The sequence below is a fragment of the Streptomyces formicae genome, assembly GCF_002556545.1.
In the GTDB taxonomy this organism is placed as follows: Bacteria; Actinomycetota; Actinomycetes; order Streptomycetales; family Streptomycetaceae; genus Streptomyces; species Streptomyces formicae_A.
The window spans coordinates 5,240,910-5,297,543 of sequence record NZ_CP022685.1 but is presented as its reverse complement, the minus strand read 5'-3'; the positions used below and the strand labels follow the sequence as shown (position 1 = coordinate 5,297,543).

The following is a 56,634-nucleotide window of genomic DNA, read 5'->3' as shown; positions in this document are numbered from 1 at the left end:
GCGCCCGCCGGGTCGAGGAGTTGGGCGAGGCGCAGGTCGGCCTTGTGCGAGTGGGCGGGCAGCGGGCGCGCGCCGGGGTGGGCGTCGACCACGAGCAGATGCACCGTGTTCGACCCCACGTCGAGGACACCGAGTCTCATGTACGGAACGCTACGCCGCATGGGGCCCCCGGCGGTCTTCGGGCGGCCCCGCACGCGCATACCCTGGAGGCGTGCCAAAGACGAAAAAGGCGAAGACCGACAAATCGAAGTCGGGGAAGCCGTCGACGAAGCCGACCGGCCCTGAGAAGCAGAAGAAGCGGGACGAGAAGGGTCTGGACTTCGCCCGGGCCTGGGTGGAGTTTCCTGATCCCGCGGACGACGAGCAGGTCTTCCGGTGCGATCTGACATGGCTGACCTCTCGCTGGACCTGCATCTTCGGAAGCGGTTGCCAGGGCATCCAGGCGGGCCGCGCCGACGACGGCTGCTGCACGCTAGGTGCCCATTTCTCGGACGATGACGACGAGAAGCGGGTCGCCGGGTTCGTCGAGCGGCTCACGCCCGACATCTGGCAGCACCACGACGTCGGCAGGGAGAGCGGCTGGGTCTCCACGGACGAGGACGGCGACCGCCAGACCCGTCCGTACCAGGGTTCGTGCATCTTCCAGAACCGCCCCGGTTTCGCGGGCGGCGCGGGCTGCTCGCTGCACATCCTGGCGCTGAAGGAGGGCCGCGAGCCCCTGGAGACGAAGCCGGACGTCTGCTGGCAGCTGCCGGTGCGACGGACGTACGAGTGGATCGACAGGCCCGACGACACGCGCGTGCTCCAGGTGTCGATCGGTGAGTACGACCGGCGGGGCTGGGGTCCCGGCGGCCACGACCTGCACTGGTGGTGCACGTCGGCGACGTCGGCGCACGGCGCGGGCGACCCGGTGTACGTCTCCTACCGCCCGGAACTGATCGAACTGATGGGCAAGAAGGGCTACGCCCGCCTCGAGGAGCTGTGCGAGGAGCGCCTCTCCTCCCAACTCCCGCTCCTGGCCCCACACCCGGCGGACCCGAAGCGGTAGGAGGGGCCCCGTAAGGGGCGCGGGGAACTGCGCGACAAGCCACGACGGCGCCGCAGCCGGGAAACAGCTCCACCACAGCGGCGCGCTCAGCCGGAACTCGGCTCCCCGCCGTCACTGGGCGGCGGAGACGAGTCGGACGGCCCGGGATCCGTCGGCGTCGGCTCCGTCGGCGTCGGCTCCGGATCAGAGGGAGTCGGCGTCGGGTCGGGGTCGGACGGGGTCGGCGTCGGATCCGGGTCCGACGGCCCCGGATCACTGGGCGTGGGCGTGGGCCGAGGCCCGGGATGACTGGGCGGCAGCCCCCCGCGCCCGAACCCGTCGATGGAGATGACCGCCCCCGAGGGCGCGATGGACACCCGTGCCCGCCAGTGCCCCGACGGCTCGCGGTCATGGTCGACGTACACCTGGATCGTGAACGACTCCCCCGGCGCGAGCGTTCCCGAGGACCGGCTCAGATAGAGCCAGGACGCACCCTCGCTCGCCGACCACCACACCGGTGAACCCCCGGACGCCGTCAGCGTGATGAGGGTCGTGTCGCCGCTCGGCTGTGCCTCCACGGTGAGGCGTCCGGGCCCCGTGGTCGAACGCGAGGGCGCGCCCCCGCCGCTGATGACCTCTACGGAGACGTCGGGCGAGCGGCTGCCCGCGGTGAAGCGGGAGTCGGGGCCCGTACGCGCGTTGCCCGCGTTCTCGTAGCCGGGCGGGTGGTCGCCGCCGCTCCCGTCCCGGTCGTCCGCCTCGCTCGCGGTGACCGAGCGGCCGTCGTGGCCCTCGCCGGTCAGCGGCGCTCCCCGGTAGGCGGCCCACAGGGCGAGCACCGGCGCGGCCACGACGGTGGCGACGACCGTCGTGGTGACGGCACGCGCGCGCAGCCGGTCGCGGCGCGCGGCGTGGTCCTTGGGGTCCATCGGAAATCCGCGCCGGTCGTAGCGCGGACCGCCGCCACGCGCGCGTGGGACGTGCTCCATCGCCCTGTGCAGGGCAGGCCGCGGGGCCTCGACGACGGGAAGCGCGGCAGGGGTGACCGCCGTGCCCGGCCAGGCGCCCGCTCCCGCGCGCTCGGCGGTGCGGCGGCAGCGCGGGCAGTCGTCGACGTGCCGGACGAGCTCGCGGCGCAGGGCGGTGCCGAGGAGGAGCTGGTTGTCGCCGGTGAGGCGGGCGACGATGGGGCAGCTGCCGGTCTCCACGACGGCGAGCGCGGCCCGGGTGCGCTCCACCTCGCAGGCGGCGGACGCGAGCAGGTCGCGGGCCTCCGTCGGCTCCAGGCCGAGGACGGCGGCGACTTCCGCGGGGGCGAGCTGGTGGCGCACGGCCAGCTCCAGCGCCTCGCGCTGCTCGGGGGTGGTGCCCGCGGCCTCGGGCCAGGCCAGCTGGGCGAGTTCGCGGCGGCGGTGCCGCTCGGCCTCCTCCGATCCTTCCCCCTCTTCCGACAAAGAGGTTGCGTCGGAGGACTTGGGGGCGCGCGGATCGGCGGTGGCGGATCCGGGCGCGCCGGCGCGCGATGTGCTTGCCCCCGCCGCGTGCACGCCCTGGCGTTTCCGCTTGGCCTCGGCGAGCCTGCGCAGGCAGACCCAGCGCGCGAGCGCGTAGAGCCAGGCCCGCAGTTCGCCTTCGGATTCGGGGCCGCGCGAGCCCCTGCGCTCGGCGAGGCGCAGCGCGTCCCCCAGGGCTGCGGTCGCCGCGTCGTGGTCGCAGAGGACCGAGAGGCAGTACGTGAACAGGCCGTCAAGACACGGCTCGTAGCGCGCGGGCGGAGTCGTGCGGGGCGCCGGCCGGGGCACCACGCGCTTGCGCGCGTCACGGTGCGCCCGGTGTGCGCCGGTTGCGTTCGCGGGGGTTTCCGACCTGCTGCTCATCACCCGTGCGAAGTTAGGCGGATGATGCAGGCCGCTTCCGCCCTCTTGAGCACATTTAATCCTTACGGGTGAACAGATCCCTCAAAAGGGGACAGGAACCCTTCATTCCGTGGCCTTGGCTCGTACGCGGGGCGAGCAACGGCGGACCGCGTTGTCAGTGGGCTCGGTTACGGTTTCGACCATGGCTGCCCGCACGAAATCCGGCAACACCGGGAAGCAACGCCCGTCCTACCGCTGCACGGAGTGCGGCTGGCAGACGGCCAAGTGGCTCGGCCGCTGCCCCGAATGCCAGGCCTGGGGCACGGTCGAGGAGTACGGCGCGCCCGCCGTCCGCACCACCGCCCCCGGCCGCGTCACCTCCTCCGCCGTCCCCATCGGCGAGGTCGACGGCCGTCAGGCCACCGCGCGCGGCACCGGCGTGCCCGAGCTGGACCGGGTGCTCGGCGGCGGTCTGGTCCCCGGCGCCGTGGTGCTGCTCGCGGGCGAGCCGGGCGTCGGCAAGTCCACGCTGCTCCTGGACGTCGCCGCGAAGGCGGCGAGCGACGAGCACCGCACGCTCTACGTGACCGGCGAGGAGTCGGCGAGCCAGGTCCGGCTGCGCGCCGACCGGATCGGGGCCATCGACGACCACCTGTTCCTGGCCGCGGAGACCGACCTGGCCGCCGTCCTCGGCCACCTCGACGCGGTCAAGCCCTCCCTCCTCGTCCTCGACTCGGTCCAGACCGTCGCCTCGCCCGAGATCGACGGCGCGCCCGGCGGCATGGCCCAGGTCAGGGAGGTCGCGGGCGCGCTGATCCGCGCCTCCAAGGAGCGCGGCATGTCCACGCTCCTCGTCGGCCACGTCACCAAGGACGGCGCGATCGCGGGACCCCGCCTCCTGGAGCATCTCGTCGACGTGGTCCTGCAGTTCGAGGGCGACCGGCACGCGCGTCTGCGCCTGGTCCGCGGCGTCAAGAACCGGTACGGGACGACGGACGAGGTCGGCTGCTTCGAGCTGCACGACGAGGGCATCACCGGCCTCGCCGACCCCAGCGGCCTCTTCCTCACCCGCCGCGCCGAGCCCGTCCCCGGCACCTGTCTGACCGTCACCCTGGAGGGCCGCCGCCCCCTGGTCGCCGAGGTCCAGGCGCTCACGGTCGACTCGCAGATCCCCAGCCCCCGCCGCACCACCTCGGGCCTGGAGACCTCCCGCGTCTCGATGATGCTGGCCGTCCTGGAGCAGCGCGGCCGGATCACCGCCCTGGGCAAGCGGGACATCTACAGCGCGACGGTCGGCGGCGTGAAGCTCACCGAGCCCGCGGCCGACCTCGCCGTCGCGCTCGCCCTGGCCAGCGCCGCGAGCGACACCCCGCTGCCCAAGAATCTCGTCGCGATCGGAGAAGTGGGCCTGGCGGGCGAGGTCAGACGGGTCACGGGCGTCCAGCGCAGACTGGCGGAGGCGCACCGCCTGGGCTTCACCCACGCCCTCGTACCCGCCGATCCCGGGAAGATCCCCGCCGGTATGAAGGTCATCGAAGTCGCCGACATGGGGGACGCACTGCGTGTCCTTCCGAGGTCCCGTCGCCGAGAGGCCCCACGGGAGGAGGAAGACCGCCGGTAGACTTTGCCCTGGTCTCGCCCAACCGTACGAAGCAGGCAGTGCGCTCCGTACGCGGCAAGCGTGCGGCAGAGGCCAGGACAACCTGCGACCGAGGGAGTGCAGTGGCAGCCAACGACCGGGCAGCGAACCCCGGCAAGCCCGGCGGAAGCTCCGGTGCCGATGGGCTGATGCGCGCCTCCCTGAGCGCTGTCGCGCCCGGCCAGGCACTGCGCGACGGCCTGGAGCGCATCCTCCGCGGCAACACCGGCGGACTGATCGTCCTCGGCTGGGACAAGACGGTCGAGTCGATGTGTACGGGCGGCTTCATCCTGGACGTCGAGTTCACGGCGACGCGCCTGCGCGAACTGTGCAAGCTCGACGGCGGCATCGTCCTCGACAAGGACATCACCAAGATCCTGCGCGCCGGCGTGCAGTTGGTGCCGGACCCGACGATCCCCACGGAGGAGACGGGCACGCGGCACCGCACGGCGGACCGGGTGAGCAAGCAGGTCGGCTTCCCCGTCGTCTCCGTCTCCCAGTCGATGCGCCTGATCGCGCTGTACGTGGACGGTCAGCGCCGCGTCCTCGAGGACTCCGCGGCGATCCTCTCCCGTGCCAACCAGGCGCTCGCCACCCTGGAGCGCTACAAGCTCCGTCTCGACGAGGTCGCGGGAACGCTCTCCGCCCTGGAGATCGAGGACTTGGTGACCGTGCGGGACGTCACGGCGGTCGCCCAGCGCCTGGAGATGGTCCGCCGCATCGCCACGGAGATCGCCGAGTACGTGGTGGAGCTCGGCACGGACGGCCGTCTGCTCACCCTCCAGCTGGACGAGCTGATCGCGGGCGTGGAGCCCGAGCGCGAGCTGGTCGTCAGGGACTACGTGCCCGAGCCGACCGCCAAGCGCTCGCGCACGGTGGACGAGGCCCTCGCCGAGCTGGACTCCCTCACCCACGCCGAGCTCCTCGAACTGCCCACGGTGGCACGGGCGTTGGGCTACACGGGCTCTCCCGAGGCGCTGGACTCCGCGGTCTCCCCGCGGGGCTTCCGGCTGCTCGCCAAGGTGCCGAGGCTGCCCGGGGCCATCATCGACCGCCTCGTGGAGCACTTCGGCGGCCTGCAGAAGCTGCTCGCCGCGAGCGTGGACGACCTCCAGACGGTGGACGGCGTCGGCGAGGCCCGCGCCCGCAGCGTCCGCGAGGGTCTGTCGCGCCTCGCGGAATCCTCCATCCTGGAGCGCTACGTCTAGCCTTCGGCGCTGACGGGCACGGGGCTGGTGCCCCCGTGGCCCCTGCCTGCGGCTCCTCCTCGGCGCCGGGTGGCGTGGCTGCCCCACGGGGCCTGTCCGGCCCGCGCCGGGGCCCTCCTACTCCGCAAGCGCGACTCCAGCCGCTTCGCGGCGGTTCTCCCCACCCACCCACCCATTCCGCCGGGCTCCTACCCTCGCCCGCCCGGTGCGGAGCAACGGGTGGGTGGGCGGGAAAAGGCCGCGCGGAGCGCGGGAAGACGCCCGCCCCCGCGAAGCAGAACGCACAACTCAACAGAACCCGGGCCCTCGTGCCGAGGGAGAGACAACCGCTCAAGCCCCGCAGGGACTAGTCCTTCTCCAAGACGAACGACGCCCGCGCCGCCCCGAGCCCCGGCGCCTTCGCCTCCACGAGATACGTGCCCGGCGCCGCCGCCCCCGCCGCGGGCGTCGCGCACTGGGGCTCGCTGGCCCGGCGGTCCCACTCGACCGCGTGCGTGACGCGCCCGTCCGCCGGGACCCGGAGCAGCAGGCTGCCGCCACCGGCCGGGCAGTCGTCGGAGGACCAGAACTCCTTGTCGCCGTCGGCCTGAGTGATCGTCAGCACCGTGCCCTTGCCGCCGAGATCGAGCTTGCACGCCTTGCTGCCGCTGTTGTCGGCGATCAGCTCGAACTTCGGCTTCTCGCCGATCTCGTACGTGTTCTGGACGCTGCGCACCTTCAACTTCACGTCGCCGCCCACGCAGTTCGGCAGGCGCGACCCGGCGGGCAGCCGGTCGCCCGAGCCGCCACCGCCCTTCGCGCCGTCGTCGGATCCGCCGCCACCGCCGGAGCCCGAACCCTCGGACCCGCCGGAGCCGCCACCCGACCCGGACCCGGAGTCCGACCCCGAGCCCGACCCCGACGACCCCGAGCCCTCGCTCGACTCGTCCCGTCCGCCCGGGTGTTGGCTGATGGCGGGTCCGGACTCGGAAGGTCCTGGAGTGATGGAGGTGGCGGGTCCGTTGCCGCCAGGACCGTCGGCACTGTTCTTCCCGCCTCCGCCGCCGGAGACGACGACCCAGACGACGAGGAGCACCAGAAGTCCGAGGACGGACAGCAGAACGGCCCTCCGACGCCAGTAGATGGTGGAGGGAAGCGGCCCGACCGGATTGCGCAGAGATCCCACGCCCAAACCTTACGAGAGATCCGGCACTTCTCCTGCCCCACCCGCCGCCCTGAGCGACAAAGTTTGCGGATCATCATCCCGGATCCGCCCCTTACACCCCCGTGCACGGCTCCGGACCCTGCCGATCGTCAGGGTGCGTGACGGGTCGATCGCCAGATGTGACGATTCGGCCGCACTCCGTACCGTCCGTAATCATGGACACCATGACCGACGATCTCTACCGCGATATCACCGAGTTCGCCCACGACACGCCCTCGTGGTTCCAGCACCTGGCGGAGGTGTGGACGGAGCTCGGGCTGCTGCTCTTCGGCGTGCTCTTCATCGTCGCCTGGTGGCGCGCCAGGAGCGGGGAGTCCCGCGCCGTGGCGGTCGCGGTGCTCGCTCCGCTGGTCACCGCGGTGGCGTACGTGTGCAGCGAGTTGTTCAAGTCGGTGATCGACGAGGAGCGGCCCTGCCGGGCGGTCTCCGGCGCGCTGACGCCGCTCGTGGAGTGCCCGCCACACGGCGACTGGTCCTTCCCGAGCAACCACTCGACGATCGCGGGCGCCGCCGCCATCGGCCTCGCGCTCGCCTGGCCGCGCATCGCCGCGCTGACGGTCCCGATGGCCGTGCTCATGGCGTTCTCGCGGGTCTTCGTCGGCGTGCACTACCCCCACGACGTCGCGGTCGGTCTGGTGCTCGGCGCGCTCATCGCGTTCCTGCTCGTACGGATCTGCACGCGCCCCACGGCCCGGCTCTTCGACGCCATGCGCGGCTCGTCCACGGGGATCGTGCGGTGGTTCGCGGGGCCCGGTCCCGCGGCGTACGGCACTGCGGCGCAGCGCGGACGGCACGGCTCGGGCGCCCCCGACACGCCCCCGCACGCCCCGCAACACCCTCAGCAGCAGTATCAGCACCCGCAACACCAGCAGCAGTACGACAGTCAGAACCGGCAGTACCAGGACCAGGGCCAGTACCAGGACCAGCAGTACCGGGACCAGCAGCCCGCCGCCTGGACGCCCCCGGCCGACAACCCCACCATGGCCCTGCCGCGTCACGACCCGCGGCACGACCCGCGGCACGACCCGCGCTACGACCCTCGCCAGGACCCCCACCAGCACAACGGCTGACCACCCGCCCCGGCAGGGCTCAGTCCGCGTCGGGGACGAGCCCCGCCTCGTACGCCACGATCGCCGCCTGGACGCGGTTCTTGACCTCCAACCGGTCGAGGACCGCGCTCACATACGCCTTCACGGTGCCCTCCACGAGGTGCAGCCGGGCCGCGATCTCCGGGTTGGACAGGCCCGCGCCGACCAGGCCGAGCACCTCGCGTTCGCGCGGGGTGAGGGCGCCGACGCGGGCCCGCGCGGTGGCCCCGCGGCCCACGCGCCGCGCGCCGTAGCCGTCGATGACGTGCCGCGCGACCTTGGGCGAGAGGAAGGCGGCGCCGTCCGCCACCGCCCGTACGCCCGCGATGAGTTCGTGCGGATCGCCGGACTTCAGCAGGAATCCGGTGGCTCCGCCGCTCAACGCCCGTGCCACATAGGCGTCCTCGGAGAACGTCGTCAGCATGGCGACCGCCGTCCCCGGCACCGTTCGGACGATTTCCTCGCCCGCGGCGAGCCCGTCGAGGCGCGGCATGCGGATGTCGAGCAGCGCCACGTCCGGTCGGTGGGCCTGCGCGAGCGAGACGGCGTCGCGGCCGTCGGCGGCCTCCGCGACGACCTCGATGTCCTGGCCCGCGGCGAGGATCGCCCGCACGCCCGCACGGATCATCGCCTCGTCGTCGGCCAGCAGGACCCTGATCGCCCCGTTCACCCCGTTCACCGCACCCACTCCTTCTCTTCCTCCCGGAACTCGTCCCTGTCGCTCGCCGTGGGGATCACGGCCTTGTCCACGATGCGTTCCCCGCCACCGCGCCCGTCCCCGCCGAAGCAGATCCTGAAGTGCCGTACGGCGCTGAAGAGTCTGCCGTCGGCCCGGTAGTAGAGGCACTCGGCGCCCTCGGGCGGCGGGCTCGGCGCGCGTTCCAGGGGCGGGTCGGAGACGGTCCTCTCGGGCAGCACCCCGGCGGCCTCCGCGCGGCTCTCGCCGACGCGCAGCCGGGCGTAGTCGGCGGGGTCGAGGACCGAGTGCGTACGCGAGTACGCGTACCAGGCGAAGGTCCCGCCGACGAGCAGCACCCCGGTCGCCACGGCGGCGCCGAACGCCAGCAGGGTGCGGCGGCGCGCATGGGTGAGACGGGCCTCGGGGTGCGCCGCCACGGGGTCGGCGCTCCTGGCGGGGAGGCGCGCGGTGAGGCGGAACCCCTGGCCGTGCGGGCCCGCGTCCAGGGTGCCGCCGAGGTCGGTGACGCGGGCGCGCAGACCGCGCAGGCCCGAGCCGCCGCCGGACAGCGGCGCGCGGGAGGAGGGGGAAACGGGCGCGCCGGGGCGGCCGTTGGTGACGGTGACCGTCGTCGTGTCGGCGTCGTGCGCGATCTCGACGGTGACGTGGGCGCCCGGCGCGTGCTTGGCCGCGTTGGTCAGGGCCTCCTGGACGACGCGGTACACGGTGCGCCCGGTCGTCTCCCCCGGCCCCTCGGCCGCTTCCTCGCCGGGGACGTACGTGATCTCAAGGCCCGACCCCGCCGCGCGCTCGACCAGCGCGGTGACGCTCTCGCCCACGGGGGCCAGCGGGGCCCGCTCGTCGCCCTCGTCGCGCAGTACGCCGATGATCCTGTGCAGCCTGCCGGTGGCGTCGGACGCGGCGGCGCGGAGTTCGGCGGCCGCGTCGCGGTGCTCGGGTGCCAGGCCGGGGGCGACCTGGAGGGCGCCCGCGCGGACGGCGATCAGGCTCAGTTCGTGGCCGAGCGAGTCGTGCATGTCCTGGGCGATGCGGGCCCGTTCGCGCAGCCGCGCCCGGTCGGCGACGATGCGCTGCTCGCGCTCCAGCTGGTCGGCCCGCGACCAGCCCGCGGCGGCCAGTTCGCGCGCCTGGCGCCAGTAGCGGCCCGCGAGCCAGGGGAAGACCGCGCCGAAGACGATCGTGCCCATCAGGACGAGCCACTCCACGACGGGGTCCACGTCCCGTACGGCGATCTTGGCCGTACCGGCGACCGCGATGGCCGCGAAGGCGGTCAGGGCGGGGCGGGCGCGGTCCGCGCGGCGGCCCAGGAGGAGCGCGAGGACGGCGAAGGCGGGGCCGTAGGAGAGCGTGAAGAGGGAGGAGGCGGTGACGAGCCCGAGGGCCGCGGCGAGCAGGAACGCGAGCAGCGGCCTGGTCCTGCGCACGACGACGGCGCACCCGACCACGGCGAGCGCGCACAGCTGCCACGTGGGCGTGCTCGGCTCGTTCAGGCCGAGCCGGTCCACGGACACGACCGGCAAGGCGAGGGCCACCGCGAGGAGCACGTCCCCGGTGCGCCGCCGCACTCCCCTGTTCACTCCCCTGTTCACTCCTCCGACGCTACTGTCCGCCCTCACCCGCGCGCCCCTGCCGATCGTCAGGGGTGACTCCGCGGCGCGGCGCGCGCGAAACCCCCCGCCCGAGCCGCGCGGTTGTGTCGTCCCCCGCCACCCCCGTGGCAGGATCGGGTCTGCCATGACTGCGCCCACGAAGCCCACGCCGACCGCCCCCGACGCCGCCGACGCGCGTGACGGCCTTGCCGCCGACGCCTCCGGTGAGACCCTGCACACCCCCGTCATCGCCTGGTTCGACGCGCACGCCCGCGATCTGCCGTGGCGTCGCCCGGACGCCGGGCCGTGGGGCGTGATGGTCAGTGAGTTCATGCTCCAGCAGACGCCCGTCAGCCGGGTCCTGCCCGTGTACGAGCAGTGGCTCGCCCGCTGGCCGCGCCCCGCCGACCTCGCCAAGGAAGCGCCCGGCGAGGCCGTCCGCGCCTGGGGACGGCTCGGGTATCCGCGCCGCGCCCTGCGGCTGCACGGCGCGGCCACCGCCATAACGGAGCGGCACGGCGGCGACGTCCCCGCGCACCACTCCCAGCTCCTCGCGCTGCCGGGCATCGGGGAGTACACGGCGGCCGCCGTGGCCTCCTTCGCGTACGGCCAGCGGCACGCCGTCCTGGACACGAACGTGCGCAGGGTCTTCGCCCGAGCCGTGGGCGGGGTGCAGTACCCGCCGAACGCCACCACCGCCGCCGAGCGCAAGCTGGCCCGCGCCCTGCTGCCCGACGACGAGCGGACCGCGTCCCGCTGGGCCGCCGCCTCCATGGAGCTCGGCGCCCTGGTCTGCACCGCGCGGAACGAGGACTGCGCGAAGTGCCCGATCGCCGCGCAGTGCGCCTGGCGTGCGGCGGGCAAGCCCGCGCACGAGGGTCCGGCACGGCGCGGCCAGACGTACGCGGGGACGGACCGCCAGGTGCGCGGCAAGCTGCTCGCCGTGCTGCGCGAGGCCGTCGCCCCGGTGCCGCAGGCCGCGCTCGACCGGGTGTGGGACGAGCCGGTGCAGCGGGCCCGCGCGCTCGACGGTCTGGTCGCCGACGGGCTCGTGGAGCCGTTGGCGGACGGGCACTACCGGCTGCCGCTCACCTGATCGACCGCTCATGACCGCATAGACGCATAACTGCCAAAAGATCCGTGTAACGCCCATAGACCGCTTCTCACCTGCGGTTTCATGGCGATCTTTATGCTCGCCCTACTTCTGTTACACAACCTACGCACAGCCGTGCGCCCGCCGCTGGCTGCTCCGCACAACCTCGTGACAACGCCTCCGTAGCTTCATGGACGTGCCGCTCGGCAAGGGCCGCGGTCACGCATTTGGGGATGGAACGGAGGCGGTTGGATATGGCGCACGGCGAGGTGCTCGAGTTCGAAGAGTACGTCCGCACTCGGCAGGACGCCCTGCTGCGCAGTGCCCGGCGCCTGGTTCCGGACCCCGTGGACGCGCAGGACCTGTTGCAGACCGCGCTCGTGCGGACGTACGGCCGCTGGGACGGCATAGCCGACAAGCGCCTCGCGGACGCCTACCTCCGCCGGGTCATGATCAACACCCGTACGGAGTGGTGGCGCGCCCGCAAGCTCGAAGAGGTGCCCACCGAGCAGCTGCCCGACGCGTCCGTGGAAGACTCCACGGAGCAGCACGCCGACCGCGCGCTCCTGATGGACATCATGAAGGTTCTCGCACCCAAGCAGCGCAGCGTGGTCGTGCTGCGACACTGGGAGCAGATGTCCACAGAGGAGACGGCCGCCGCGCTCGGCATGTCGGCCGGAACGGTCAAGAGCACGCTGCACCGGGCACTCGCCCGGCTCCGCCAGGAGCTGGAGAGCCGTGACCTGGATGCCCGCGCGTTCGAACGTGAGGAGCGGGAGCGTTGCGCGGCCTAGGCCCTGAGGCCAGACGAAGCGTCAAGGCGGCGAGCACGGTGGTGACCGTGCTCGCCGCCCTCGGCCTTTCCCTCGCCGCCTGCTCGACGGGCGGCGCGGGCGCGCGTGACGAGGGACCCGCGCGCAGCGAACCGGTGGTCTCCACCTCGCCCTCGCCCACGGCCTCGGCCGCCGTGCCCCCGAAGAAGATCGACGCGGTCCGGCTCGTCAAGGACGACCCGAAGGTGAGTACGGCGATCAAGCGGGACCTGAAGCCGTGCGCCGGAAACTCGTATCCGATCGACGTGACGTACGGGAACCTGACCGGAGGCGCCTCCTCCGATGTCGTGGTGAACGTGCAGACCTGCGCGGACGCCGTCGGAATCGGAAGCTACGTGTATCGCGCCGAAGGCGATAAGTACGAGAATGTCTTCAGCGCCGAGGAGCCCGCGTCCGTCTACGCCGAGATCGACAGGGGCGACCTGGTCGTGACCAAGCAGATGTACGAGAAGGGCGACTCGGTGGCCTATCCGTCGGGCGAGGAAGTGATCACGTACCACTGGACGTCGAGCCGCTTCGTCGAGACGGAACGCACCCGCAGCGACTTCAACAACTCGGTGGGCGCCGAGCCGAGCGCACCACCGGACGCGGACTGACCCGCCGCATGCCGACCGCCCCGACCGTCCCACGAGACGCACCGAGCACGTACTGAGCACGTACTGAGAAGGACTGAGACTTCCGATGGCAGAACAGACCCACGTCCTGTTCGTCGAGGACGACGACGTCATCCGCGAGGCCACCCAGCTCGCCCTTGAGCGGGACGGCTTCGAGGTGACCGCCATGCCCGACGGCCTGTCGGGCCTCGAGGCGTTCCGCTCCGACCAGCCGGACATCGCGCTGCTCGACGTGATGGTGCCCGGCATGGACGGCGTCTCGCTGTGCCGCCGGATCCGCGAGGAGTCCACGGTCCCGGTGATCATGCTGTCGGCGCGTGCCGACTCCATCGACGTCGTGCTCGGCCTCGAAGCGGGCGCCGACGACTACGTGACCAAGCCGTTCGACGGCGCCGTCCTGGTCGCCCGCATCCGCGCGGTCCTGCGCCGCTTCGGGCACGCGGGGGGCCACGGCTCGGCGGCGCCCGCCTCGTCCCAGGACGCGGGGGCGGACGGCGGCGTGCTGCACTTCGGCGACCTGGAGATCGACACGGAGGGCATGGAGGTGCGCAAGGACGGCGCGCCCGTGGCCCTGACGCCGACCGAGATGCGCCTGCTCCTGGAGTTCTCGTCCGCGCCGGGCACCGTCCTGTCCCGCGACAAGCTCCTGGAGCGCGTGTGGGACTACGGCTGGGGCGGCGACACCCGCGTGGTCGACGTCCATGTGCAGCGACTGCGGACCAAGGTCGGCCAGGACCGCATCGAGACGGTCCGCGGCTTCGGCTACAAGCTCAAGGCGTGAACGGACGCGTGAAGGACGGCGTACTGCGGCGACGCGGGGGACGCGGGCGGCTCGGAGTACTCGGGGGACACATATGAACAGGGCCCACAGGGCGGTCGAGCGCGTCCGCGAGATGTTCAGAACCGGTCTGCGCACCGGCGTGCGCTGGAAGATCAGCGCGGCGATCGCGCTGGTCGGCGCCCTCGTCGCGGTCGCGCTGAGCCTGGTCGTCCACAACGCGGCGCGAGTCTCGATGCTCGACAACGCGCGCGACGTGCAGGACGAGCGCATCCAGTTCGCGCTGCGCCTGTACTCCGCCTCCCAGCGCCAGACCCTCCAGTTCGGCACGAAGGTCGACGACCCCGAGCTGCCCCAGGAGCTGCGGCAGAAGGTCCTCAAGGGCCGACGCGCCACGTTCGTCGAGGAGAAGCCCGACGGCACGCCCGACATCTGGGCGGCCGTGCCGCTGGCCGACGGGCACGTCCTCTCGCTGCACTCCCGCTTCACCGACCGCAGCGCCACCGTCATGAAGGACCTCGACCAGGCCCTGGTCATCGGGTCGATCGCGGTCGTCTTCGGCGGCTGCGCGCTCGGCGTGCTGATCGGCGGGCAGCTGTCGCGGCGGCTGCGCAAGGCGGCGACGGCGGCGAGCGAGGTCGCCCAGGGCCAGACGGACGTGAGCGTCCGCGACTCCATCGGCGGCGTGGTCAAGGACGAGACCGACGACCTCGCCTCCGCCGTGGACGCCATGGCCGACGCGCTCAAGCAGCGCCTCGAAGCCGAGCGCCGGGTCACCGCGGACATCGCGCACGAGCTGCGCACGCCGGTGACCGGGCTGCTCACGGCGGCCGAGCTGCTGCCGCCCGGACGGCCCAGCGAGCTGGTCAAGGACCGCGCGCAGGCCATGCGCACGCTCGTCGAGGACGTCCTTGAAGTGGCCCGTCTCGACTCGGCCGCCGAGCGCGCCGAGCTCCAGGACATCACCCTCGGCGAGTTCGTCTCCCGGCGGATGGCGCTCCTCAGCACCGAGGTGACCGTGACGATCGTGCACGAGTCGGAGGTCACCACCGACCCGCGCCGCCTGGAGCGCATCATCGGCAACCTCGTCGCCAACGCCGCCAAGCACGGCAAGCCGCCCATCGAGGTCAGCGTCGAGGGCCGGGTGGTCCGGGTGCGCGACCACGGGCCCGGCTTCCCCGAGGCGCTCCTGGACGAGGGCCCGAGCCGCTTCCGCACGGGCAGCACGGACCGGGCGGGACACGGGCACGGTCTGGGCCTGACGATCGCGGCGGGTCAGGCGCGGGTGCTCGGTGCGCGGCTGACGTTCCGCAACGTACGCCCCGCCGGTGTCTCGCCCGACGAGCCCGCCGAGGGCGCGGTCGCCGTCTTGTGGCTGCCGGAGCACGCGCCGACGAACACGGGCAGCTTCCCGATGCTCCAGCTGCCCGACAACCTGTGACCGGACAACCTGTGACCGGGCAGCCCGTGACCGGACAACCTGTGACCGGACAGCCCCAGGGCCTGTCCGGTCCTAGCAGGACCACTCCTTGTCGAGGTCGAGCTCGCCCTCGCGGCGCTGCGTGAACGAGAACCAGTTCCCCGAGTCGTCGCGGAAGAGCGCCTCGATGCCGTACGGACGCTCCTGCGGCTCCTGGAGGAACTCGACGCCGCGGGCCTTCAGCTTCTCGTAGTCCCCGCGGACGTCGTCGGTGACCAGGACGCCCGCGCCGAGGATGCCCTTGGCGACCAGCTTCTTGACGGCCTCCGCCGACTCGGGGTCCATGGCCGGGGAGCCCGGCACCATCAGCGTGAGCTCGACGTCGGGCTGGTCCTTGGCGCCGACCGTGAGCCAGCGCATGCCGCCGTCGCCCATCGTCAGGTCCGTACGGACCTCGAGGCCCAGCTTCTCGGTGTAGAACTCCTTGGCCCTGTCCTGGTCCAGGACCCAGACGGTGGAGATGGCGAGTCCCTTGATCATGGCGTGCTCCCGAGCTTCGGTGGGGATCGGTGAGTGGTGCGGGGCGGTGCCGCGCGCTGCCGGACCACCGTAGGCAGGGCGTCCCTCAGCCCGCTTCTTCAGAATTGCGGCCCTTGCCCGGGCCTTCGTCCGGGGCGCCAGGACCCGGCTCCCTCGCCGGGAACCCCCCGGCCCACAACATCGCGTAACACCCCGGTATGAGCGCGGCCCCGCGCCCCACGTGCCTGCCGCGGTACTCGCTCGGGGTCATGCCGGTCCTGCGCTTGAACGTCGACGAGAACGTGCCGACGCTGCTGAAGCCCACGAGCACGCAGATCTCCGTCACGGACAGGTCGGCCGAGCGCAGCATGTCCTGCGCGCGCTCGATCCTGCGGCGCGACAGGTACTGCCCCGGCGTCTCCGCGTACACCTCCTTGAACACGCGGACGAAGTGATAGCGGGAGTAACCGGCGTGCGCCGCCACCGCGCCGAGGTCGAGGTCCGGATCGGCCCAGTCACGGTCCATGGCGTCCTTGGCACGGCGCATCTGCCGCAGTTTCTCCACACCCCCGATGCTGGCACGCGCCACTGACAACGGCCCCCGGTGCGCGGTGCACCGGGGGCCGTTGTCCGCCGGGGAGGGCGGTCCTACGGGATCAGACGGCCTCTGCAACCGGCTCCCTGACCACCTTCGCGGAGTCCCCTTCCGCGTCCCCGACGGGCTTCTTGTCCGCGGGGCCCGAGCCCCGCAGCGGCGTCTCCTTCACGAAGAAGGCGGCGATCAGCGCGACGGCACCGAGCGCGGCGCCCAGCAGGAAGGCCGAGTGCGTGCCGGCCGTCACCGCGTGCTGGTAGGCGTCCCTGACCACGTCGGGCAGCTGCGCCAGCTTGTCCGCGGTCGGCTGCGAGGTCGCCTCGGTGGCCTGGCCGCCGACCGACCCGGCCCGCTCGGTCATGACGTCCTGGACGCGGTTGTTGAAGAGCGCGCCCATGATCGCGACGCCGAAGGAGGAGCCGAGCGTACGGAAGAGGGTGGCCGAGGACGAGGCGACGCCCATGTCCTTCATCTCGACGCTGTTCTGCGCCACCAGCATGGTGATCTGCATCAGGAAGCCCATGCCCGCGCCGAGGACGGCCATGTAGAGGCCGGAGGTGAACCGCGTGGTCTCCGTGTCCATCTGGGAGAGCAGGTAGAACCCGGTGATCATCAGCACGGTGCCGACGATCGGGAAGATCTTGTACTTGCCGGTGGCGGTGGTGACCCGGCCCGCGACCATCGAGACGGCCATCATCGCGAGCAGCAGCGGAAGCAGCAGCAGCCCGGAGTTGGTGGCCGAAGCGCCTTGCACCGACTGCTGGAAGAGCGGCAGGAAGAGCATCGCGCCGAACATCACGAAGCCGGTGATGAAGCCGATCACGGACATCAGCGAGAAGTTGCGGCTGCGGAAGATGTGCAGCGGCATGATCGGCTCGGCGGCCCTCTTCTGTACGAAGAGGAAGCCGATGAGCGAGGCGACGCCGATGCCGATGAGCTCCATGATCACGGCCGAGCTCCAGGCGTACTCGGAGCCGCCCCAGGTGGTGACGAGCACGAGCGAGCTGATGCCGACGGTCAGCAGGACGGCGCCCAGGTAGTCGATGCGCCCCTGCGCCTTCTTCTTCGGCAGGTGCAGGACGGCGGTCACCATGGCGAGCGCGACGGCGCCGAGCGGCAGGTTGATGTAGAAGGCCCAGCGCCAGCCGAGGTGGTCGGTGATGGTGCCGCCGACCAGCGGTCCGCCGATCATCGCGACCGCCATGACGCCGGTCATCATGCCCATGTACTTGCCGCGGTCCCTCGGCGGCACCAGGTCACCGATGATCGCCATGACACCGACCATCAGGCCGCCCGCGCCGAGCCCCTGGATCGCGCGGAAGCCGATGAGCTGCCCCATGTCCTGGGCCATGCCGCTGAGTACGGAACCGGCCAGGAAGATCACGATGGAGGTGAGGAAGACGCCCTTGCGCCCGTACATGTCGCCGAGCTTGCCCCAGATCGGCGTCGAGGCCGCGGTCGCCAGCGTGTAGGCCGTGACCACCCACGACAGGTGCGCCATGCCGCCGAGGTCGCCGACGATCGTCGGCATCGCGGGGCTCACGATCATGTTGTCGAGCATCGCGAGCAGCATCGTGATCATCAGCGCCATCAGGACGACGCGCACGCTGCGCGGCTGCGGCCCGGACTCGGCCGTGGTCCCGGCCGCCCCCGCTTTCTCCAGTGACGCTTTAGGTGTCCCCGCCATAATTTCCACTCCCCGGTCGTCGCCGTACTGCTACTTACTTGCCGCCCGGCAAGTTGACTACACTGGGGAAGGTAGACCCGTAACTAGCCGGGCGTCAAGTAAGTTCGCGTACGACGGCGTGAGTGATGAGTGGAGTCGAGGAGCACCCCGATGGGCACAGGCAAGCAGCAGCGGCGCGGCGACACCCGCCAGCGCATCCAGGACGTGGCCCTCGAACTCTTCGCCGAGCAGGGCTACGAGAAGACGTCCCTGCGCGAGATCTCCGAGAAGCTGGACGTCACCAAGGCGGCGCTCTACTACCACTTCAAGACCAAGGAAGACATCCTGACCAGCATCTTCGACGACCTCACGGGGCCGATCGACGAGCTGATCGCATGGGGTCACGCACAGCCGCAGCCGGTCTCCCTGGAGACCAAGAAGGACGTGCTGACCCGTTACAGCGCCATCCTGATCAACGCGGCACCGCTCTTCCGCTTCATGCAGGAGAACCAGGCGGCGATGCGCGACCTGAAGTCCGGCGCGAGCTTCAAGGACCGGATGCTCGGGCTGCACGAGATCCTCAAGGACCCGGACGCCCCGATGGCCGACCAGGTGCGGTGCTTCAGCGCGCTGTTCACCATGCACGCCGGAATGTTCGTGCTCAAGGACGCCGAAGGCGACCCCAAGGAGAAGCGCGAGGCCATCCTGGAGGTCGCCATCGATCTGGTGACGCGGGCGCACACGGGCGGCTGAGCCCGGCGCGGATCGAGCCGCGGGAAGGTCAGACCGTCACGCCCGCCGAGCGCAGGAAGGCGACGGGGTCGACGGCCGAGCCGTAGTTCGGGGTCGTACGGATCTCGAAGTGCAGGTGCGGACCGCTGGAGTTGCCGGTGTTGCCGGAGAGCGCGATGCGCTGGCCGGTGCCGACCGCCTGGCCCACCCGGACGTCGATCTGCGAGAGGTGCGCGTACTGGGAGTACGTGCCGTCGCCGTGCTTCACCACGACGGCGTTGCCGTACGCGGGGCCGTCACCCGCGCCGTTGGGGCCCGCCTTGACGACGGTGCCGCCGTGCACGGAGGAGACCGGGGTGCCGACCGGGACGGCGAAGTCCTGGCCGGAGTGCTTGTGGGCCCACATGTTCCCGCCGAGGCCGAAGGTCGCGGAGAGCGTGTAGTTCTTGACCGGGTCGATCCACGCGGCGGCCCGCGCGGCCGCGGCGCGCTTGGCGTCGGCGGCCTTCTTCGCCACGTCCTGGCGCACCTTGTCGGCGGCCTTGGCCTGGGCGGCGGCCTGCGCCTGGAGGGAGTTCACGGTGACACCGGGCAGCGCGCCACCGCTCTTGGCGCCGTCCGCGGCGACCGAGACCCCGGCCCCGAGAACCGCCGAAGCCCCGATGCCCGCGGCGACGACGGCCGCCCGCGTACGGAGCAGGGACGGGCGGGGGCGGTGGGAGGTGGTGCGCTGCGACATGGGGATGTCCTCCGGGGTGTGACGACTGCGATGACGACTGCGTTGACGGCTGCGGTGGCGCCTGACGCGACGACCGAGGGGGGCATGAGCGGACCCGGCAGGCGGGGCGGGCGGATCACCCGCCGACCGCGCTTCGCCGGGTCGGTCATCCCTTGGTAACCCCCACCCCGGCCACCACCCAAAACGCCCATCTACTACGCAAAGCCGTAGCGAGAGGCAAGGATTTAGCCCGCTTGACACCATCAAATCCGGACAATTACCCCACAGTCCGGTAACAGGGTTTTCTCCCCTCGCGCGGGTTTAGCCGCACATCGGAGCCCCTCCCGAGCCGCACCCCCACCAGGGCGGCACCCACCGCGGCCGGACACGTCCAAGGTCCCGGAGCCCGCGGGCCGAAGGTCCCGACCGGCGATCGCGCCGCGACCACTATTCCGCCTAGTACCGGACGAAAGACCTGTGCGCCATGTCACCGGCCTCCGAGATCCACCCCGCCGCGAATGTGACCCCCACTACGCTCACGCCCATGGATCCCGCGCTCCTGGGCACCCGCCTGGCGTCCAGTGCCGTCGCCCCCTTGGTCAAGAAGCTCTTCGTACGGGAGGGCCCCGGCGCGGGCCTGGTGGCCAAGCCGGTGCGGCTGTCCTCGCTGGTGTCGTTCAAGGGGGAGCAGCGCACACTGAGCAGGCGGGACGTGCGAGTCCTCGTGGACCGGCTGGTGCGGGCGTCCCTGGCCGCGCCCGGCGAGCGGACCTTCCCGCGGGACGAGGCAGGGGCCGTTACCGACGCCCTGGCCCGAGTGCTGCTCTCGCTCGGGGATCTCGACATGGACGACGTCCAGGCCGTCCGACTCGGCCACCGGGAACTGGCCCGCGAGCTCGTGCGCGGCGCGGCGCGCAGCGGGCCGCACCCCACCACCGGGCTGTCCCAGGACGCCGCTCTCTACCTCGACTCGGTCATCGAGTGGGCGTGCCTGCACATCCTGCAGTTCTTCACACAGCGCTCCACGTTCGTCGCGGCGACGCTGGTCGCGCAGAGCCGGGGCCAGGACGAGCTGATCGCGAAGGTCGACGAGCTGATCTCCCGCAGGCCGATCACCGGGGCGCAGGACCTCGCCTTCGAGCGGCGCTACCTCGCGTACGTCGCGAAGAAGCACGCCAAGCTGACGATCTTCGGCATCGACCTGTCGGGCTCCCCGGCGAAGTGGCCACTGGACGCGGCGTACATGTCGCTGGAGGCGGAGCCGCCCGGACGCGTGGGGACGGTCCACTACTCATCGGGAGCGGAGCACCACACCGAAGAGGTGGAACTCGTCGAGCACACGCCCCCGCTCCCCGCGGACCAGGCTCTCGCCACCCACGACCGGGTCCTCCTGCGGGGCGAGGCGGGCTCCGGCAAGACCACGCTCGTGCAGTGGCTGGCGGTGAGCGCGACCCGCAGGGACGCGGCAGGACCGGGCCCCGCCGGGGCCTACCCGGCCGAGGCCCACACCACCAAGGCCCACCCGACCATGGCGTACCTGGAGGACCGCGTCCCCTACGTACTCCCCCTGCGCACCCTCACCCGCCACGGCGAGCGGCTGCCCGCTCCCCCGGACTTCCTCGCCTCCGTGGGCTGCCCGCTCGCGGGCACGCAGCCGCAGGGGTGGGAGGCGCGCGTCCTGACGGCGGGCCGCGCCCTGGTCCTGATCGACGGCATCGACGAGATCCCGGACGCCGAGCGCGACCGGACCCGGGACTGGCTGAGCGACCTCATCGACGCGTTCCCCGGCAACCGCTGGCTGGTGACGTCGCGCCCTTCGGCCGTACGCGAGGACTGGCTCACCGAGGAGGGCTTCACCGAGCTGACGCTCGCCCCGATGGGAAAGGCGGAGGTGGCGGCGTTCATCGAGCGCTGGCACACGGCCGCGGCCACGGGGGCCCCGGAGGAAGACGCCGAACTCGTCGCGTACGAGGGTCAGCTCTTGGAAGCGGTGCGGTCGAAGCCGGATCTGGGCCGCCTCGCCACCAACCCGCTCATGTGCGGCCTGATCTGCGCCCTGCACCGGGACCGGCGGGGCTTCCTGCCGATGGGCCGCAAGGACCTCTACGCGGCGGCCCTCTCCATGCTCCTGGTCCGCCGGGACCGCGAACGCCACATGGCCGTACCGGAGTTGCGGGAGGAGCCGCAGATCCAGCTCCTGCAGCGGCTCGCGTACTGGCTGATCCGCAACGGCCGTACGGTCATGGACCGTTCGCGGGCGGAGTCCATCATCGCGGACGCGCTCCCGGCGGTGCCGGAGCTGGCCCCGCTCGGCGACGCGCGGGCCGTCTACACCCACTTCCTGCATCGCAGCGGCCTCCTGCGCGAACCGGGGCCCGGCACCGTCGACTTCGTCCACCGCACGTTCCAGGACTTCCTGGGGGCGCGAGCGGCGGTCGACGAGGGCGACTTCGGCGTACTCGCCCGGCACGCGGCGGACGACCAGTGGGAGGACGTCATCCGCATGGCGGTGGCGCAGGCGCGGCCGCGTGAACGGGCGGAGATCCTGGGCGCCCTGCTCACGCACGGGGACCGTCACCCGCAGGACGGGGCCCGCAAGCGGATCCACCTCCTGGCCGCCGCCTGCCTGGAACACGCGGCGGAGCTGGACCCGGCGGTGCGGGAGGAGGTGGAGCGGCGTACGGCGGCGCTGATTCCGCCGCGGAACGCGGAGGACGCGCGGGCGCTGGCGAAGGTCGGGGCCATGGTGCTCGACCTGCTGCCAGGACCCGACGGCCTCTCCGAGGACGAGGCCCAGCAGGTGGTGACCACCGCGACACACGTGGACGCGGACGCCACGATCCCCTTCCTCACCCGGTTCACCCGGCACGAGGGGATCGGCGTCCACAGCCAACTGATGTGGGGGTGGCACCGCCACGCCTGCCGTCCGTACGCGGAGCAAGTCATCGCCCGGCTCGACGGTCGCGACGTCCACTTCACCCTCCGCACCGACGAACAGGTGACCGAGCTCGAACGGCTCGGCCTGCGCCCGCGACGGCTGGACATCAGACCGGGGGTCAGCCCCGACGTCGCGTCCCGCTTCATAGCGGCCTGCGAGCCCAGCTTCCTGCTGCTCAACAGGTTCCCGCCGGGCCTCCTGACAGCCGAGGCGCTGGCCGCCCTGGGCCGCCTGGACGGGCTCAGCGTCGTCGGCGCGCAGGAGCCGTGGAGCCTGGCGCCGTTCCCAGCCGAGGCTCCTCTGACGTTCCTCGGCCTGGTGGACTCCCGTGCCGCGCTGACCGACCTGTCGTGCCTGGCCCGTTGGCCGAAGCTGGCGCGGGTGACTTTCAGCCACGACCATCCACTGCCCCCGAGGGACTGGGAGGTGTTGGCGACCCTGCCGGGGCTCACCGCGCTGAACCTGCCGTCGCGCTCCCTCATGACCGTCCCGCCGGGGCTGACCCTGCCCGGCCTGCTCGACCTGCAGCTCGCCCCCGACGACTCCTGGGGGGACCTGGCCTCCCGCCTCTGCACGGTCGCGCCCGGACTCAAGCGCCTGATCCTGCTGAGCCCTCCTGAGGGCAGCCCGGAGCGGCACGCCCCCGTCAACGTCTCCGCCCTGGCCGACCACCCGAGCCTGACGGAGCTGACGGTCTTCGCCGAGGCGGTGGGCCTGGACGCCCTGCCCGCCCACATCGACGTACACGTCTACGGCCCGCTCACCGATTGAGCTGAAACCACACGCCTTTGCCCGCACTCGCGGGCGTCACCCCGCACACGTCCGACAGCGCGGTCACGAGGAAGAGCCCCGCCCGCTCTCCTGGTCCGCATCGGGCCTGCGGGGCGCGGGCAGTTGGTCGCCGCCGTCGTACACAGCGATGCGTACGTGGGTGGTGGCGACGGCGGCTCTGAGGTGGACATCGCTCTTCGTGTGCTGGTGCACGTTGGTCACCAGTTCAGAGGTGCAGAGAGCGGCGGTGTCCCCGAGGTGGCCGAGGCCGAGGGTTTCCAAGGTGCGTTGTACGAAATCGCGGCAGATCTTGGCGGAGTGTGCGTTGCCGGGGGCGAACAGGGTGTAGGTGTCCGACGTGAGGTCATGCGGGGGTACGCCCATGAGACGCCTCCATGGCGTTGAGGGTCGCTGTTTCGACTGGTGGATGACCGGCCCCACGTGGCCCGACCGCAGTGGCCTACCGCCCCTCGCGAACAATCCCCCGTCCGGCACGGGGAGTTGGATCGGGCGGTGCGCTTCTGCGGGCGGGCAGGGCGGGGGGAATGCGTCGACAGCGAGGCTTCCGACATGGTTGCGTGAGCGTCGCTATACGTACGGTAGCGACATGGGGCTTACTTGTTCAACCTAATCGCCGTCTTTGGTGGACCCGGGCACCCTGCCCGGGCAAACTGGCCCCAACTTCAAGAAGAGAGACAGCGTTGGCCCTGCGAACAGCTCCGACCGAGCGACAGCTCCGACTCGGCTACGAACTCCGAAGGTTGCGCGAGCACAGCGGCTTGACCGTGCAGGCAGCCGGAGATGTCATCGATATGGGCCGGGTGCACCTGACGCACGCGGAGAATGGCCGCACTCCGATCTCCGCGGAGCGCATCCGAACTCTGTGCCGGGCGTACGGGGTTACTAGTTCACCCTTCGTGGATGCCTTAGTGGGGCTAGGCCAGTCGTCCGGCAAGGGGTGGTGGACAAGCTACAAGTCTCAGCTGCCCACATCCGCGCTCGATCTGGCAGAGCTGGAGTCCGAAGCCGTGCAGCTGCGCTCGTACGAGTCGCTGTTCCTGCCTGGCCTTTTCCAAGTCGAGGGCTACACGCGCGCCATCTTTGAGGCGAGCGACGCCGTCAGCTCTACGGCAGAGGTCGAGGATGCCGTCCGCTTCCGTCTGGCACGCCAACGTGTGCTTGTCGGCGACCGTCCTCCCCACGTCCACGCCGTCATCCACGAAGCTGCCCTCCACATGCGCTTCGGCGGCGCGCAGGTCATGCACCAGCAGTTGCTCAAGTTGACGGAACTTGCCGAACTTCCGCACGTGACCGTTCAGATCGTGCCCTTCACGGCCGTCGCGGTGTCGGCGATCACCACACCGTTCTGCCACATCGCCTCGCATGGCGGCGCGCTGGAAACCGTACTGATGGAACATCCCGCGCAGTCCATGTTCCTCCACGGCGAAGACACCGTTACCAAGTACCGCCGTCAGTTTGAACGGATCGGCGCCGCAGCACTCCCGGCCATCGACACGACGGTGATCCCCGTCAAGCACGGAACACGGGATTCGCTGGGCCTCGTCCAACACATCCTGTACACCCTCCTGGGAGCACAAGCATGAGCACTCTCGACTGGCAGAAGTCCTCCTTCAGCGGCGACCAAGCGAACTGCGTCTACGTGGCCGCACACCCCACCGGTCGGATCCACCTCCAAGAGAGCGACGCCCCGGCCACCACGCTCACCACCAGCCCCACCGCCTTCGCCACCCTCATACGCACCCTGACCTCGTCCGACCACACGTTCGGGTGACGTGACCCCAATCTCGCCCCGGCCAAGGCGCCCTACGCGATCGTCGGCGCCATGAGCAAGAACACCGAGGCCAGAGCAGAGATCCCCGCCCAGCAGAACGGCCTGCCCTCCTGGTACGGCGATCTCCTGAGCGAGATCAAGGGGGCCGTGTCCTGCGCACGGACCCGTGCCCAACGGGCCGCCAACAACTTCGCGGCGACCGTGCCGGACGGCTCCGACGCACTCAAGGAGCTGGTCCGGGACCCGTACCGCCTCGACTTCCTCGGACTCGACAAGCAGCACGCCGAGCGTGAACTGGAGACCGCCATCGTCGACGGGATGATCCGGTTCCTTACGGAGCTCGGTGTCGGCTTCGCCTTCGTGGGGCGCCAGTACCCCGTCGTCATCGGGGGCGACGAGTTCCGTATCGACCTGCTCTTCTACCACCTCAAACTCCACCGCTACTTCGTCTTCGAGCTCAAGACGAAGGACGTGCGCCCCGAGCACGTCGGCAAGCTCAACTTCTACGTGAGCGTGGTCGACCAGATGGTGCGCGAGCCGGAACGGGACGACGCGACCATCGGCTTCCTCATCGGAGCCCGCCACAACAAGGCAGCCGTTCAGCTGGCCCTCGACGCCAGCAACAACCCCATGGCAGTCGCCTCCTACTCCACGCTGGCCCCGGCGGAGCGTGAGCTGATCCCCACCGAAGAGGACCTGTCCCGGGTCGTCCAGGAAGCCATCGACGGCATCGAGCAGGCGGAGGCCGGCCGAACCGGCAGCCCTTAACCCCCAACCCCCTGCCTGCGTAGGCCCGTTGACCTAACCTCGACCTATGGTCGACCCCGGAGCCCTCGGCGCCCGTCTCGCGTCCGGCGCGGTCGCGCCCCTCGTGAAGAAGCTCTTCGTGACGGACCTGCCGGGCGCCGCGCTGGTCACCGAGCCGGTGCGGATCTCCGGGCTCGTGTCGTTCAAGGGCGAGAAGCGGGACGTCGCCCCGAAGGACGTCGAGAAGATCGCCGACGAACTCGTCCGCAGGGCGCTGAAGGCCGCGAGGCCCGGCGAGCTCCCCGTGGACGCCACCGAGGCCGTCGCGGTCAGGACCGCCCTCGCGCACTCGCTCGCCGCCCTCGGCACCCTCACCATCGCGGACTACGAAGCCGTCGCGCTCGGCCCCGAGGAGTTCACCCGCACCCTGCGTTCGCGGACAGCCGTGACCATCGCGACCTTCGCGCTCAGTCGCGACGCCGAGCTGTTCCTCGAACGGCTGCTGCACACCGCGTCCCTGCACATCCTGAACTTCTTCACGCAGCGCTCCACGTACATCGCCCGGCAGCAGACCCGGCAGAGCCAGCAGCTCGCGCAGCTGGTCAGCGCCGTCGACGTACTCCTCGAACGGCTGCCGTCGCAGTCGTCCGAGGACGCCGCGTTCGAGGCGCGGTACGCGTCGTACATCACCGCGCGGCACGGCACCCTCACCATCTACGGGCTCGACGTCTACGCCGGGACCAGCGAGTGGCCGCTCGACACGGCCTACCTCAGCCTGGCGGCGACCAGGGACCGCCCCGGGGAGGGCGCGGCCCAGGTCGCCGCCGAGCAGGTCCTCGCCCAGCACGACCACGTGCTGCTGCGCGGCGTCGCGGGGTCCGGCAAGACGACCCTGGTCCAGTGGCTCGCCGTGACGGCGGCCGACCTGACGTACGAGCACGGAGCCACCCACCTCATGGGGCGCGTGCCGTTCGTGCTGCCGATGCGGCGGATCGTCCGGCCGGGTACCGAACTCCCCGTCCCGGCGGACTTCTTGGCTGCCGTCGGCTGCCTCGTCACCGGGGAGCAGCCCGCGGGCTGGGTGGAGCGGGTGCTGCGGGCGGGGCGCGGCGTGCTCCTCGTCGACGGCATCGACGAGATCCCCGAGGAGCGGCGCAAGGACGCCAAGCGGTGGCTGCGCGATCTGACGCGCACCTTCCCCGGCAACCTGTGGCTCGTCACGACCCGTCCCTCCGCCGTCCCGGACAGGTGGCTGGACACCACGGACTTCGTCGAGCTCACGCTGTCGCCGATGGCCCGCGACGGCGTCGAGACGTTCGTGCGCCGCTGGCACCGGGCCGCGGGGGCCGACGACGCGGTCGGCGCCGCCCTGCTGCGGTCCGTGCGGGCCGCGTCCGAACTGAACCGGCTCGCCACCAACCCGCTGATGTGCGGAATGCTCTGCGCCCTCCACCGCGAGCGGCGCGGCTTCCTGCCGCAGGACAGGAAGTCCTTGTACGAGGCCGCCCTGACCATGCTGCTCGAACGCAGGGACGTCGAGCGGCAGGTGGCTCCCGGGCCCTCGTCCGCCGTGCGCCTCCCGCTCACCGTCCAGGTGCAGATCCTGCAGAAACTCGCCTGGTGGCTGATCCGCAACAGCCGCTCGGAGATGGACCGTTCGGACGCCGTGCACATCGTCGAAGAAGCCGCCCCCTCGATGGACCTCGACGGCAGCGGTGCGGACGTGTACGCCTGGCTCCTGCTGCGGTCGGGCCTGTTGCGGGAACCGGCCGCCGGGCGCGTGGACTTCCTGCACCGCACCTTCCAGGACTACCTGGGCGCCCGCCTCGCCGTGCAGGAGCTGGACTTCGACCTGCTCGTGAACCACGCGGACCGCACCCAGTGGGAGGACGTCATCCTGCTGGCGGTCGCGCACGCGCGGCCCAAGGAGGCGGAGCGGATGCTGCGGCGGCTGGTGGCGGGCAACACGGCGCGCGGCAAGCTGCTCGCGGCGGCCGCGCTGCCGTACGCGGCGGAGGTGGCACCGGCCGTGCGGCAGCTGGTGGAGGAGGGAGTACGGACGCTCGTTCCGCCGCGGACGGTCCGCGAGGCCCACACCTTGGCGGAGGCGGGCCGCGATCTGGTGCTCCACCTGCTGCCCGGCCCCAACGAGGTCGACGACGAGCTCGCCCGTCTGGTGGTCTTCGCGGCCGCCAGGGTCGGCAGCCCGCAGGCCCTGCACTTCCTGACGCGCTTTCGCGACCACCCCAGCAGCTGGGTCCAGTTGGCCCTGGCCCTGTGCTGGGGGGGCTTCGATCGCGAGCTCTACGTACGGGAAGTCATCGCGCACCTGTCCTCCCGGCCCACCGTTCCCGTCCACGCCCCCGAGGACCTCCGCGCCCTGCGCGCCATCGGAGGCTGGCCGGACGTCTACGTCACCGGCGCCTACCGTGTCGAGGACCTCACCGAGCTCATCGTGCCCGAGCAGCTCACCCGTCTCACGCTGGACGCACCCCACCCCGCCGAAGGGCTCTCCTGGCTCTCGGCCTTCCCGAACCTGACCGACGTCTGGGTGTACTCCCACGTGAGCGAGGCCGAAGCGCAGCAGGTGCCACCGCATGTTCGCCTCACCGTCCGCCCGTCACACGGCGATTGACCGTACGGAAAAGGGGCTGCCCCGGACCGTACGAAACGGTCCGGGGCAGCCCCTGCAAGCGTTGCCGCAAGCGATCAGCTCAGCGCGAGCGTCACGCCTCCTTGCTCAGGTTCGGGCCCGCGCCGCCACCGGCGGCCGACTCGATCGGCGGGACGTCCGGCAGCGCCGCCTTCTCCTCGCCGCGGAAGGTGAACGTGGCGGTGTCGCCCTCGCCCTCCACGTCGACGACCACGATGTGGCCGGGGCGGAGCTCACCGAAGAGGATCTTCTCGGAGAGGGTGTCCTCGACCTCGCGCTGGATCGTGCGTCGCAGCGGACGCGCGCCGAGCACCGGGTCGTAGCCCTTCTTCGCGAGCAGCTCCTTCGCGGGCTGGGAGAGCTCGATGCCCATGTCCCGGTCCTTGAGGCGCTCGTCCACCTTGGTGATCATCAGGTCGACGATCTGGAGGATGTCGTCCTGGCTGAGCTGCGGGAAGACGACGACGTCGTCGACGCGGTTCAGGAACTCCGGACGGAAGTGCTGCTTCAGCTCGTCGCTGACCTTGTTCTTCATCCGCTCGTAGTTGGACTTCGTGTCGCCCTGGGCCGCGAAGCCCAGGTTGAAGCCCTTCGAGATGTCGCGGGTACCAAGGTTGGTCGTCATGATGATGACCGTGTTCTTGAAGTCCACGACGCGGCCCTGGGAGTCGGTCAGGCGACCGTCCTCCAGGATCTGCAGGAGCGAGTTGAAGATGTCCGGGTGGGCCTTTTCGACCTCGTCGAAGAGGACGACGGAGAACGGCTTGCGACGGACCTTCTCGGTCAGCTGGCCGCCCTCTTCGTAGCCCACGTATCCGGGGGGCGAACCGAAGAGGCGCGAGACCGTGTGCTTCTCGCTGAACTCCGACATGTCGAGGGAGATCAGCGCGTCCTCGTCACCGAAGAGGAATTCGGCGAGCGCCTTGGACAGCTCGGTCTTACCGACACCGGACGGGCCCGCGAAGATGAACGAACCACCGGGACGCTTCGGGTCCTTCAGACCCGCTCGCGTACGCCGGATCGCCTTCGAGAGCGCCTTGACGGCGTCCTTCTGGCCGATGACGCGCTTGTGGAGCTCGTCCTCCATGCGCAGCAGACGGGAGGACTCCTCCTCCGTCAGCTTGAAGACCGGGATGCCGGTGGCGGTCGCGAGGACCTCGGCGATCAGCTCGCCGTCGACCTCGGCGACGACGTCCATGTCGCCGGCCTTCCATTCCTTCTCGCGCTTGGCCTTCGCGGCGAGCAGCTGCTTCTCCTTGTCGCGGAGAGAGGCCGCCTTCTCGAAGTCCTGGGAGTCGATCGCCGACTCCTTGTCGCGACGCACGCCCGCGATCTTCTCGTCGAACTCGCGGAGGTCCGGCGGCGCGGTCATCCGGCGGATGCGCATCCGGGAACCGGCCTCGTCGATCAGGTCGATCGCCTTGTCCGGCAGGAAGCGGTCCGAGATGTACCGGTCGGCCAGGGTCGCGGCCTGGACGAGGGCCTCGTCCGTGATCGAGACGCGGTGGTGCGCCTCGTACCGGTCGCGCAGGCCCTTGAGGATCTCGATGGTGTGCGGCAGCGACGGCTCCGCGACCTGGATGGGCTGGAAGCGGCGCTCGAGCGCGGCGTCCTTCTCCAGGTGCTTGCGGTACTCGTCGAGCGTGGTGGCGCCGATGGTCTGGAGCTCACCGCGGGCCAGCATCGGCTTCAGGATGGAAGCCGCGTCGATGGCGCCCTCGGCGGCACCCGCACCCACGAGCGTGTGCAGCTCGTCGATGAACAGGATGATGTCGCCGCGGGTGCGGATCTCCTTGAGGACCTTCTTCAGGCGCTCCTCGAAGTCACCGCGGTAGCGGGAACCGGCGACCAGCGCACCGAGGTCGAGGGTGTAGAGGTGCTTGTCCTTGAGGGTCTCGGGCACCTCGCCCTTGACGATGGCCTGAGCGAGGCCCTCGACGACGGCGGTCTTGCCGACGCCGGGCTCACCGATCAGGACCGGGTTGTTCTTCGTACGGCGGGACAGCACCTGCATGACCCGCTCGATCTCCTTCTCGCGCCCGATGACCGGGTCGAGCTTGGATTCGCGGGCCGCCTGGGTGAGGTTCCTGCCGAACTGGTCGAGGACCAGGGACGTGGAAGGCGTGCCCTCCGCAGGACCGCCGGCGGTGGCGGTCTCCTTGCCCTGATAACCGGAGAGCAGCTGGATGACCTGCTGCCGCACCCGGTTGAGGTCGGCGCCCAGCTTGACCAGGACCTGGGCGGCGACGCCCTCGCCCTCGCGGATCAGGCCGAGCAGGATGTGCTCCGTGCCGATGTAGTTGTGGCCCAGCTGAAGGGCCTCGCGGAGCGAGAGCTCCAGGACCTTCTTGGCACGGGGGGTGAAGGGGATGTGCCCGGACGGAGCCTGCTGGCCCTGCCCGATGATCTCCTCCACCTGCTGGCGGACCGCCTCGAGCGAAATCCCGAGGCTCTCCAGGGCCTTAGCGGCGACACCCTCGCCCTCATGGATCAAGCCCAGGAGGATGTGCTCGGTGCCGATGTAGTTGTGGTTGAGCATCCGGGCTTCTTCCTGAGCCAGGACGACAACCCGCCGCGCGCGGTCGGTGAACCTCTCGAACATCGTTAATCGCTCCTCAGAGCGGTCAGGCAGTAAAGGGGTCGGTCCCCTCCCTGTCCTTCCGCAGCTTAGTCCCGCAAGCGGGGACCGCTCATTCCAACTGCCGACACCCGGACACCATCTCGGAGGATCTCCTGACCCCGAACGCCGACAACTGCTCCAACCCGATGGTGCGAGACGATGTTCCCGCAGGCCAAGCAGTTACCCTCACCATCACTACGCCGATGGCGAACGTGAGACGCCGAAGCCCGCGTGTCGCCCCTCCCCACTAGGGATGTCTTACCCGTAAGGACTGACACTCCATGCGGCGCGCACCGGTTCCCTCAGCTACGGGCGAACACCCTTGCGCCGCCGAACACGCCCGTACGCCCTCTTTCCGGACACCGTACGCAACCGATCGACGACCCTGCGTAACCCTCGCGGCCTTCCGGCTGTTGCTCGGACATGGCCCCCACGGTTCCCCAGCCCCGCACGCCGGTCGAGCAGAGCGACCCGGTGCGGCAGTGGTACGAGAACGAGCTCGGCTGGGCGACCGCGCCGGAGCCGGGTCCCGTGCGACTGCTCACGGGCCTGCGCTTCGACGTCCTGGAGCTCCCGGCGGAGGCCGGCTTCGCGGCCCTGCGCCACCTCGGCCCGATGGCTCCGGTGGCCCTGCGCGGGGAAACGATGCGTCTCCTGGTGAGTGCGGGAGGCGCGGACGAGCTGCCGGGGCTGCTCGACTGGCTGGAGTGGGGAAGCATTCCCCTGGGTCTCACCGCGGTGGGGGCCGGTGGGCGGATCGACGCGCCCACTCCCCCCGGGTGGTCCGGCTCGCGGGGTGCCGCCGTCTGGCTGCGACCCCCGGAGCCCGGGCGCGAGGTGGAGCCGACGCTGCCGGCGCTTCCGTCCCTGCCCACTGTGGGGGGAGGCGGGACGGTGCCCCACAGCGACCCCGCCGTGGGCTCCGATCTCGTACGACTTGTGGACACGGCGGCAACGCAGTGCCACCGGGTCCGGTTGCGGCGTCGCAGCCGTCAGCCGTTGGCCTTCTCGTAGGCCTCACGAATGGACGCGGGAACGCGGCCGCGGTCATTGACCTCGAAACCGTTCTCCTTTGCCCAGGCGCGAATCGCGGCGGTGTCCTGACCACCGCTCGCGGCAGCGGCACGAGCCTTGCCGCGGCCGCCGGAACCACGGCCGCCCGTGCGCCGACCGGCCTTGACGAAGTCCTCAAGAGCCCCACGGAGCTTGTCCGCGTTGGCAGTGGTGAGGTCGATCTCGTACGACTTGCCGTCCAACGCGAACGTCACGGTCTCGTCCGCCTCGCCACCGTCGAGGTCATCGACAAGAAGGACCTGAACCTTCTGTGCCACCGGATTTCCTTTCATCGATAACTACGAGGCCGTCCCGCACGACGTGCGCCGCCGATTCACCGGCCCCTGTTATATGCAGTACTGCAGTACGTCGGAAAGCAAACCGCTTTTGCTGGAAAAACACAAACCCCTGGGAGAGACCAGGCGCCCCGAGAAGCCTGGAAACATACGCGTTTCGGACATAGCCCACCTGGGCAGGAGGCCGTCCGGAATACCACGGTGGCGATCACAGATGCAGAAGCATCCGGCTGTTGCCCAAGGTGTTCGGTTTCACTCGTTCGAGGCCGAGGAACTCCGCGACGCCCTCGTCATAGGAACGCAGGAGCTCGCTGTAGACATCTCCGTCGACCGGAGTCTCGCCGATCTCCACGAACCCGTGCTTCGCGAAGAAGTCGACTTCGAAGGTGAGACAGAAAACCTTGCGGACGCCGAGCCAGCGGGCGGTCTGGAGCAACTTCCCGAGCAACTGATGCCCCACCCCGACCCCCTTGACCTCCGGGTTCACCGCGAGCGTGCGGACTTCCGCGAGGTCTTCCCACATCACGTGCAGAGCGCCGCAGCCGACCACCTCCGCGTTGTCGTCGCGTTCCGCCACCCAGAACTCCTGGATGTCCTCGTAAAGCGTCACCGTCGCTTTGTCCAGGAGGATGCGCTCGCCGACGTAGGAGTCGAGGAGGCGGCGGACGGCCGGGACATCGGCGGTTCGCGCCCTGCGGAGGGAGACCGCTTTTGCACTGAGTTCGCTGAGTTCGGGTACGTCTGCTGCCATGGGCGGACGCTATCGCTCTGCGCCACGCTCTGGGGAGCCGGGGTTCTCCGGGCCTTGGACGATACGCATGGCATCACTCAGGGCTTCGCGCTGTTCCGGCGACATCATGCCGAAGAAGGCGACGAGTGCGGCCGCGGGGTTGTCACTGCGCGACCACGCTTCGTTCATCAGTGCGGCCGCGTAGGCGGCACGAGTGGACACCGCCTCATATCGATAGGCACGCCCTTCCGCTTCGCGACGCACCCAGCCCTTCTGATGGAGATTGTCCAAAACGGTCATCACGGTCGTGTACGCGATGGACCGTTCCTGCTGAAGGTCTTCCAGGACTTCTCGAACGGTCACGGGGCGGTTCCACTTCCACACCCGCGTCATGACTGAGTCTTCGAGTTCTCCCAATGGACGAGGCACAGCAGAACAATAGTGGGAGACGTCACTATTGGCGTGATGCGTGAGGGACGTGGCGTACCCCTAATTTCTGCAACAAAAAGGGCGTACGACTCTAAAACGCTGGAGTCGTACGCCGTGGTGCGCGCCCGGGCACACCGGGTGACGTTTGCAGGTCACACCGGGGATACCGAGGATACCGGGCACCCATAAGTGCGATGAGATGCGGATCAGGCGCCGCCGGCCTCGGGGGACTGACGGACGGATTCGGCGCGGGCGACGGCGGCGTCGGCGGCCGCGTCCTCCTTCGCCTTGTTGGCACCGCCCTGGGTCTTCACGATCGTCACGATCAGACCGGTGAAGAACACGGCCATCACTACGGGGGGCACGAGCGCGGAAACGTAGTCCATGCCCCCAGAGTAGCTAGCCCGCGGCGAGCTGGTGCGGCGGGTCCGCGGGGGTCTCGGGGCGGCGCTTGGGCGGGAAGACCTCGGCCGGGGTGGGGACCGGGCGGGACGGCTCCGGAGCGGCCGGACGCTCGGGCGGCGTCCGGGGTGTCCTGGGCTTCGGCGCGGCCGGTTCGTCCGCCGCGTCGAGACCGCCGGGCAGCGCGAGCAGCCTGGTGCGCGACGCGGGAACGAGGGCGCGGGCGGGGGCCGGGACGGCGCGGCCCGCGAGTCTGGCCCGCACGGCCTTCTCGGCGAGGATCCGGCACCGGTCGAGCAGCGCGGCCGCGACGGCGTTGCCGCGCAGGGCGCGCAGCGCCGCGAGATCGTCGGCGCCCGGCTGGTACCCGGCGCCGAGCGCGTCGTCCAGGAGACCGAGGTAGCCGGCCGCGGTGCCGGGCAGGGCCGCCCGGTACCGCGCGAGGTCGGCCACCAGGAACGCGCGGAGTCTGGCTCCCTCGCGTACGGCCTCGTCGACCGATTCGGCGAGGCGAAGACAGTCCTTGACGTCCTCGTCGCTGACGGGGCTGGGGTGCAGGGCGAGGGCCAGGGCGCGGCGGAGCACACGCAGTTCCTCCGCACCGAAGGCCATGCCGCCACGAGATCCATAGGGCGTGGGCATGGGACGACGATACGCACGGAACGGACAAAATCCGCTTAACGCCACTTCATGGCGCGGCGGCGGTCACCTTCACCCGGCGGGCACTCGGCGGTCGGTCATTCGGCGCGGCGGCGGACCAGGGCGAAGACGACCGCTCCGACGCCGAGCAGCGCGGCGGCCGCGGCCGCGATCCACGGCAGGATCCCGGCGCCTGCCTCCGCCATGGGGTGCGCGTCCGCGGCCTTCTCGGCTCCCGCGGCCTTCTTGCCGACGACGATCGGTGCCTCGTCGTTGGACGGGTCGGGGTCGTTGAGGTCGAAACCGCCGTCTCCGGGACGGTCGGTGTCTCCGGAGCGCACCCGGACGGTGCCCTCGACCGCGGCGACGTCTTCGGAGTAGCGGACTTCGAAGAAGTAGGACTGTCCGCTGCCGGGCGCCTCCACTCCCGCGTCGGGGCACAGATAGCGGCGGTGGCCCGGCGCGAAGGGCTTCCGCTTCCCGCCTTCGTAGGTGAAGCAGTCGCCGTCCGCGTTCTCGTCCGGTTCCTCGTCGACGCGTACGGTGCTCGCCACCACGCCCTTGGGCAGGGTCACCTCTACGTAGACGGCAGGTTCGCGCAGGGGGCGGGCGATCCGCGCGGGGCCTTCGTTGTGCAGACCGAAGGTGAGCTCTCGGGTCGTGCCCTTCTTGCCGGGCTTCAGGGTGTCGCCGACCGCGCGGATGTCCGCGCTGTTCTTGGCCACGAACCGCACCACGCGCTCGGCGGCGAAGCCGGTGCCCTGTCCCCGTGCCGGGACGAGGGTCAGCTCGGGGCCGCGTCCCGGGGTGCCGCCCTGGGTGGTGTCCTGCTCCTCGGGGACGGCCTCCGCGGAGTACGTGACCTGGGTGTGAAAGGCGTCGTCGGTGAGAGAACCGGGCAGCGGCGAGGCGAGGGCGACGGTCTCGCCGGGGGCGAGGGGCCGGTCGAAGTAGCAGGTGACCGCCGCGATGTGGTCGCCGTGATCGCCCTGCCGGTAGCGGCAGTTGCTGTGCCGCTGGGCGAGCCGTACGCCCGAGTCGCCCGCGGCCTCGACGGCGATCCGCTCGGTCACGCGGTCGCCGGTGTTGCGCAGGACGACGGGGATCTCGACGTCCTGGCCGGTCTCCAGTCCCTTCTCGTCGGGGAGTTGGGCGACTTCGAGGCTCGGCGTGCCGAGGGAGACGCGGGAGGTGGTCCTCGCGCCGGTGAGGCGCTCGCCGGTCACTTCGTAGCGGATGGTCGCGGAGGTGCCCGCCGCGACGCCCGCGACGGCGGTGACCGAGATCGGCTTGTCGGGGCCCCTCAGATGCTTCTCGAACTCGCAGGTGACGAGGGGCCCTTCGGCCGCGCAGAGGTCGTCCGTGACCTTCACGGTGGCGACGCCCCGCAGTCCGCTGGTGTCGATGACGAGCCGCACGTCGCGGGGGCCCGGCAGGGACGTGCCGCCGTCGTAGAACTCGATCATGGGGTCGATGGCGACGGCTTCGCCGGAGCGCGGCAGGGACAGCTGGGGCACCGAGATCCGGGACCAGACCTGGGCGGGGGCCTCAGGGGGCTCGGAGGGGCCTTGCGGGGGCTCGGAGGGGTCTTGTGGGCTCTGGGCGGCGGGTTGGGTGACGAGGTGGCGCTCCTGGGCCCCGGCGGCGGGCAGGGCGGCCGCTGTCGGGGCGGTCGCCGGTATCGCCAGTGCCATGACCGCCGCGGCAGCCCACCATCGTCGCTTACGCGTCATTCGCCCCAGCCCGTCCGAACCCACTCAAGTCCCGTCCCCGCGCAGACTCTTGTAAAGGTACGAGGGTTGTGTGCGCAAGCCCGTTCGACCTGCGCGCACTCCGCGGCGGCTGGTTCGCGCCGTCCGGCCCCGGGGGCCTTTCGGCGCGTACGCGCCCTTTCGCCCCGGTGGGAGGGGTGGGCTCAGCCCCGGGCCACGTTCCGCTCGTAGACGAGCCGGAGTCCGATCAGCGTCAGCCACGGCTCGTGCTCGTCGATGACCGACGCCTCGCCGAGCACCATCGGGGCGAGGCCGCCCGTGGCGATCACCGTCACGTCCTCGGGGTCGCCGCCCGGGCCCGCCAGTTCGCGCGCCATGCGGTTCACGACGCCGTCGACCTGCCCCGCGAAGCCGTACAGGATGCCCGCCTGCATGGCCTCCACGGTGTTCTTGCCGATGACGCTGCGCGGCCTGGCCAGCTCGATCTTGCGGAGCTGGGCGCCGCGCACGCCGAGGGCCTCCACCGAGATCTCGATGCCGGGGGCGATCACGCCACCGGCGTACTCCCCGCGCGCGGAGACCGCGTCGAAGGTCGTCGCCGTGCCGAAGTCGACGACGATCGCCGGGCCTCCGTAGAGCTCGACCGCCGCGACCGCGTTGATGATGCGGTCGGCGCCGACCTCCTTGGGGTTGTCCATGAGGATCGGGACGCCGGTCTTGATGCCCGGTTCGACGAGCACGGCGGGCACGTCTCCGTAGTAGCGCCTGGTGACCTCGCGCAGCTCGTGCAGGACCGAGGGGACGGTGGAACAGATCGCGATGCCGTCGATGCCGTCGCCCAGCTCCTCGCCGAGCAGCGGGTGCATGCCCATCAATCCGTTGAGGAGCACCGCCAGTTCGTCGGCGGTGCGGCGGGCGTCGGTGGAGATGCGCCAGTGCTCGACGATGTCCTCGCCGTCGAAGAGGCCGAGGACCGTGTGCGTGTTGCCTACGTCGATGGTGAGCAGCATCAGTCCCGCACCGCTTCCCGAAGGTCGAGACCGATGTCCAGGATCGGCGACGAGTGGGTGAGCGCGCCCACCGACACGTAGTCCACGCCCGTATCGGCGTACGCGCGCGCGTTCTCCCGGGTGAGGCGGCCCGAGGACTCCAGGAAGGCGCGGCCGTCCACCAGGGCCACGGCCTCCGCGGTCTCGCCCGGCGTGAAGTTGTCCAGGAGGATCAGGTCGGCGCCCGCGTCCAGGACCTCGCGCAGCTGGTGGAGGGTGTCGACCTCGACCTCGATGGCCAGACCGGGGAACTGCTCGCGCACGGCCTTGAACGCCTGCTCCACGCCGCCCGCGGCGACCACGTGGTTGTCCTTGACCAGGGCCGCGTCGGAGAGCGACATGCGGTGGTTCACGCCGCCGCCCATGCGCACCGCGTACTTCTCCAGGGCGCGGTAGCCGGGCGTCGTCTTGCGGGTGTCGCGCACCCGCGTCTTCGTGCCCTCCAGGACGTCCGCCCACGCGCGCGTGGCGGTCGCGATGCCGGAGAGGCGGCACAGGATGTTGAGCGCGCTGCGCTCGGCGGTGAGCAGGTCGCGGGTGCGGGTGGTGACGCTGAGCAGCACGGTGCCCGCAGCGACGCGGTCGCCGTCCTCGACGTGCCGCTCGACCTCGAACTCGTCCTCGCACACTACGGAGAGGACGGCTTCGGCGACGCGCAGGCCCGCGACGGTGCCCGCCTCGCGCGCGGCGAAGTCGGCGGTGGCGACGGCGTCCTCGGGGATGGTGGCGACCGTGGTGACGTCCACGCCGCCGTCCAGGTCCTCCTCGATGGCCATGTGCGCGATGTCCTCGACCTGCACGGGGTCGAGGCCCGCCTCGGTCAGGAGCTGGGCAAGGGCGGGGTCGAGACCGCACTCCATGGGGTCGTACGCGTCGTCACCGCCGCAGCCGCAGGCGTCGCCACAGCCACCGCCTGCGGCTGAGGGGGCGGCGAGGGGGAGGTTGTCGGGGGTGCTCACGGTCACTGCTCCTGGGGACTGGGACGGGTCGGAGGGAAATCGGGGGTCGCTGTCGTGTCTACCGCCAGCGTCCTGTCCGGATTCAGGCGTACGACGATGTGGCGCCGCCAGGCCGCGTCGTCACGGTCGGCGTGGTCCTCGCGCCAGTGGCAGCCGCGGGTCTCCTCGCGGCGCTGGGCGGCGGCGACCAGGACACGGGCGACGCACAGGAGGTTGGTGGCCTCCCAGGTGTCGACGCCGGGCTCCGCGGTCTTGCCGTCGTCGGCGAGCGCGCCGGCGGCCTGGGCGTGGATGCGGGCGAGACGGGCCGCCGCCTCGGCGAGGGACGCGGCGGAGCGCAGCACTCCGGCGCCCTCGGTCATGACGCGCTGGATGGCGAAGCGCGCCTCCGGCGGCAGCAGGGGGTGGGCGGGCGTCCGCGGCCGGGTCACGGGGGCGGGCACGCGCGCGTGCAGGGCGTTCTCCGCGTGCCGCGCCGCGATGTCGGCGGCGATGCGCTCGGCGTAGACCAGGCCCTCCAGAAGGGAGTTGGAGGCCAGCCGGTTGGCGCCGTGCACGCCCGTGCAGGCGACCTCGCCGCAGGCGTACAGGCCGGGGACGGTGGTGCGGCCGTGCACGTCGGTGCGGACGCCGCCGGACGCGTAGTGCGCGGCGGGGGCGATCGGGATGGGCTCGGTCACCGGGTCGATGCCGTGCGCGCGGCAGGCGGCGAGGATCGTCGGGAAGCGGTTCTCCCACATGTCGGCGCCGAAGTGCCTGCCGTCCAAGTACATGTTCTCGGCGCCCTTTTCCTGCATGCGGCGCGTGATGCCCTTGGCGACGATGTCCCGGGGCGCGAGCTCGGCGAGCTCGTGCTGGCCGACCATGAAGCGCACGCCGTCGGCGTCCACCAGGTGCGCGCCCTCGCCGCGGACCGCCTCGGAGACCAGCGGCTGCTGGCCCTCCGCGTCGGCGCCGAGGAAGAGCACCGTGGGGTGGAACTGCACGAACTCCAGGTCGGAGACCTCGGCTCCGGCGCGCAGTGCGAGCGCGACGCCGTCGCCCGTGGAGACGGACGGGTTGGTGGTCGCCGAGAAGACCTGGCCCATGCCCCCGGTGGCGAGGACCACCGCGGGGGCGTGCACGGCGCCCACGCCGTCGTGCTGGCCCTCGCCCATGACGTGCAGGGAGACACCGGCGGTGCGGCCTTCGGCGTCCGTGAGGAGGTCGAGCACCAGGGCGTTCTCGACGGTCGGTATGCCCTGGGCGCGGACCGCTTCGACGAGGGCGCGGGAGACCTCCACGCCGGTCGCGTCGCCGCCCGCGTGCACGATGCGGCGGCGGTGGTGGCCGCCCTCACGGGTCAGGGCGATGTCGCCCTCGGGTCCCGTGTCGAACCGGGCTCCGGTCTCGATGAGGCGGCGCACGGCGCCGGGGCCCTCGGTGACCAGGGTGCGCACGGCCTCCTCGTCGCACACGCCCGCGCCCGCCACCAGCGTGTCCTCAAGGTGCTGCTCGGGGGTGTCGCCCTCGCCGAGCGCCGCGGCGATGCCGCCCTGCGCCCAGCGCGTGGAGCCGTCGTCCAGGCGGGCCTTGGTCACCACGACCGTCTTCAGACCGGCGGCCGAGCAGCGCAGGGCCGCGGTGAGCCCGGCCACTCCGGAGCCGACGACCACGAGGTCGGCTTCGAGGGACCAGCCGGGGGCGGGGGCGTGCAGCCGTATTCCGGTGGCACTCATGCGGTGGCTCCGTTCGCGCTCATACGGTCGCTCCGAAGGTCAGCGGGATGTTGTCGATCAGTCGTGTGGAGCCGACCCTGGCGGCCACGGCGAGGACGGCGTCTCCGCTGTGCCCCGGACGTACGTCGGTGAAGTCGGCGGGGTCGACCAGCGCCACGTAGTCCAGGCGCAGCGGGGGCCGCAGCCGGGCGGCCTCGTCGAGGACCTGCCGGGCCGAGGCGAGGACGGCCGCGGGCCCGTCGCTCGCGGAGGGCGCCCCGGACCGGGCGAGCGCGTGGGCGTCGGCGGCCGCGCGGGACTCGCCGATGGCGCTCAGGGCGACGGCACGCGCGCGCGTGGCGGGCGCGCTGGCGGCACGGGCGCGCAGGGCCTCCTGCGCGGCGTGCCGGTCGCGGCCCGCGAAGAGGGCCTGGGAGAGGGCGAGCGCGGTGCGGCGCTCGTCGGGCGCGAGGTAGCGGTTGCGGCTGGAGAGCGCCAGGCCGTCGTCCTCGCGGACGGTGGGGACGCCGACGATCTCCACGTCGAAGTTCAGGTCGCGCACCATGCGGCGGATCAGGGCGAGCTGCTGGGCGTCCTTCTGCCCGAACAGCGCCGCGTCGGGCCGGGTGAGGTGCAGCAGCTTGGCGACGACGGTGAGCATGCCGTCGAAGTGGCCGGGGCGGGTGGCGCCTTCGAGGACCGTGCCCATGGGGCCCGCGCCGATGCGGACCTGGGGCTCGCCGCCCGGGTAGACCTCGTCCACGGAGGGGGCGAACACGGCGTCGGCGCCCGCCTGTTCGGCGATCTTGAGGTCGGCTTCGAGGGTGCGCGGGTAGCGGTCCAGGTCCTCGCCCGCGCCGAACTGGAGCGGGTTCACGAAGACCGTGACGACGACCTCGCCCTCGGGGCCCGCGACGCGGCGGGCGGCGCGGATCAGCGAGGCGTGTCCGTCGTGCAGGGCGCCCATCGTCATGACGACGGCACGGCGTCCCGCACGCGCGCGCGTGCGCAAGGACTCGGCGGTGTGCAGGAGGGCGGTGGTCATCGGTCTCCCTCCCCGGCTCCACCGGCGCCGCCCGCTCCGTTGGCGAGGACGCCGAGGAGGTCCTCGGCGAGCTCCGGCTTGAGCAGGCCGTGCGCGAGGGCGCGGTCGGCGGTGGCGCGGGCCATCGCGAGGTAGCCCGCGACGGTCTGCGGGGCGTGCTTGCGCAACTCGGCGACGTGCGCGGCGACCGTGCCCGCGTCCCCGCGCGCGACGGGTCCGGTGAGCGCGGCGTCGCCGGAGCGCAGGGCGTTGTCGAGGGCGGCGCCGAGCAGCGGGCCGAGCATCCGGTCGGGGGCGGCCACGCCCGCGTCGCGGAGCAGGTCCATGGACTCGGCGACCAGCGTGACCAGGTGGTTCGCACCGAGGGCGAGGGCCGCGTGGTAGAGCGGGCGGCTCTCCTCGGAGATCCACTCGGGCTCGCCGCCCATCTCGATGACCAGGGCCTCGGCGGCGAGGCGCAGCTCCTCGGGCGCGGTCACGCCGAAGGAGCATCCGGCCAGGCGCTGCACGTCGACGGCGGTGCCGGTGAAGGTCATGGCGGGGTGCAGCGCGAGCGGCAGGGCACCGGCCCGCAGCGCGGGTTCGAGGACCTTGGTGCCGTACCTGCCGGAGGTGTGCACGAGGAGCTGGCCGGGGCGCACGGCCCCGGTCTCCGCGAGACCGTCGACGAGGCCGGGCAGGGCGTCGTCGGGGACGGTCAGGAGCACCAGGTCGGCCCGCTCGAGGACTTCGGCGGGCGGTACCAGGGGGACGTCGGGCAGCATCGCGGCGGCGCGGCGCACGGAGGTGTCGGACACTCCGGACGCGGCCACCGGACGGTGCCCTGCGAGTTGCAGCGCCGCGGCGAGCGCGGGGCCCACGCGGCCCGCTCCCACGACACCCACGGTGAGCCTCGCGGGACGGTCCCGCGGGTCTGGCTGATGCGATGCGTTCACGCGATGACGCCTTCCGTTCCAGTCCGCTCGGGGTACCGGACGATTTCTCGTCATGCTAACGCTATTGCTTGGTGCCGCGTCCTGCGCTGTCCACAGGCTGTGGTTATTCGTATGCCCGGTGGCGCCGGGCGGGCCATGCTCGGGGGATGACTGCGAACAGCGCGGAAGAAGACACCGGACAGGACCTGGAGCGGGACCGGGGCGAGGACCAGAGCCAGGACCAGCGCGTCCGCAGGCGCGCCGCGGCCCTCGGCGCCGCGAGGACCCTGCACCGCTCGCCCCTGCACCTCTCCCTCACCGAGCGCTTCTCGGCCATCGCGGCCGCGGCCCCCGAGGTGGTGGGCGCCGACGACCCCACGGACGTCTACGGCGACGGCGTCGTGGCCACCCTGGAGGAGGAGGTCGCGGGCCTGCTCGGCAAGGAGGCCGCCGCCTTCTTCCCGACCGGCACGATGGCCCAGCAGGTCGCCCTGCGCTGCTGGGCGGGGCGCACCGGGAACGCGACCGTCGCCCTGCACCCCCTGGCCCACCCCGAACTCCACGAAGGGGGCGCCCTGCCCACGGTGAGCGGGCTGCGCACGGTGCACCCGACGCACGACCCGCGGCTGCCGACGGTCGACGAGGTGCGCGACCACGGGGAGCCCTTCGGGACGCTGATGCTCGAACTGCCGCTCCGGGACGCCGGTTTCGTCCTGCCGACCTGGGAGGAGCTGACGGAGGTGGTGGCCGCGGCCCGCGAGCGGGACGCGGTGGTGCACTTCGACGGGGCCCGCCTGTGGGAGTGCACGACGCACTTCGGCCGTCCCCTCGCGGAGATCGCCGGGCTCGCGGACAGCGTGTACGTCTCGTTCTACAAGTCCCTCGAGGGGCTGAGCGGCGCCGTGCTCGCCGGTCCGCGCACCCTCGTCGACGAGGCGCGGGTGTGGCGCCACCGCTACGGGGGCCAGCTCTTCCAGCAGTTCCCGACCGCCGTGTCCGCGCTCCTGGGCCTGAAGCACGCGCTGCCCAGGCTGCCCGAGTACGTCGCCCACGCGCGCGTGGTCGCCGAGGCGCTGCGCGAGGGGCTCGCCGCCGCCGGGGTGCCCTGGTCGCGCGTGCACCCCGAGCGGCCGCACACCCATCAGTTCCAGGTCTGGCTGCCGTACGCGACGGACGTGCTCGACGAGGCGGCGCTCGGTCAGGCGGAGGAGACCAAGACCATGCTCTTCGGGCGCTGGTTCTCCGACGGGCCGCCCGGTCTGTCGGTCACGGAGGTCACCGTGGGCGACGCGGGCCTGGACTGGACGGCCGACGACGTCAAGGAAGCGGTCGCGGAGTTCGTGCGGCGGCTCCCCGGCTGAGGCGGGCGCCGCGGACGAACCGGACCAGGGCGGCGCGGAAGCGGCCGTGCGCGGGGCGCTCGGCGACGACGGCGCGGAAGCGGCCGTAGTCGCGGACCTCGCGGACGGCCTGCCAGTCGTGGCTGCCGGGCGCGGGCGGCGTCGGCTCGTGGCGCTGGGCGGCGCGGTAGGTGTCGAGCAGGTACTGCTGGGTGACGCTCATGACGGTTCGCCTCTCGTAATAAATAGTACTTAACGGACACCGCAGGGCCCCTTGATCACAGGTCTCGGAACGGGGGCGACGAGGAATGACCACAGCCTGCTCCCGCGCCGGCTGCCCCGTCGCGCCGATTGACGGCGCTCGTCAATCGGCGGCGGTGCTGTCAGTGGCGCGGTGCACCATGGGGTCATGAGCGTGAGCATCGACATCACCGGGCTCCCCCTGGAGCGGATCCACGTCGTGCCCTCGCCCCTGGCCGAGCTCGGCATGGCGCTGCACGCGCTGTCCGAGCCGGGCCACCACCCGGGGCTCCAGGGCTGGGCGACAGCCGTCTCGGCGCGCCTGGATCCGTGCCTGGCGGACCGCATGTGCGAGGCCGACTTCCTGTGGCGCACGACGTTCTCGGACGTCTTCACGCCGTTCGCGGGACTCCCGGGGCAGAACGGGCTGCCCGGGGCCACGCTCGCCGAGGAGCTCGACCAGCTGGACAAGCTCTCCGACGAGCAATTCGTGGACGCGGCCCTGGAGTTCACCTGCCAGTCGACGTACGCGGAGCCGGACCGCAAGCTCCTGACCGACCCCGCCGTGCGGCAGCGCGCCCTGGACCTGGCGGCCGCCCGCGGCCCGCTCCAGATGCGCTTCACCCAGCGCCTGCTCGACGATCCGCCGGTCGTCCGCGCCTGGTTCCGCACGCTCCTCCAGGACTGCGAGGAGGCGTTCTTCGCCGACACCTGGGCCCGGGTCAGTCATCAACTGGCCGCGGACGCCCGGCACAAGACCGAGCTGCTGCGGCGCAAGGGCCTTCCTGAGGCGCTGAAGGCCATGTCCGGATCGGTGTCCCTGGACGAGAGCGGGCGGCTGATCACCGTCGACAAGATCAGCGTGGGCCGCACCGCCACGGGCCAGGGGGGCCTGGTGATCGTCCCGACCAGCCTCGGCTGGCCGCACCTCTGGGTGCTGCACCGCAAGGGCTGGCAGGCCGCGATCACGTACCCCATCAGCTCCCCCGGCCTCACCTCGCCGCCCACCGTGGAACAGTTGACCCGCCGCATGGCCGCGCTCGCCCACCCCATGCGGATGCGCCTGTGCCGCCACCTCGCGCGCGGGGCGTACACCACGAGCGAGCTGGCCGACGCGCACGGCATGACGGCTCCGGAGATATCCCGGCACCTGAGCGTCCTGAAGAAGGCCGACCTGGTCAGCACGCGCCGCCGAGGGCGCTACGTGCAGCACCAGTTGGACATCGGCGTGGTGTCCCGCCTGGGCAGCGATTTCATCGAGGGCGTCCTGCGCTAGTACGGAGGTACCGGGGGTTAGCCCCACCCGGAACCGGGCGGTCAGCAGGATCGCCCCGGGTGATCACCCGCGGAAATGCTGGAGGCGGCAGATGCCGCTGGTTTCCCCACGTTTCCGTAGGAGTCGTTCGTGCGTGAGCAGGTATGGCAGAGGTTCCCTTCCACCGGTCGACGGAGGGGCGCCCGGCGCGCCACCGTGCGGGCCGCCGCCGCGCTGGCCGTCGGCACCATGGCGCTCGGCGTCCTGGGACAACCGGCGGCAGCCGCCGCCCACCGGCCGGACGCCTTCAAGGCGGGCCTGAACTCCCTGGTGCGCCAGGACGGCGTGCCCGCCGCGCTCGCGAGCGTCAAGGACGGCAAGGGCCACACCCGTACGTACACAGCGGGCGTCGGCGACCTGGCCACCGGTGCGAAGGTGCCGAGGGACGGCCAGGTGCGGATCGGCAGCAACACCAAGACGTTCACCGCGGTGGTCGTCCTGCAACTGGTCGACGAGGGGAAGGTCCGCCTCGACACCCCGATCGAGCACTACCTGCCGGGCCTCGTGCGCGGGGAGGGCATCGACGGGAACGACATCACCGTCCGCATGCTCCTGCAACACACCAGCGGACTGCCCAACTACGTCAAGTACCTCGACGCCGAGCCCCGTCCCTATACCCCGCGCGAGCTCCTGGACCGCGCCCTCCAGCACAAGAAGGACTTCGACCCGGGCAAGAAGTGGGAGTACAGCAACACGAATTACGTGCTGGCGGGAATGCTCGTCGAGAAGGTCACCAAGCACCGCGTCGCCCACGAGATCCAGCGGCGCGTCATCGAGCCCCTCGGGCTGCGCCACACCTACTTCCCCGCGCCCGGTGAGACGAAGATCCGGGAGGCCCACCCCAAGGGCTACGACCGGGACGCCTCGGGCGCCCCGCTCGACGTCACCGAATTCGACCCCTCCTGGGGCTGGTCGGCGGGCCAGATGGTCTCCACCAACTCCGACCTCAACCGGTTCGCCGCCGCGATCCTGGACGGCAGTCTCCTCTCGGACACCCAGCTCGCCCAGATGCGGACCACCGTCTCCGCCGAGTACTTCGGCCCCGGCGCCAGGTACGGCCTCGGGCTCGTCAGCAAGCCGCTGTCCTGCGGCGGCGTCTACTGGGGCCACGGCGGCAGCATGACCGGATACGAGACCCGGGGCGGCGCCACCGAGGACGGCCGCGCCGCCAACGTCGCGGTGACCACCCAGCCGTCCGACCCGAACGTCATGAAGCACGTCGACCGCGTCGTGGACAAGGCCCTGTGCGACAGCTGAACCACCGTCTCCGTAGGGCCCGTCCGGCGCGCGACGCCGGGTGGGCCGCCCCACGGCCTGTCCGGCCCTAGGCCCTGTCGTCAAACTCCCGTCGTCGCCCGAAGGGCGGCCCCGCGGCGTCTGGTGCGTGCGATCGCAAGGCGCCGGGATGTCCTCGTAGTGGGCCTACTCGGGCATTCCGGCAACGCCGCGAGCGTGCGTGCCAGACGTCGCGGGGCAGACGGGAGTTTGACGACAGGGCCTAGCCCGCGCCCCCGGCGCGCACCAGACCGGTCTCGTACGCGAGGACAACCACCTGCACGCGGTCGCGCAGGTCCAGCTTCGTCAGGATCCGGCCGACGTGCGTCTTCACGGTCGCCTCCGAGAGGACGAGGCGCGCCGCGATCTCGCCGTTCGACAGGCCCTGCGCGACCAGGATCATCACCTCGCGCTCGCGCTCGGTGAGGCGCTCCAGGCGCTTGTGCTGGGGCTGCCCCCCGGTGTTCGGCAGCATCGGCGCGAAGCGGTCGAGCAGGCGCCGCGTCGTGGAGGGCGCGACCACCGCGTCACCGCTGTGCACCGAGCGGATCGCGGTGAGCAGCTCCCCCGGAGGCACGTCCTTGAGCATGAAGCCCGAGGCGCCGGCCTTCAGCCCGGAGAAGGCGTACTCGTCCAGGTCGAAGGTGGTCAGGATCAGCACCTTCGGCGGGTTCACGCCCTGGCAGATGCGCCGGGTGGCCTCCACGCCGTCGAGCTTGGGCATGCGGACGTCCATGAGGACCACGTCGACCTTGGTCGCGCGCAGCACTTCGAGCGCCTCGACGCCGTCGCCCGCCTCCGCGACGACCTCCATGTCCGGCTGGGCGGCGAGCACCATCCGGAACCCGGTGCGCAGCAGCACCTGGTCGTCGACGAGCATCACGCGGATCGACATCAAGGGGGTCCCTTCGGGGAGCGGGCCGGTGACAGGTGTCATCGGCGGTCATCAATGTGCGGGCTTGAGCGGCAGCAGGGCGCTGATGCGGAAGCCCCCGCCGGGCCGCGGTCCCGCGTCCAGCGTGCCGCCGACCATACCGACGCGCTCGCGCATGCCGATCAGTCCGTGCCCGCTGCCGTCGGCGCCGCCGTCCTCGTACAGCTCGTGCGGGGCGCCCTTGCCGTCGTCCTCGACGAGCAGCCCGAGGCCGTCGTCGAAGTAGACGAGGCGCACGCTCGCACCGGCGTTCTCACCGCCGTGCTTGCGGGTGTTGGTGAGCGCCTCCTGCACGATGCGGTACGCGGTGAGCTCCACGCCGCTGGGCAGCGGGCGCGGAGTGCCCTCGACCTTGAAGTCGACGGGCAGACCCGCCGTGCGCACCTGTTCGATGAGCTCGTCGAGCTGCTCGACGTCGGGCTGCGGGACGTACTCGCCGCTCTCCTCGGGCTCCCCGGTGCGCAGCACGCCCAGCAGGCGGCGCATCTCGGCCAGTGCCTGGCGGCCGGTGCCCGAGATGGTCTCCAGGGCCTTCCTGGCCTGCTCGGGCGCGGTGTCCATGACGTACGCGGCGCCGTCGGCCTGCACGACCATCACCGAGACGTTGTGCGCGACGACGTCGTGCAGCTCGCGGGCGATCCTGGCCCGCTCGGCCGCCACCGCGACCTTGGACTGCGCCTCGCGCTCCTTCTCCAGGCGGTCGGCGCGCTCCTCCAGCTGGGCGAGGTAGGCCCGGCGGGTGCGGATGGAGTCGCCGAGCACCCAGGCGAGCGCGAAGGGGACGATCTGGAACATCGTGAAGAGGATGTGCCCAAAGGCGCTTATGTTCTCCGTGGGCCAGCGCATCATCGACAGCGGCGCCGCGCACAGACCGCCGATCAGCGCGAACCGGGAGGCCCACTTCTCGCCGTCGGCCGCCGCCGTGTAGATGATCACGAGCATCGCGAAGTTCGCGGGCAGCGTCTCGACGTCGAAGATCAGCTGGGCGACGCCGATCACCGCGGCGAGCACCAGCATCTGCTCGGTCGCCCGTCGGCGCAGCGCGACCACCAGGGACAGCCCGAGGGCCACGGGGATCACCGCGACGTTCGGCTCGGCCCGCCCGCTGCCCTCGACCATGGCGAGGAGGCTGATCCCGGAGATCCCGAAAAGAACGAGACCCCAGAAGCCGTCGACCCACACGGGGTGTCTGCGGAGGAAGTCGTAGAGGCGCTGCACGTAACCCAGCGTAGGCAGGGCCACGGCACCCCGGGGTCAACCGAAGGTCCGATCCCTGTCGAGCACATGTACTCCCCAAGGTGGAGGCCCGCTTAGCCTGCGGGATGTGACGAACGACAAAGAACCCGAGCCGACGGCACGGCGAGGCGGCTGGCGCGAGGCGACGGAAACCGCCCTGTACGGCCCTGAAGGCTTCTATCGGCGCCCCGAGGGGCCCGCGGGTCACTTCCGTACGTCCGTGCACGCCTCGCCCCTCTACGCGGGCGCCGTGGCGCTGCTCCTGTGCCGCGTGGACGCGGCGCTCGACCACCCGGACGAGTTGGCCTTCGTCGACATGGGCGCGGGCCGCGGCGAGCTGACCGAGGGCGTCGTCGCCGCGCTGCCCGCCGATGTGGCGGCACGCGTGCGTGCGTACGCGGTGGAGCGCGCGGAGCGTCCCGCCGGACTCGACCCGCGCATCGCGTGGCGGGCCGCTCCCCCGGCCGGTGTCACCGGCCTGCTCTTCGCCAACGAGTGGCTGGACAACGTCCCCTTGGACGTCGCCGAGGTGGCCGACGACGGCACGGTGCGCCACGTCCTGGTCGACGCGGAAGGCGGCGAGACGCTGGCGGAGCCCGTCGAGGGGGCGGACGCCGAGTGGCTCGCGCGCTGGTGGCCTCTGGCGTCCGAACCCGGCCTTCGCGCGGAGATCGGCCTCCCCAGGGACCGGGCGTGGGCGGCCGCCGTGTCGACCCTCGCGCGCGGCCTCGCGGTGGCCGTGGACTACGCCCACCAGCGAGCGGCGCGACCGCCGTTCGGGACCCTCACGGGCTTCGCCGACGGCCGCGGGACGACGCCCGTGCCGGACGGCTCCTGCGACATCACCGCCCATGTGGCGCTGGACGCGTGCGCGCTCGACGGGGCAGCCCTGCTCACCCAGCGGGCGGCGCTCGGCGCGCTCGGGGTGAGCGGCGCCCGCCCCCCGCTGTCCCTGGCCTCCAGCGACCCCACGGCGTACGTGCGGGCCCTCACACGCGCGGGAGAGGCGGCGGAACTGACCGCGTCCGGCGGGCTCGGGGACTTCGGGTGGCTGGTGCAGCCCGTGGGCGTACCCCTGGACGCGGTCCTCCCCGGAAAAGCGGCCCTACTTGTCGATGTCGCCGACCACGAAGAAGAGTGATCCAAGGATCGCCACCATGTCCGCGACCAGTTGGCCCGGGAGCAGCTCGGCCAGGGCCTGGATGTTGTTGTACGAGGCGGAGCGCAGCTTCAGCCGGTACGGGGTCTTCTCGCCCTTGCTGACCAGGTAGTAGCCGTTGATGCCGAGCGGATTCTCGGTCCACGCGTACGTGTGGCCCTCGGGGGCCTTGAGGACCTTGGGCAGGCGCTGGTTGATCGGGCCCTGCGGCAGGTCGAAGAGCCGGTCGAGGCAGGCGTCGGCGAGGTCCAGGGCGACGTGGGTCTGCTCCAGGAGGCACTCGAAGCGGGCCAGGCAGTCGCCCTCCTGCCGGGTGACGACCTTCAGGGTGTCCTGGAGTTCGCCGTACGCGAGGTAGGGCTCGTCGCGGCGCAGGTCGAAGTCGACTCCGGAGGCACGCGCGATGGGACCGCTCACTCCGTAAGCGTGCACCGCCTCGGGGGTCAGGACGCCGACGCCGCGCGTGCGGCCGCGGAAGATCTCGTTGCCGAGCACCAGACGGTCGTAGACGTCCATGCGCGAGCGCACCGACGCGACGGCCTCCCGCGCGCGGGTGGTCCATCCCGCGGGCAGGTCCTCCTTGAGACCGCCGACGCGGTTGAACATGTAGTGCATGCGGCCGCCGGAGATCTCCTCCATCACGTTCTGGAGCTCCTCGCGCTCGCGGAACGCGTGGAACACCGGGGTGATCCCGCCCAGTTCGAGGGGGTAGGAGCCGAGGAACATCAGGTGGTTGAGCACCCGGTTCAGCTCGGCGAGCAGCGTGCGCGTCCAGACCGCGCGCTCGGGCACCTCCATGCCGAGCATCCGCTCGACGGCGAGCACCACGCCCAGCTCGTTCGAGAACGCCGACAGCCAGTCGTGGCGGTTGGCCAGCATCACGATCTGGCGGTAGTCCCTGGCCTCGAAGAGCTTCTCCGCGCCGCGGTGCATGTAGCCGATGACCGGCTCCGCGTGCTGGATGCGCTCGCCGTCCAGGACGAGGCGCAGCCGCAGCACTCCGTGCGTGGACGGGTGCTGGGGGCCGATGTTGAGCACCATGTCGGTGCTCTCCGCCGCGCCGCCGATGCCGAGCGTGGTCTCCGTGGTGGTCTCCGTCGTGGGACTCATGCGCACAGTGTCTCGCACACCCTCCCGTACGCGGCCGCCCCTTCGTCGTACGCGCCTGTCACCGGTCGTACGTACGCTTGAGGCATGGAAACGGGGATGGCGGAGCCCGCAGGACCGGCGGGGACGCGGGCGGAGCCGGTGTGGAACGGGCTGCCGCGGGGTCTGCTCACGATGCGGCGGCTCCTGCTGGTGGTCTGGTTCGTGCCGATGGCGGTGGCCGTGGGCGTGCTGCTCGGCCTGTTCGCGGGCCCGCTCTGGGCGCTCTTCGCGCTGCTTCCGCTCGCCTTCGTGGCGTGGGGCTGGCCGATGCTGGGGCGGAACTGGCGCTCGTGGCGCTATGCCGAGCGCGCCGACGACCTGCTGATCAGCCGGGGCGTGCTGTGGCGCGAGGAGACCATCGTGCCGTACGGCCGCATGCAGCTCGTCGAGGTGACGTCGGGCCCCGTGGAGCGGTACTTCGGCCTCGCGGGCGTGCAGCTGCACACGGCGGCGGCCGCCACCGACGCGCGCATCCCCGGTCTGCTGCCCGAGGAGGCCGAGCGGCTGCGCGACCGGCTCACCGCGCTCGGCGAGGCCCGATCGGCGGGCCTGTGAACGACGTACGGGAAGCGACGGACGAGGACCGCCCCGAGACCGCCGAAGCGGTGCGCGAGCGGCGCCTGCACCCCGTCACGCCGCTGCGCCGCGCGTGGGCGCCGTTCGCCCTCGTGGTCGGCTGGGCGGTCCACGACCCGAGCGGCACCCAGCAGCGGGTCAACGAACTCCCCGTGGTGCAGCTGCTCGCGGGCCTCGCCGTCGTTCTCGTCGGCGGCTCCGTCTACGGCGTCCTGAGCTGGTGGTTCACGCACTTCGCGGTCACCGACACCGAACTGCGCATCCGCACCGGACTGTTCTTCCGGCGCACCGCCCACATCCGGCTCGACCGGCTCCAGGCCGTCGACGTGACGCGGCCGCTGCTCGCCCGCGTCGCGGGCGTCGCCAAGCTCAAGCTGGACGTCGTCGGCACGGAGGACAAGGACGAGCTGGCGTACCTCGGCGAGAAGGAGGCCACCGCGCTGCGCGCCGAACTCCTCGCGCGCGCCGCCGGATTCGCCCCCGACGAGGCCCGCGAGGTCGGCGAGGCCCCGGTGCGGGGGCTGCTGCACGTGCAGCCGCGCATGCTCGCGGTCTCGCTGCTCCTGACCGGCGCCCCCTGGGTGATGCTCATCGCCGCGATCGTCGTGCCGTCCTTCCTCTGGTACGCCACGCACAACCTGTGGACGGTCCTCGCGACCGGCCTTCCCATGCTGGGCGGCGCGTTCGCGAGCGGCGTGGGCCGCTTCATCGGGGAGTACGACTGGACGGTGGGCGAGTCCCCCGACGGCCTGCGCATCGACCACGGGCTGCTCGACAAGGAGCACGAGACGGTGCCGCCGGGACGCGTGCAGACGGTGCACATCGTGCAGCCGCTGCTGTGGCGGCGGTTCGGCTGGGTGCGCGTGGAGCTCGACGTGGCGGGCTCGGACAACAGCGTCCTGGTGCCGGTCGCGCCCCGGGAGCTCGCGGAGTCGGTGATCGGGCGGATCCTGCCGGGCGTGCGGGTGCCGGAGCCCGACGAGCTGAGCCGCCCTCCCGCGCGCGCGGCGTGGTGCCTGCCGCTGTGGTGGAAGGGGTACGGCCTGGCCGTCACCGACGCGGTCTTCGCCGCGCGCCACGGACTGCTCAAGCGCCGCCTGTCCCTGGTGCCGCACGCCAAGGTGCAGAGCGTGCGCCTCTCACAGGGCCCCTGGGAGCGCCGCCAGGGCGTGGCCGACGTCCGGGTGGACACGGGCGCGGGAAAGACGGTCTCGGCCCGCCTGCGGCCGACCGCGGAGGCGACGGAACTCCTCCACGCCCAGGCGGACCGCTCCCGCACGGGCCGCAGAGAGGCGACTCCGGACCGCTGGATGGCCTCGTAGGGGCGGGAGCCCCATAAGGGGCGCGGGGAACTGCGCGCCCAGCCACAGCGCACCCGCAGAGCCCCACAACGAACGCCCCTACGAACCGCTCAACCCAGCAGCGCGCTCCGCAAGCCCGCCACATCGATCTGCTCGGTCTCGTCATGGGCCGTCAGGTCGATGACCTGCCCCACGCCGCGCTCGGCGTCGCCCTCGGGCGCGGGCTTGAACTCCGCCTCGGTCTCGGCCTTGTGGACGGCGAGGGCCTCCTCGCCCACCACATCGGCGAGGTCCTCGTTCTGCACCGACTCCAGCGCGGCGGGCGCCGCGCCCTTCGTACCGAAGAAGTCGAAGCCGCCCTGGGGCACCGGGCGTCGCGCCTGCACGGGCGGCGCGACGGCGACCGCGCGCTCGTGCCCGCCGTATCCGTCGGCCGCCCCGGACTTCCCCCGCGCGTCGCCGCCTTCCGCTTCGGCGGAGTCCGCGGGGCCCGCGGATTCCGGCGCGGGGGTGGCGCGCTGACGCGGAGCCAGGCGGTCGAGCGCCGCGTTGGCCCGCAGGAAGAGCGAAGGAGTGGGACTCGCCCCCGGCCGCACGGCGGACGAGGAACTCTCGGCACCGGGGCCATCGTTGCCCGTGTCGGCCCGCTCGGCCCGCTCGGCCGGGGCACTCTCCGCACCGCGCCCGGCGGTACCCGGCGCCCCCGCCCGCACCGCGGGCACCAGATCAACGGCCCCCGGCACAAGCCCCTCCGCACCGGCCCGCGGCAGCGCGGGCGCGGGCGTCGCCGACGACGCCTCTATGGCGAGCAGCCTGCGCCCTTCGAGCGCGCTGGCCCGCTCGGTCTCCGCGGTGGCGTACCTCCGCAGGAGCGCCGCGTGTTCGTTGCGCAGCGCGGCCAGCTCGGCGCGCTTGGCGCGCAGCTTGTTCTCCAGCTTGCCCCGCAGCTCGCGGGACTCCTCGAGGTCGGACTCGGCCTCGGCTATCCGTTCCTCGTAACGCCACTCTTCGCTCGCGCGGGCCCGGCCCAGCTCGGCGACGCGTTTACCGGCCGACAGGTCCCAGCGGCGCATGACGACCGAGCCCACGACGGCAGCGGCGGCCGCGGCCGCGACGAGCCCGCGGAGCACGACAGGTTCCGCGAACATCCAGGCGCCGCCGGCGCAGAGAACTGAGACGCCTGCGACCGTCGAGGGAGGAAGCAGCCTGTGCAGGGGTGGGGAATGGCGGTGACGTCCACGTGGCATGGCCAGAAACTTACCGCGCGTAGGCGAAGTCTGGTGCCCCGGCCGCCAAAATGCCGGTGCCACCACCGTAACTCGCCACAACTCCCCGCCCCTCCCCCGCTTTGCTTCAGCGCTCAACTTCCGCTTCGGCCATGGAACTTCTCCGGAACTCCAAGATCAACTTCTGGATCGGAGTCTCTACTTCCGGATTAACTCCTTACTTCACGGTCAGGACTTCCCGTCAGGACTTCCCCGTCGGGACTTCCCCTCAGGACTTCCCGATCAGCCCCTTCGACTCCAGATAGTCCTTCGCGACATCCGCTTCCTTCTGCCGCTCCGCGTCGACCTTCCGGTTGAGTTCGACGAGGTCGTCCGTCGTGAGCGTCTTCGTCAGCTTGCCGAGCGCCGCGGCTATGTCCTTGTCGCCCGCGTCCTTGGCGTTCACCACGGGCAGGATGTTGTCCGCGTTCTGCAGCTTCTTGTCGTCCTCGAGGATCACGAGGTCGAAGTTCTTCAGCGTCGCGTCGGTCGTCGTGGTCAGGACCAACTGGTCCGTGCCGGTCTTCACGGCCTGCTTGGACTGCGTGGTGCCGACGCCCTTGGGGTCGATTCCGGTGACGTCGATGCCGTACTTCTTCTTCAGCCCCGGCGCGCAGAACGGCCTGGACTCGCATTCGTCACTCGCCGCGACCTTCACCTTCTCGCCCGACTTGCCGAGATCGGAAAGCGTCTTGAGCTTGTGCTCCTTGGCGTATTCCGCGGACACCGCGAACGCGTTCTGGTCGACCGCGTCACCGGCGGGAAGGACCTTCAGGCCCTGCGGCTCGGCGAGCTTCTTCAGGGCGGCCACGGTGGCGTCGGCATCGCTGGAGGCGACGGGCTTCGCCTTCGGGCCGTTCTTCTCCAGGTTGAGGAATTCCGCGAGCGTCGCCGCGTATTCGGGCGCGATGTCGATCGAGCCCTTCTCCAGCTCGGGCTTGTAGATCTCGCGGTTCTGCACGGTCTTGACCTGTGCGTCATATCCCGCGTCCTTCAGGAGACCCACATAGAGCTCGGCGAGCACCTTCTGTTCGGTGAACCGCGCCGAACCCACCACCAGCGAGCCCTTCTTGTCACCGCCCGCCTTGTCCGATCCCCCGTCCTTGTCCTCCAGGCTGTCCCCGCCGCACGCGGCGAGCCCAGCGGTCAGGGCGACGACGGCCGCGGCCGCCCCCGCCATCCGTCGCGCGCGACGCGTTGTGCTGTTCATCGGTGAACCACCATTTCGAAAGGAATCAGAGAACCGAACTCACCGAACGGCCTCGCCGAACCGAACTCACTGAACGGCCTCGCTGCTCGACCGCGTCCCCCTGCGCGGGTCGAAGAGCCGCCCCGCCAGGACGAGGACCGCCTCGACCAGCAGCGCGAGAAGCGCCACCAGGAGCGCGCCCGCGACCACCTGGGGCGTGTTCTGCAGGTTGAACCCGGCCGTGATGATGCGGCCGAGGCCGCCCTCGCCCGCCATCGCGGCGAGCGTGGCCGTCGCGACGACCTGCACGCCCGCCGACCGTATGCCCGTCATGATCAGCGGGTACGCCAGCGGCAGCTCGACCCGCGCGAACAGCTGGCGTCCGCTCATGCCCATCCCGCGCGCCGCCTCCACCACCGCCCTGTCGACCTCGCGCATCCCGAGGTAGGCGTTGGTGAGCAGCGGCGGCACCGCGAAGAGGACGAGGGCGATCAGCGTCGGCGCGTCCCCGTGCTCGCCGAGCGGGGTGAGCGTGAGCAGGATGAGCAGCGCCAGCGTGGGCACCGCGCGGCCGATGTTGGAGATGTTGACCGCGAGGGCGCCGCCCTTGCCGATGTGGCCGAGGTACAGCGCGAGGGGCAGTGCGATCGCGCAGGCGACGGCGAGCGTGACCCCGCTGAAGTACAGGTGCTCGGAGAGGCGGTGCCACACCCCCTTCTCGCCCTGCCAGTTGGCGCCCGTGGTCAGCCAGTCGTACGCACCGGTGATCTCGTTCATGCGGGTTCAGCCACCTTGGCCACGGCCGCCTTGCGGGCGGCACGGCTCGTACGTATGCGGTGGACGCGGGTCCACGGGGTCAGCAGGCGCTGGAGGCCGAGCAACAGCACGTCGGCCACGATCGCGAGGAGCACGCAGAGCACCGACGCGGTGAGCACCTGGGCCTTGAAGGTCGTGTCGAGGCCGTCGAGGATCAGCGAGCCGAGGCCGCCGTAGTCCACGATGGCGCCGACGGTGGTCAGGGCGACGGTGGAGACCGTGGTGATGCGGACACCGGCGAGGAGGGCGGGCAGCGCGAGCGGCAGCTCCACCTCCCAGAGCAGCCGCAACGGGCCGTACCCCATGCCCTTGGCGGCGTCCCGTGCCTCGTCGGGCACGGCTTGCAGACCGGCCAGGATGTTCCGCACGAGGACCGTGAGCGAATACAGGACCAGGCCCGTGACGACCAGTGAGACGGAGAGGCCGAAGAACGGCAGCAGCAGCGAGAACATGGCGAGCGAGGGCACCGTGTAGAGCACGGTCGTCACGCCGAGGATCGGTCCCGCGAGGAAGCGCCAGCGCCGCGCGAGCAGCGCGAGCGGCAGCGACACCGCGAGGCCGATCGCGACCGAGGCGAGCGTGATCCCGACGTGCTGAAGGGTCGCGTCGATCAACTCCTGGCTGCGGGTGCGGAGATACTCCCCGCAGATCCAGTCGTTCGTCACCAGACAGTTCTGCTGCGCCACGCGCCCCACCTCCCCCGAAATCCCAGACGTATGCCGCACACACGTCCCCCCGTGTCTGGCGACCCTAACGCGAGGCACTGACAATCGCCGAGACTCGTTGTAGGGCCGAAACACGGCCTTCACGCAAAGCCCGCCACCGCCCGCCACAATGGGGAAACATGATCCGGTTCGAGCACGTCACCAAGCGTTACGCGGACGGCACCACGGCCGTCGACGATCTGTCCTTCGAGGTCGCCGAGGGCGAACTGGTCACGCTCGTCGGCCCGTCGGGCTGCGGCAAGACCACGACGATGAAGATGGTGAACCGGCTCATCGAGCCGAGCGAGGGCCGGATACTCGTCGACGGCGAGGACATATCCGACACCGACCCGGTCCGACTCCGGCGCCGCATCGGCTATGTGATCCAGCAGGTCGGCCTCTTCCCGCAC

General features: G+C 71.5%; 52 protein-coding genes and 1 pseudogene (2 of these 53 running past the window's edge). 23 read left to right on the top strand and 30 right to left on the bottom strand.

The window, feature by feature from the left end; genetic code table 11:
• A protein-coding gene (locus KY5_RS22935) for a Ppx/GppA phosphatase family protein (RefSeq protein ID WP_098244019.1) crosses the window boundary here: on the bottom strand, positions 1-140 show its 5' portion. It extends 793 nt beyond the left edge of the window; 140 of the gene's 933 nt are visible here — the first part of the coding sequence; its start codon is at positions 138-140; its stop codon lies off the left edge, out of view.
• Between the two features lie 71 nt (positions 141-211).
• Here KY5_RS22935 and KY5_RS22930 point away from each other — a divergent pair, with 71 nt between their 5' ends.
• Positions 212-1,048 (top strand): hypothetical protein, encoded by an 837-nt coding sequence (locus KY5_RS22930; protein ID WP_098244018.1) that lies wholly within the window; start codon positions 212-214, stop codon positions 1,046-1,048.
• An 86-nt stretch (positions 1,049-1,134) separates the two neighbouring features.
• Here KY5_RS22930 and KY5_RS22925 read toward each other — a convergent pair whose 3' ends face one another.
• On the bottom strand, positions 1,135-2,904 hold the full coding sequence (locus KY5_RS22925) for a BACON domain-containing protein (RefSeq protein ID WP_234362825.1): 1,770 nt from the start codon (positions 2,902-2,904) through the stop codon (positions 1,135-1,137).
• A gap of 181 nt (positions 2,905-3,085) precedes the next feature.
• On the opposite strand from KY5_RS22925, the gene radA reads away from it, so the two are divergent.
• Both radA and disA read left to right on the top strand, forming a co-directional pair.
• Positions 3,086-4,504, top strand: a complete 1,419-nt coding sequence (radA, locus tag KY5_RS22920) for a DNA repair protein RadA (RefSeq protein ID WP_098244016.1) — start codon at positions 3,086-3,088, stop codon at positions 4,502-4,504.
• 101 nt (positions 4,505-4,605) lie between these two features.
• Positions 4,606-5,730 (top strand): DNA integrity scanning diadenylate cyclase DisA, encoded by a 1,125-nt coding sequence (disA, locus tag KY5_RS22915; protein ID WP_055547974.1) that lies wholly within the window; start codon positions 4,606-4,608, stop codon positions 5,728-5,730.
• Positions 5,731-6,076: 346 nt separating this feature from the next.
• Here disA and KY5_RS22910 read toward each other — a convergent pair whose 3' ends face one another.
• Entirely contained in the window at positions 6,077-6,895 is an 819-nt protein-coding gene (locus KY5_RS22910) for a hypothetical protein (RefSeq protein ID WP_098244015.1), read from the bottom strand.
• Positions 6,896-7,089: 194 nt separating this feature from the next.
• Here KY5_RS22910 and KY5_RS22905 point away from each other — a divergent pair.
• Positions 7,090-7,725: pseudogene (locus KY5_RS22905) on the top strand (phosphatase PAP2 family protein); the annotation flags it as partial.
• A gap of 298 nt (positions 7,726-8,023) precedes the next feature.
• On the opposite strand, the gene KY5_RS22900 reads toward KY5_RS22905, so the two are convergent.
• Positions 8,024-8,650 carry a response regulator transcription factor gene (locus KY5_RS22900; protein ID WP_098247416.1) on the bottom strand — a complete coding sequence of 209 codons (627 nt, stop codon included), beginning with the start codon at positions 8,648-8,650 and terminating at the stop codon, positions 8,024-8,026.
• 47 nt (positions 8,651-8,697) lie between these two features.
• Positions 8,698-10,299: a sensor histidine kinase gene (locus KY5_RS22895; RefSeq protein ID WP_234362824.1), complete on the bottom strand. Its 1,602-nt coding sequence runs from the start codon at positions 10,297-10,299 to the stop codon at positions 8,698-8,700.
• Between the two features lie 157 nt (positions 10,300-10,456).
• Between KY5_RS22895 and KY5_RS22890 the strand changes: the two genes are divergently transcribed.
• The 5 genes from KY5_RS22890 to cseC all read left to right on the top strand — a co-directional run bounded on the left by KY5_RS22890 (position 10,457) and on the right by cseC (position 15,070).
• A complete protein-coding gene (locus KY5_RS22890) occupies positions 10,457-11,407 on the top strand; it encodes an A/G-specific adenine glycosylase (RefSeq protein WP_098244014.1) in 951 nt (316 codons plus the stop codon).
• Between the two features lie 251 nt (positions 11,408-11,658).
• Positions 11,659-12,198, top strand: a complete 540-nt coding sequence (locus KY5_RS22885; RefSeq protein WP_055552579.1) for a SigE family RNA polymerase sigma factor — start codon at positions 11,659-11,661, stop codon at positions 12,196-12,198.
• 38 nt (positions 12,199-12,236) lie between these two features.
• Positions 12,237-12,833: a hypothetical protein gene (locus KY5_RS22880; protein ID WP_418952808.1), complete on the top strand. Its 597-nt coding sequence runs from the start codon at positions 12,237-12,239 to the stop codon at positions 12,831-12,833.
• Between the two features lie 85 nt (positions 12,834-12,918).
• Complete coding sequence (gene cseB, locus KY5_RS22875) at positions 12,919-13,632, top strand: two-component system response regulator CseB (RefSeq protein WP_098244012.1); 714 nt, start codon at positions 12,919-12,921, stop codon at positions 13,630-13,632.
• A gap of 73 nt (positions 13,633-13,705) precedes the next feature.
• Positions 13,706-15,070: a two-component system sensor histidine kinase CseC gene (cseC, locus tag KY5_RS22870; protein WP_098244011.1), complete on the top strand. Its 1,365-nt coding sequence runs from the start codon at positions 13,706-13,708 to the stop codon at positions 15,068-15,070.
• A 72-nt stretch (positions 15,071-15,142) separates the two neighbouring features.
• On the opposite strand, the gene KY5_RS22865 is transcribed toward cseC, so the two are convergent.
• From KY5_RS22865 to KY5_RS22855, 3 genes are all read right to left on the bottom strand, one after another.
• Positions 15,143-15,589, bottom strand: coding sequence for a VOC family protein (locus tag KY5_RS22865; RefSeq protein WP_098244010.1), 447 nt, complete (start codon positions 15,587-15,589; stop codon positions 15,143-15,145).
• An 85-nt stretch (positions 15,590-15,674) separates the two neighbouring features.
• A complete protein-coding gene (locus tag KY5_RS22860) occupies positions 15,675-16,115 on the bottom strand; it encodes a helix-turn-helix transcriptional regulator (RefSeq protein ID WP_199843188.1) in 441 nt (146 codons plus the stop codon).
• A gap of 109 nt (positions 16,116-16,224) precedes the next feature.
• Positions 16,225-17,850, bottom strand: a complete 1,626-nt coding sequence (locus tag KY5_RS22855; RefSeq protein ID WP_098244009.1) for an MDR family MFS transporter — start codon at positions 17,848-17,850, stop codon at positions 16,225-16,227.
• 150 nt (positions 17,851-18,000) lie between these two features.
• Between KY5_RS22855 and KY5_RS22850 the strand changes: the two genes are divergently transcribed.
• Complete coding sequence (locus KY5_RS22850; RefSeq protein ID WP_098244008.1) at positions 18,001-18,582, top strand: TetR/AcrR family transcriptional regulator; 582 nt, start codon at positions 18,001-18,003, stop codon at positions 18,580-18,582.
• Between the two features lie 28 nt (positions 18,583-18,610).
• On the opposite strand, the gene KY5_RS22845 is transcribed toward KY5_RS22850, so the two are convergent.
• A complete protein-coding gene (locus tag KY5_RS22845) occupies positions 18,611-19,300 on the bottom strand; it encodes a M23 family metallopeptidase (RefSeq protein ID WP_098244007.1) in 690 nt (229 codons plus the stop codon).
• Positions 19,301-19,823: 523 nt separating this feature from the next.
• Between KY5_RS22845 and KY5_RS22840 the strand changes: the two genes are divergently transcribed.
• The gene (locus KY5_RS22840; protein ID WP_098244006.1) at positions 19,824-22,988 is read left to right on the top strand and encodes an NACHT domain-containing protein; all 3,165 of its coding nucleotides are present in this window, start codon (positions 19,824-19,826) and stop codon (positions 22,986-22,988) included.
• 63 nt (positions 22,989-23,051) lie between these two features.
• On the opposite strand, the gene KY5_RS22835 is transcribed toward KY5_RS22840, so the two are convergent.
• A complete protein-coding gene (locus tag KY5_RS22835; protein ID WP_098244005.1) occupies positions 23,052-23,372 on the bottom strand; it encodes an ATP-binding protein in 321 nt (106 codons plus the stop codon).
• Positions 23,373-23,689: 317 nt separating this feature from the next.
• Here KY5_RS22835 and KY5_RS22830 point away from each other — a divergent pair, with 317 nt between their 5' ends.
• Genes KY5_RS22830 through KY5_RS22815 form a run of 4 tightly spaced genes read left to right on the top strand, consistent with a single transcriptional unit; the run spans position 23,690 to position 28,162 of the window.
• Positions 23,690-24,592 (top strand): helix-turn-helix domain-containing protein, encoded by a 903-nt coding sequence (locus KY5_RS22830; RefSeq protein ID WP_098244004.1) that lies wholly within the window; start codon positions 23,690-23,692, stop codon positions 24,590-24,592.
• Positions 24,589-24,780, top strand: a complete 192-nt coding sequence (locus tag KY5_RS22825) for a DUF397 domain-containing protein (protein WP_098244003.1) — start codon at positions 24,589-24,591, stop codon at positions 24,778-24,780. Before KY5_RS22830 ends, KY5_RS22825 begins: the two co-directional genes overlap by 4 nt.
• A 51-nt stretch (positions 24,781-24,831) precedes the next feature.
• Complete coding sequence (locus KY5_RS22820) at positions 24,832-25,548, top strand: PDDEXK nuclease domain-containing protein (protein ID WP_098244002.1); 717 nt, start codon at positions 24,832-24,834, stop codon at positions 25,546-25,548.
• Positions 25,549-25,594: 46 nt separating this feature from the next.
• Positions 25,595-28,162: an NACHT domain-containing protein gene (locus tag KY5_RS22815; RefSeq protein WP_098244001.1), complete on the top strand. Its 2,568-nt coding sequence runs from the start codon at positions 25,595-25,597 to the stop codon at positions 28,160-28,162.
• A gap of 91 nt (positions 28,163-28,253) precedes the next feature.
• On the opposite strand, the gene KY5_RS22810 is transcribed toward KY5_RS22815, so the two are convergent.
• Positions 28,254-30,782: an ATP-dependent Clp protease ATP-binding subunit gene (locus KY5_RS22810; RefSeq protein WP_098244000.1), complete on the bottom strand. Its 2,529-nt coding sequence runs from the start codon at positions 30,780-30,782 to the stop codon at positions 28,254-28,256.
• A gap of 441 nt (positions 30,783-31,223) precedes the next feature.
• Here KY5_RS22810 and KY5_RS22800 point away from each other — a divergent pair, with 441 nt between their 5' ends.
• A complete protein-coding gene (locus tag KY5_RS22800) occupies positions 31,224-31,814 on the top strand; it encodes an SCO3374 family protein (RefSeq protein WP_098243999.1) in 591 nt (196 codons plus the stop codon).
• Here KY5_RS22800 and KY5_RS22795 read toward each other — a convergent pair.
• The 11 genes from KY5_RS22795 to KY5_RS22745 all read right to left on the bottom strand — a co-directional run bounded on the left by KY5_RS22795 (position 31,793) and on the right by KY5_RS22745 (position 41,746).
• On the bottom strand, positions 31,793-32,131 hold the full coding sequence (locus tag KY5_RS22795; protein WP_098243998.1) for a histone-like nucleoid-structuring protein Lsr2: 339 nt from the start codon (positions 32,129-32,131) through the stop codon (positions 31,793-31,795). The two genes, KY5_RS22800 and KY5_RS22795, sit on opposite strands and share 22 nt — an antisense overlap.
• Before the next feature lie 226 nt (positions 32,132-32,357).
• The gene (locus KY5_RS22790; RefSeq protein ID WP_098243997.1) at positions 32,358-32,900 is read right to left on the bottom strand and encodes an amino-acid N-acetyltransferase; all 543 of its coding nucleotides are present in this window, start codon (positions 32,898-32,900) and stop codon (positions 32,358-32,360) included.
• 9 nt (positions 32,901-32,909) lie between these two features.
• Positions 32,910-33,296: a BlaI/MecI/CopY family transcriptional regulator gene (locus KY5_RS22785; RefSeq protein ID WP_079043824.1), complete on the bottom strand. Its 387-nt coding sequence runs from the start codon at positions 33,294-33,296 to the stop codon at positions 32,910-32,912.
• 218 nt (positions 33,297-33,514) lie between these two features.
• Positions 33,515-33,694 (bottom strand): hypothetical protein, encoded by a 180-nt coding sequence (locus KY5_RS22780; RefSeq protein ID WP_098243996.1) that lies wholly within the window; start codon positions 33,692-33,694, stop codon positions 33,515-33,517.
• A 13-nt stretch (positions 33,695-33,707) separates the two neighbouring features.
• Positions 33,708-34,322 (bottom strand): hypothetical protein, encoded by a 615-nt coding sequence (locus KY5_RS22775; protein WP_098243995.1) that lies wholly within the window; start codon positions 34,320-34,322, stop codon positions 33,708-33,710.
• A gap of 125 nt (positions 34,323-34,447) precedes the next feature.
• On the bottom strand, positions 34,448-36,043 hold the full coding sequence (locus tag KY5_RS22770; RefSeq protein ID WP_098243994.1) for a hypothetical protein: 1,596 nt from the start codon (positions 36,041-36,043) through the stop codon (positions 34,448-34,450).
• A 221-nt stretch (positions 36,044-36,264) separates the two neighbouring features.
• Entirely contained in the window at positions 36,265-37,071 is an 807-nt protein-coding gene (locus tag KY5_RS22765; RefSeq protein ID WP_098243993.1) for a type III pantothenate kinase, read from the bottom strand.
• Positions 37,071-38,069, bottom strand: coding sequence for a carboxylating nicotinate-nucleotide diphosphorylase (gene nadC / locus KY5_RS22760; RefSeq protein WP_098243992.1), 999 nt, complete (start codon positions 38,067-38,069; stop codon positions 37,071-37,073). Before nadC ends, KY5_RS22765 begins: the two co-directional genes overlap by 1 nt.
• 2 nt (positions 38,070-38,071) lie before the next feature.
• Positions 38,072-39,787: an L-aspartate oxidase gene (locus KY5_RS22755; protein ID WP_098243991.1), complete on the bottom strand. Its 1,716-nt coding sequence runs from the start codon at positions 39,785-39,787 to the stop codon at positions 38,072-38,074.
• Positions 39,788-39,806: 19 nt separating this feature from the next.
• Complete coding sequence (gene panC, locus KY5_RS22750) at positions 39,807-40,811, bottom strand: pantoate--beta-alanine ligase (protein WP_098243990.1); 1,005 nt, start codon at positions 40,809-40,811, stop codon at positions 39,807-39,809.
• A complete protein-coding gene (locus tag KY5_RS22745) occupies positions 40,808-41,746 on the bottom strand; it encodes a Rossmann-like and DUF2520 domain-containing protein (RefSeq protein ID WP_098243989.1) in 939 nt (312 codons plus the stop codon). The genes panC and KY5_RS22745 overlap by 4 nt, the downstream gene beginning before the upstream one ends.
• Before the next feature lie 146 nt (positions 41,747-41,892).
• Here KY5_RS22745 and KY5_RS22740 point away from each other — a divergent pair, with 146 nt between their 5' ends.
• Complete coding sequence (locus KY5_RS22740) at positions 41,893-43,086, top strand: threonine aldolase family protein (RefSeq protein WP_098243988.1); 1,194 nt, start codon at positions 41,893-41,895, stop codon at positions 43,084-43,086.
• Here the strand turns inward: KY5_RS22740 and KY5_RS22735 are convergent.
• Positions 43,043-43,288 carry a hypothetical protein gene (locus KY5_RS22735; protein WP_098243987.1) on the bottom strand — a complete coding sequence of 82 codons (246 nt, stop codon included), beginning with the start codon at positions 43,286-43,288 and terminating at the stop codon, positions 43,043-43,045. The two genes, KY5_RS22740 and KY5_RS22735, sit on opposite strands and share 44 nt — an antisense overlap.
• Before the next feature lie 186 nt (positions 43,289-43,474).
• Here KY5_RS22735 and KY5_RS22725 point away from each other — a divergent pair, with 186 nt between their 5' ends.
• Positions 43,475-44,581, top strand: coding sequence for a DUF5937 family protein (locus KY5_RS22725; RefSeq protein WP_098243986.1), 1,107 nt, complete (start codon positions 43,475-43,477; stop codon positions 44,579-44,581).
• A gap of 129 nt (positions 44,582-44,710) precedes the next feature.
• On the top strand, positions 44,711-45,877 hold the full coding sequence (locus KY5_RS22720; RefSeq protein WP_234362823.1) for a serine hydrolase domain-containing protein: 1,167 nt from the start codon (positions 44,711-44,713) through the stop codon (positions 45,875-45,877).
• A 241-nt stretch (positions 45,878-46,118) separates the two neighbouring features.
• Here the strand turns inward: KY5_RS22720 and KY5_RS22710 are convergent, their stop codons facing one another.
• Both KY5_RS22710 and KY5_RS22705 read right to left on the bottom strand, forming a co-directional pair.
• A complete protein-coding gene (locus KY5_RS22710; RefSeq protein ID WP_098243985.1) occupies positions 46,119-46,790 on the bottom strand; it encodes a response regulator transcription factor in 672 nt (223 codons plus the stop codon).
• 51 nt (positions 46,791-46,841) lie between these two features.
• A complete protein-coding gene (locus KY5_RS22705) occupies positions 46,842-48,047 on the bottom strand; it encodes a sensor histidine kinase (protein WP_098247412.1) in 1,206 nt (401 codons plus the stop codon).
• 106 nt (positions 48,048-48,153) lie between these two features.
• Between KY5_RS22705 and KY5_RS22700 the strand changes: the two genes are divergently transcribed.
• Positions 48,154-49,206: an SAM-dependent methyltransferase gene (locus KY5_RS22700; protein WP_234362822.1), complete on the top strand. Its 1,053-nt coding sequence runs from the start codon at positions 48,154-48,156 to the stop codon at positions 49,204-49,206.
• Here KY5_RS22700 and KY5_RS22695 read toward each other — a convergent pair.
• Entirely contained in the window at positions 49,171-50,334 is a 1,164-nt protein-coding gene (locus tag KY5_RS22695) for an NADH-quinone oxidoreductase subunit D (protein WP_098243983.1), read from the bottom strand. The genes KY5_RS22700 and KY5_RS22695 overlap by 36 nt on opposite strands.
• A gap of 84 nt (positions 50,335-50,418) precedes the next feature.
• Here KY5_RS22695 and KY5_RS22690 point away from each other — a divergent pair, with 84 nt between their 5' ends.
• A complete protein-coding gene (locus KY5_RS22690; protein WP_098243982.1) occupies positions 50,419-50,928 on the top strand; it encodes a PH domain-containing protein in 510 nt (169 codons plus the stop codon).
• Complete coding sequence (locus tag KY5_RS22685) at positions 50,925-52,271, top strand: PH domain-containing protein (RefSeq protein WP_098243981.1); 1,347 nt, start codon at positions 50,925-50,927, stop codon at positions 52,269-52,271. The genes KY5_RS22690 and KY5_RS22685 overlap by 4 nt, the downstream gene beginning before the upstream one ends.
• Positions 52,272-52,360: 89 nt before the next feature.
• Here the strand turns inward: KY5_RS22685 and KY5_RS22680 are convergent, their stop codons facing one another.
• The 4 genes from KY5_RS22680 to KY5_RS22665 form a co-directional block, all read right to left on the bottom strand.
• Positions 52,361-53,497: a hypothetical protein gene (locus KY5_RS22680; RefSeq protein WP_098243980.1), complete on the bottom strand. Its 1,137-nt coding sequence runs from the start codon at positions 53,495-53,497 to the stop codon at positions 52,361-52,363.
• Positions 53,498-53,744: 247 nt separating this feature from the next.
• Positions 53,745-54,725 (bottom strand): ABC transporter substrate-binding protein, encoded by a 981-nt coding sequence (locus KY5_RS22675; RefSeq protein WP_098243979.1) that lies wholly within the window; start codon positions 54,723-54,725, stop codon positions 53,745-53,747.
• A gap of 66 nt (positions 54,726-54,791) precedes the next feature.
• Positions 54,792-55,481, bottom strand: a complete 690-nt coding sequence (locus tag KY5_RS22670; protein ID WP_098243978.1) for an ABC transporter permease — start codon at positions 55,479-55,481, stop codon at positions 54,792-54,794.
• A complete protein-coding gene (locus tag KY5_RS22665) occupies positions 55,478-56,206 on the bottom strand; it encodes an ABC transporter permease (protein WP_098243977.1) in 729 nt (242 codons plus the stop codon). The genes KY5_RS22670 and KY5_RS22665 overlap by 4 nt, the downstream gene beginning before the upstream one ends.
• Positions 56,207-56,364: 158 nt before the next feature.
• On the opposite strand from KY5_RS22665, the gene KY5_RS22660 reads away from it, so the two are divergent.
• A protein-coding gene (locus KY5_RS22660; RefSeq protein ID WP_098243976.1) for an ABC transporter ATP-binding protein crosses the window boundary here: on the top strand, positions 56,365-56,634 show its start. It continues 879 nt past the right edge of the window; only the first 270 of its 1,149 coding nucleotides appear in the window; its start codon is at positions 56,365-56,367; its stop codon lies off the right edge, out of view.

Bases quoted from the DNA above. Each gene is read 5' to 3' on its own strand.
- KY5_RS22855 (WP_098244009.1), bottom strand. From the start codon at position 17,850: ATGGCGGGGACACCTAAAGCGTCACTGGAGAAAGCGGGGGCGGCCGGG.
- cseC (WP_098244011.1), top strand. From the start codon at position 13,706: ATGAACAGGGCCCACAGGGCGGTCGAGCGCGTCCGCGAGATGTTCAGA.
- KY5_RS22820 (WP_098244002.1), top strand. From the start codon at position 24,832: ATGAGCAAGAACACCGAGGCCAGAGCAGAGATCCCCGCCCAGCAGAAC.
- KY5_RS22675 (WP_098243979.1), bottom strand. From the start codon at position 54,725: ATGAACAGCACAACGCGTCGCGCGCGACGGATGGCGGGGGCGGCCGCG.
- KY5_RS22825 (WP_098244003.1), top strand. From the start codon at position 24,589: ATGAGCACTCTCGACTGGCAGAAGTCCTCCTTCAGCGGCGACCAAGCG.
- KY5_RS22890 (WP_098244014.1), top strand. From the start codon at position 10,457: ATGACTGCGCCCACGAAGCCCACGCCGACCGCCCCCGACGCCGCCGAC.
- KY5_RS22800 (WP_098243999.1), top strand. From the start codon at position 31,224: ATGGCCCCCACGGTTCCCCAGCCCCGCACGCCGGTCGAGCAGAGCGAC.
- KY5_RS22690 (WP_098243982.1), top strand. From the start codon at position 50,419: ATGGAAACGGGGATGGCGGAGCCCGCAGGACCGGCGGGGACGCGGGCG.
- KY5_RS22755 (WP_098243991.1), bottom strand. From the start codon at position 39,787: ATGAGTGCCACCGGAATACGGCTGCACGCCCCCGCCCCCGGCTGGTCC.
- KY5_RS22775 (WP_098243995.1), bottom strand. From the start codon at position 34,322: ATGGCCTTCGGTGCGGAGGAACTGCGTGTGCTCCGCCGCGCCCTGGCC.
- KY5_RS22740 (WP_098243988.1), top strand. From the start codon at position 41,893: ATGACTGCGAACAGCGCGGAAGAAGACACCGGACAGGACCTGGAGCGG.
- cseB (WP_098244012.1), top strand. From the start codon at position 12,919: ATGGCAGAACAGACCCACGTCCTGTTCGTCGAGGACGACGACGTCATC.
- KY5_RS22780 (WP_098243996.1), bottom strand. From the start codon at position 33,694: ATGGACTACGTTTCCGCGCTCGTGCCCCCCGTAGTGATGGCCGTGTTC.
- KY5_RS22790 (WP_098243997.1), bottom strand. From the start codon at position 32,900: ATGGCAGCAGACGTACCCGAACTCAGCGAACTCAGTGCAAAAGCGGTC.
- KY5_RS22765 (WP_098243993.1), bottom strand. From the start codon at position 37,071: ATGCTGCTCACCATCGACGTAGGCAACACGCACACGGTCCTCGGCCTC.
- KY5_RS22860 (WP_199843188.1), bottom strand. From the start codon at position 16,115: ATGCGCCGTGCCAAGGACGCCATGGACCGTGACTGGGCCGATCCGGAC.
- KY5_RS22695 (WP_098243983.1), bottom strand. From the start codon at position 50,334: ATGAGTCCCACGACGGAGACCACCACGGAGACCACGCTCGGCATCGGC.
- KY5_RS22710 (WP_098243985.1), bottom strand. From the start codon at position 46,790: ATGTCGATCCGCGTGATGCTCGTCGACGACCAGGTGCTGCTGCGCACC.
- KY5_RS22770 (WP_098243994.1), bottom strand. From the start codon at position 36,043: ATGGCACTGGCGATACCGGCGACCGCCCCGACAGCGGCCGCCCTGCCC.
- KY5_RS22925 (WP_234362825.1), bottom strand. From the start codon at position 2,904: ATGAGCAGCAGGTCGGAAACCCCCGCGAACGCAACCGGCGCACACCGG.
- radA (WP_098244016.1), top strand. From the start codon at position 3,086: ATGGCTGCCCGCACGAAATCCGGCAACACCGGGAAGCAACGCCCGTCC.
- KY5_RS22865 (WP_098244010.1), bottom strand. From the start codon at position 15,589: ATGATCAAGGGACTCGCCATCTCCACCGTCTGGGTCCTGGACCAGGAC.
- KY5_RS22810 (WP_098244000.1), bottom strand. From the start codon at position 30,782: ATGTTCGAGAGGTTCACCGACCGCGCGCGGCGGGTTGTCGTCCTGGCT.
- KY5_RS22850 (WP_098244008.1), top strand. From the start codon at position 18,001: ATGGGCACAGGCAAGCAGCAGCGGCGCGGCGACACCCGCCAGCGCATC.
- KY5_RS22845 (WP_098244007.1), bottom strand. From the start codon at position 19,300: ATGTCGCAGCGCACCACCTCCCACCGCCCCCGCCCGTCCCTGCTCCGT.
- KY5_RS22900 (WP_098247416.1), bottom strand. From the start codon at position 8,650: ATGATCCGTGCGGGCGTGCGGGCGATCCTCGCCGCGGGCCAGGACATC.
- KY5_RS22885 (WP_055552579.1), top strand. From the start codon at position 11,659: ATGGCGCACGGCGAGGTGCTCGAGTTCGAAGAGTACGTCCGCACTCGG.
- KY5_RS22735 (WP_098243987.1), bottom strand. From the start codon at position 43,288: ATGAGCGTCACCCAGCAGTACCTGCTCGACACCTACCGCGCCGCCCAG.
- KY5_RS22835 (WP_098244005.1), bottom strand. From the start codon at position 23,372: ATGGGCGTACCCCCGCATGACCTCACGTCGGACACCTACACCCTGTTC.
- panC (WP_098243990.1), bottom strand. From the start codon at position 40,811: ATGACCACCGCCCTCCTGCACACCGCCGAGTCCTTGCGCACGCGCGCG.
- KY5_RS22725 (WP_098243986.1), top strand. From the start codon at position 43,475: ATGAGCGTGAGCATCGACATCACCGGGCTCCCCCTGGAGCGGATCCAC.
- KY5_RS22815 (WP_098244001.1), top strand. From the start codon at position 25,595: ATGGTCGACCCCGGAGCCCTCGGCGCCCGTCTCGCGTCCGGCGCGGTC.
- KY5_RS22670 (WP_098243978.1), bottom strand. From the start codon at position 55,481: ATGAACGAGATCACCGGTGCGTACGACTGGCTGACCACGGGCGCCAAC.
- KY5_RS22680 (WP_098243980.1), bottom strand. From the start codon at position 53,497: ATGCCACGTGGACGTCACCGCCATTCCCCACCCCTGCACAGGCTGCTT.
- KY5_RS22840 (WP_098244006.1), top strand. From the start codon at position 19,824: ATGGATCCCGCGCTCCTGGGCACCCGCCTGGCGTCCAGTGCCGTCGCC.